Annotated in this window: 54 protein-coding genes (2 of these 54 running past the window's edge); 33 read left to right on the top strand and 21 right to left on the bottom strand. The window is 70.7% G+C overall.

All coding sequences use genetic code 11. The features are described 5' to 3' along the window. The 7 genes in view from Adu01nite_RS41130 to Adu01nite_RS41100 are tightly spaced (at most 20 nt apart) and all read left to right on the top strand, a layout consistent with a single transcriptional unit that may run on beyond the window. Positions 1-815, top strand: partial view of an ABC transporter permease subunit gene (locus tag Adu01nite_RS41130; RefSeq protein WP_203734778.1) — the final stretch only. 862 nt of this gene lie to the left of the window's left edge; only the last 815 of its 1,677 coding nucleotides appear in the window; the start codon falls outside the window, past its left edge; its stop codon occupies positions 813-815. Then, positions 812-1,882, top strand: coding sequence for an ABC transporter ATP-binding protein (locus tag Adu01nite_RS41125; protein WP_203734777.1), 1,071 nt, complete (start codon positions 812-814; stop codon positions 1,880-1,882). The genes Adu01nite_RS41130 and Adu01nite_RS41125 overlap by 4 nt, the downstream gene beginning before the upstream one ends. A gap of 20 nt (positions 1,883-1,902) precedes the next feature. Beyond that, positions 1,903-2,844, top strand: coding sequence for a DUF6282 family protein (locus tag Adu01nite_RS41120; RefSeq protein ID WP_203734776.1), 942 nt, complete (start codon positions 1,903-1,905; stop codon positions 2,842-2,844). Beyond that, positions 2,841-3,728: an NAD(P)-dependent oxidoreductase gene (locus Adu01nite_RS41115; RefSeq protein WP_203734775.1), complete on the top strand. Its 888-nt coding sequence runs from the start codon at positions 2,841-2,843 to the stop codon at positions 3,726-3,728. The genes Adu01nite_RS41120 and Adu01nite_RS41115 overlap by 4 nt, the downstream gene beginning before the upstream one ends. Continuing rightward, positions 3,725-4,081: a cupin domain-containing protein gene (locus Adu01nite_RS41110; RefSeq protein ID WP_203734774.1), complete on the top strand. Its 357-nt coding sequence runs from the start codon at positions 3,725-3,727 to the stop codon at positions 4,079-4,081. Before Adu01nite_RS41115 ends, Adu01nite_RS41110 begins: the two co-directional genes overlap by 4 nt. Next, positions 3,970-5,043 (top strand): NAD(P)-dependent oxidoreductase, encoded by a 1,074-nt coding sequence (locus tag Adu01nite_RS41105; protein WP_239133099.1) that lies wholly within the window; start codon positions 3,970-3,972, stop codon positions 5,041-5,043. The genes Adu01nite_RS41110 and Adu01nite_RS41105 overlap by 112 nt, the downstream gene beginning before the upstream one ends. Further along, on the top strand, positions 5,040-5,780 hold the full coding sequence (locus Adu01nite_RS41100; protein ID WP_203734773.1) for a carboxymuconolactone decarboxylase family protein: 741 nt from the start codon (positions 5,040-5,042) through the stop codon (positions 5,778-5,780). The genes Adu01nite_RS41105 and Adu01nite_RS41100 overlap by 4 nt, the downstream gene beginning before the upstream one ends. Positions 5,781-7,446: 1,666 nt before the next feature. Here the strand turns inward: Adu01nite_RS41100 and Adu01nite_RS41095 are convergent. The 3 genes from Adu01nite_RS41095 to Adu01nite_RS41085 are packed head-to-tail and all read right to left on the bottom strand — an operon-like array spanning position 7,447 to position 9,471. Next, a complete protein-coding gene (locus Adu01nite_RS41095; protein WP_203734772.1) occupies positions 7,447-7,950 on the bottom strand; it encodes a GNAT family N-acetyltransferase in 504 nt (167 codons plus the stop codon). A 26-nt stretch (positions 7,951-7,976) separates the two neighbouring features. Continuing rightward, on the bottom strand, positions 7,977-8,753 hold the full coding sequence (locus tag Adu01nite_RS41090; protein WP_203734771.1) for an N-acyl homoserine lactonase family protein: 777 nt from the start codon (positions 8,751-8,753) through the stop codon (positions 7,977-7,979). Next, positions 8,740-9,471 (bottom strand): SDR family NAD(P)-dependent oxidoreductase, encoded by a 732-nt coding sequence (locus tag Adu01nite_RS41085; RefSeq protein ID WP_203734770.1) that lies wholly within the window; start codon positions 9,469-9,471, stop codon positions 8,740-8,742. The genes Adu01nite_RS41090 and Adu01nite_RS41085 overlap by 14 nt, the downstream gene beginning before the upstream one ends. Positions 9,472-9,685: 214 nt before the next feature. Here Adu01nite_RS41085 and Adu01nite_RS41080 point away from each other — a divergent pair, with 214 nt between their 5' ends. From Adu01nite_RS41080 to Adu01nite_RS41060, 5 genes are read left to right on the top strand one after another with little or no spacing between them, the layout of a single operon-like run. Next, on the top strand, positions 9,686-10,930 hold the full coding sequence (locus Adu01nite_RS41080; protein WP_203734769.1) for a sugar ABC transporter substrate-binding protein: 1,245 nt from the start codon (positions 9,686-9,688) through the stop codon (positions 10,928-10,930). Beyond that, positions 10,927-11,826 carry a carbohydrate ABC transporter permease gene (locus Adu01nite_RS41075; protein ID WP_239133098.1) on the top strand — a complete coding sequence of 300 codons (900 nt, stop codon included), beginning with the start codon at positions 10,927-10,929 and terminating at the stop codon, positions 11,824-11,826. The genes Adu01nite_RS41080 and Adu01nite_RS41075 overlap by 4 nt, the downstream gene beginning before the upstream one ends. Next, the gene (locus tag Adu01nite_RS41070) at positions 11,816-12,625 is read left to right on the top strand and encodes a carbohydrate ABC transporter permease (protein ID WP_203734768.1); all 810 of its coding nucleotides are present in this window, start codon (positions 11,816-11,818) and stop codon (positions 12,623-12,625) included. The genes Adu01nite_RS41075 and Adu01nite_RS41070 overlap by 11 nt, the downstream gene beginning before the upstream one ends. 8 nt (positions 12,626-12,633) lie before the next feature. Beyond that, positions 12,634-13,941 (top strand): family 1 glycosylhydrolase, encoded by a 1,308-nt coding sequence (locus Adu01nite_RS41065; RefSeq protein WP_203734767.1) that lies wholly within the window; start codon positions 12,634-12,636, stop codon positions 13,939-13,941. Further along, positions 13,938-15,683 carry a glycoside hydrolase family 2 protein gene (locus tag Adu01nite_RS41060; protein ID WP_239133097.1) on the top strand — a complete coding sequence of 582 codons (1,746 nt, stop codon included), beginning with the start codon at positions 13,938-13,940 and terminating at the stop codon, positions 15,681-15,683. The genes Adu01nite_RS41065 and Adu01nite_RS41060 overlap by 4 nt, the downstream gene beginning before the upstream one ends. A 72-nt stretch (positions 15,684-15,755) precedes the next feature. On the opposite strand, the gene Adu01nite_RS41055 is transcribed toward Adu01nite_RS41060, so the two are convergent. The 5 genes from Adu01nite_RS41055 to Adu01nite_RS41035 form a co-directional block, all read right to left on the bottom strand. Next, the gene (locus tag Adu01nite_RS41055) at positions 15,756-16,787 is read right to left on the bottom strand and encodes a LacI family DNA-binding transcriptional regulator (protein WP_203734766.1); all 1,032 of its coding nucleotides are present in this window, start codon (positions 16,785-16,787) and stop codon (positions 15,756-15,758) included. 48 nt (positions 16,788-16,835) lie between these two features. Continuing rightward, a complete protein-coding gene (locus Adu01nite_RS41050) occupies positions 16,836-18,428 on the bottom strand; it encodes a GMC oxidoreductase (protein WP_203734765.1) in 1,593 nt (530 codons plus the stop codon). 1 nt (position 18,429) lies between these two features. Beyond that, positions 18,430-20,184, bottom strand: a complete 1,755-nt coding sequence (gene kstD / locus Adu01nite_RS41045) for a 3-oxosteroid 1-dehydrogenase (protein ID WP_275414765.1) — start codon at positions 20,182-20,184, stop codon at positions 18,430-18,432. 61 nt (positions 20,185-20,245) lie between these two features. Next, positions 20,246-21,295: an LLM class F420-dependent oxidoreductase gene (locus Adu01nite_RS41040; RefSeq protein ID WP_203734764.1), complete on the bottom strand. Its 1,050-nt coding sequence runs from the start codon at positions 21,293-21,295 to the stop codon at positions 20,246-20,248. Position 21,296: 1 nt separating this feature from the next. Next, positions 21,297-22,382 (bottom strand): Zn-dependent alcohol dehydrogenase, encoded by a 1,086-nt coding sequence (locus Adu01nite_RS41035; protein ID WP_203734763.1) that lies wholly within the window; start codon positions 22,380-22,382, stop codon positions 21,297-21,299. 76 nt (positions 22,383-22,458) lie between these two features. Here Adu01nite_RS41035 and Adu01nite_RS41030 point away from each other — a divergent pair, with 76 nt between their 5' ends. The 5 genes from Adu01nite_RS41030 to Adu01nite_RS41010 all read left to right on the top strand — a co-directional run bounded on the left by Adu01nite_RS41030 (position 22,459) and on the right by Adu01nite_RS41010 (position 26,766). Then, positions 22,459-23,064 (top strand): TetR/AcrR family transcriptional regulator, encoded by a 606-nt coding sequence (locus Adu01nite_RS41030; RefSeq protein WP_203734762.1) that lies wholly within the window; start codon positions 22,459-22,461, stop codon positions 23,062-23,064. A gap of 49 nt (positions 23,065-23,113) precedes the next feature. Then, positions 23,114-23,866: a glucose 1-dehydrogenase gene (locus Adu01nite_RS41025; protein WP_203734761.1), complete on the top strand. Its 753-nt coding sequence runs from the start codon at positions 23,114-23,116 to the stop codon at positions 23,864-23,866. Between the two features lies 1 nt (position 23,867). Continuing rightward, a complete protein-coding gene (locus tag Adu01nite_RS41020) occupies positions 23,868-24,761 on the top strand; it encodes an SDR family NAD(P)-dependent oxidoreductase (protein ID WP_203734760.1) in 894 nt (297 codons plus the stop codon). Continuing rightward, a complete protein-coding gene (locus Adu01nite_RS41015) occupies positions 24,761-25,240 on the top strand; it encodes a pyridoxamine 5'-phosphate oxidase family protein (protein WP_203734759.1) in 480 nt (159 codons plus the stop codon). The genes Adu01nite_RS41020 and Adu01nite_RS41015 overlap by 1 nt, the downstream gene beginning before the upstream one ends. Positions 25,241-26,034: 794 nt before the next feature. Further along, positions 26,035-26,766 carry a DinB family protein gene (locus tag Adu01nite_RS41010; protein ID WP_203734758.1) on the top strand — a complete coding sequence of 244 codons (732 nt, stop codon included), beginning with the start codon at positions 26,035-26,037 and terminating at the stop codon, positions 26,764-26,766. An 11-nt stretch (positions 26,767-26,777) separates the two neighbouring features. On the opposite strand, the gene Adu01nite_RS41005 is transcribed toward Adu01nite_RS41010, so the two are convergent. Continuing rightward, positions 26,778-28,286, bottom strand: a complete 1,509-nt coding sequence (locus Adu01nite_RS41005; protein ID WP_203734757.1) for an aldehyde dehydrogenase family protein — start codon at positions 28,284-28,286, stop codon at positions 26,778-26,780. A 35-nt stretch (positions 28,287-28,321) separates the two neighbouring features. Beyond that, positions 28,322-29,062 carry an SDR family oxidoreductase gene (locus Adu01nite_RS41000; RefSeq protein WP_203734756.1) on the bottom strand — a complete coding sequence of 247 codons (741 nt, stop codon included), beginning with the start codon at positions 29,060-29,062 and terminating at the stop codon, positions 28,322-28,324. 46 nt (positions 29,063-29,108) lie between these two features. On the opposite strand from Adu01nite_RS41000, the gene Adu01nite_RS40995 reads away from it, so the two are divergent. From Adu01nite_RS40995 to Adu01nite_RS40980, 4 genes are read left to right on the top strand one after another with little or no spacing between them, the layout of a single operon-like run. Next, a complete protein-coding gene (locus Adu01nite_RS40995; RefSeq protein WP_203734755.1) occupies positions 29,109-29,846 on the top strand; it encodes an enoyl-CoA hydratase family protein in 738 nt (245 codons plus the stop codon). Then, positions 29,843-30,670 carry a CoA transferase subunit A gene (locus tag Adu01nite_RS40990; RefSeq protein WP_203734754.1) on the top strand — a complete coding sequence of 276 codons (828 nt, stop codon included), beginning with the start codon at positions 29,843-29,845 and terminating at the stop codon, positions 30,668-30,670. The genes Adu01nite_RS40995 and Adu01nite_RS40990 overlap by 4 nt, the downstream gene beginning before the upstream one ends. Next, the gene (locus Adu01nite_RS40985; RefSeq protein ID WP_203734753.1) at positions 30,667-31,356 is read left to right on the top strand and encodes a CoA-transferase subunit beta; all 690 of its coding nucleotides are present in this window, start codon (positions 30,667-30,669) and stop codon (positions 31,354-31,356) included. The genes Adu01nite_RS40990 and Adu01nite_RS40985 overlap by 4 nt, the downstream gene beginning before the upstream one ends. Continuing rightward, positions 31,353-32,402 carry an NAD(P)H-dependent flavin oxidoreductase gene (locus Adu01nite_RS40980; protein ID WP_203734752.1) on the top strand — a complete coding sequence of 350 codons (1,050 nt, stop codon included), beginning with the start codon at positions 31,353-31,355 and terminating at the stop codon, positions 32,400-32,402. Before Adu01nite_RS40985 ends, Adu01nite_RS40980 begins: the two co-directional genes overlap by 4 nt. Before the next feature lie 12 nt (positions 32,403-32,414). Here the strand turns inward: Adu01nite_RS40980 and Adu01nite_RS40975 are convergent, their stop codons facing one another. Further along, on the bottom strand, positions 32,415-33,548 hold the full coding sequence (locus Adu01nite_RS40975; RefSeq protein ID WP_203734751.1) for an acetyl-CoA C-acetyltransferase: 1,134 nt from the start codon (positions 33,546-33,548) through the stop codon (positions 32,415-32,417). Between the two features lie 67 nt (positions 33,549-33,615). Here Adu01nite_RS40975 and Adu01nite_RS40970 point away from each other — a divergent pair, with 67 nt between their 5' ends. From Adu01nite_RS40970 to Adu01nite_RS40950, 5 genes are read left to right on the top strand one after another with little or no spacing between them, the layout of a single operon-like run. Beyond that, entirely contained in the window at positions 33,616-34,776 is a 1,161-nt protein-coding gene (locus Adu01nite_RS40970) for an acyl-CoA dehydrogenase family protein (protein ID WP_203734750.1), read from the top strand. 9 nt (positions 34,777-34,785) lie between these two features. Beyond that, positions 34,786-35,571 (top strand): acyl-CoA dehydrogenase family protein, encoded by a 786-nt coding sequence (locus tag Adu01nite_RS40965; protein ID WP_203734749.1) that lies wholly within the window; start codon positions 34,786-34,788, stop codon positions 35,569-35,571. Continuing rightward, positions 35,568-36,440 (top strand): TIGR03619 family F420-dependent LLM class oxidoreductase, encoded by an 873-nt coding sequence (locus Adu01nite_RS40960; RefSeq protein ID WP_203734748.1) that lies wholly within the window; start codon positions 35,568-35,570, stop codon positions 36,438-36,440. The genes Adu01nite_RS40965 and Adu01nite_RS40960 overlap by 4 nt, the downstream gene beginning before the upstream one ends. 45 nt (positions 36,441-36,485) lie before the next feature. Beyond that, positions 36,486-37,034 carry a pyridoxamine 5'-phosphate oxidase family protein gene (locus Adu01nite_RS40955; RefSeq protein ID WP_203734747.1) on the top strand — a complete coding sequence of 183 codons (549 nt, stop codon included), beginning with the start codon at positions 36,486-36,488 and terminating at the stop codon, positions 37,032-37,034. A 58-nt stretch (positions 37,035-37,092) separates the two neighbouring features. Further along, entirely contained in the window at positions 37,093-37,770 is a 678-nt protein-coding gene (locus Adu01nite_RS40950) for a hypothetical protein (protein ID WP_203734746.1), read from the top strand. A 17-nt stretch (positions 37,771-37,787) separates the two neighbouring features. Here the strand turns inward: Adu01nite_RS40950 and Adu01nite_RS40945 are convergent, their stop codons facing one another. Genes Adu01nite_RS40945 through Adu01nite_RS40935 form a run of 3 tightly spaced genes read right to left on the bottom strand, consistent with a single transcriptional unit; the run spans position 37,788 to position 40,866 of the window. Continuing rightward, positions 37,788-38,918 (bottom strand): sulfotransferase family protein, encoded by a 1,131-nt coding sequence (locus Adu01nite_RS40945; RefSeq protein WP_203734745.1) that lies wholly within the window; start codon positions 38,916-38,918, stop codon positions 37,788-37,790. 10 nt (positions 38,919-38,928) lie between these two features. After that, positions 38,929-39,705, bottom strand: coding sequence for an SDR family oxidoreductase (locus Adu01nite_RS40940; protein ID WP_203734744.1), 777 nt, complete (start codon positions 39,703-39,705; stop codon positions 38,929-38,931). Between the two features lie 3 nt (positions 39,706-39,708). Then, positions 39,709-40,866, bottom strand: a complete 1,158-nt coding sequence (locus Adu01nite_RS40935) for a hypothetical protein (protein WP_203734743.1) — start codon at positions 40,864-40,866, stop codon at positions 39,709-39,711. A 63-nt stretch (positions 40,867-40,929) separates the two neighbouring features. On the opposite strand from Adu01nite_RS40935, the gene Adu01nite_RS40930 reads away from it, so the two are divergent. Next, the gene (locus Adu01nite_RS40930; protein ID WP_239133096.1) at positions 40,930-41,928 is read left to right on the top strand and encodes an alcohol dehydrogenase catalytic domain-containing protein; all 999 of its coding nucleotides are present in this window, start codon (positions 40,930-40,932) and stop codon (positions 41,926-41,928) included. A gap of 91 nt (positions 41,929-42,019) precedes the next feature. Continuing rightward, positions 42,020-43,174 carry an FAD-dependent monooxygenase gene (locus Adu01nite_RS40925; protein ID WP_203734742.1) on the top strand — a complete coding sequence of 385 codons (1,155 nt, stop codon included), beginning with the start codon at positions 42,020-42,022 and terminating at the stop codon, positions 43,172-43,174. A 161-nt stretch (positions 43,175-43,335) separates the two neighbouring features. Here Adu01nite_RS40925 and Adu01nite_RS40920 read toward each other — a convergent pair whose 3' ends face one another. From Adu01nite_RS40920 to Adu01nite_RS40910, 3 genes are read right to left on the bottom strand one after another with little or no spacing between them, the layout of a single operon-like run. Next, on the bottom strand, positions 43,336-43,953 hold the full coding sequence (locus Adu01nite_RS40920; protein ID WP_203734741.1) for a DedA family protein: 618 nt from the start codon (positions 43,951-43,953) through the stop codon (positions 43,336-43,338). Positions 43,954-43,997: 44 nt separating this feature from the next. Continuing rightward, positions 43,998-45,092: an NAD(P)H-dependent flavin oxidoreductase gene (locus Adu01nite_RS40915; protein WP_203734740.1), complete on the bottom strand. Its 1,095-nt coding sequence runs from the start codon at positions 45,090-45,092 to the stop codon at positions 43,998-44,000. After that, entirely contained in the window at positions 45,082-46,668 is a 1,587-nt protein-coding gene (locus Adu01nite_RS40910) for an acyl-CoA synthetase (RefSeq protein WP_203734739.1), read from the bottom strand. Before Adu01nite_RS40910 ends, Adu01nite_RS40915 begins: the two co-directional genes overlap by 11 nt. A 61-nt stretch (positions 46,669-46,729) precedes the next feature. On the opposite strand from Adu01nite_RS40910, the gene Adu01nite_RS40905 reads away from it, so the two are divergent. Continuing rightward, positions 46,730-47,521 carry a crotonase/enoyl-CoA hydratase family protein gene (locus Adu01nite_RS40905; protein ID WP_203734738.1) on the top strand — a complete coding sequence of 264 codons (792 nt, stop codon included), beginning with the start codon at positions 46,730-46,732 and terminating at the stop codon, positions 47,519-47,521. On the opposite strand, the gene Adu01nite_RS40900 is transcribed toward Adu01nite_RS40905, so the two are convergent. Continuing rightward, positions 47,518-49,041, bottom strand: a complete 1,524-nt coding sequence (locus tag Adu01nite_RS40900) for an acyl-CoA synthetase (RefSeq protein WP_203734737.1) — start codon at positions 49,039-49,041, stop codon at positions 47,518-47,520. The genes Adu01nite_RS40905 and Adu01nite_RS40900 overlap by 4 nt on opposite strands. Before the next feature lie 81 nt (positions 49,042-49,122). On the opposite strand from Adu01nite_RS40900, the gene Adu01nite_RS40895 reads away from it, so the two are divergent. The 3 genes from Adu01nite_RS40895 to Adu01nite_RS40885 are packed head-to-tail and all read left to right on the top strand — an operon-like array spanning position 49,123 to position 52,303. Next, the gene (locus tag Adu01nite_RS40895) at positions 49,123-50,073 is read left to right on the top strand and encodes a Zn-ribbon domain-containing OB-fold protein (RefSeq protein WP_203734794.1); all 951 of its coding nucleotides are present in this window, start codon (positions 49,123-49,125) and stop codon (positions 50,071-50,073) included. Then, positions 50,070-51,143: a thiolase family protein gene (locus Adu01nite_RS40890; RefSeq protein WP_203734736.1), complete on the top strand. Its 1,074-nt coding sequence runs from the start codon at positions 50,070-50,072 to the stop codon at positions 51,141-51,143. Before Adu01nite_RS40895 ends, Adu01nite_RS40890 begins: the two co-directional genes overlap by 4 nt. Further along, positions 51,140-52,303: a thiolase family protein gene (locus Adu01nite_RS40885; RefSeq protein ID WP_203734735.1), complete on the top strand. Its 1,164-nt coding sequence runs from the start codon at positions 51,140-51,142 to the stop codon at positions 52,301-52,303. Before Adu01nite_RS40890 ends, Adu01nite_RS40885 begins: the two co-directional genes overlap by 4 nt. Here Adu01nite_RS40885 and Adu01nite_RS40880 read toward each other — a convergent pair. Then, entirely contained in the window at positions 52,275-53,504 is a 1,230-nt protein-coding gene (locus Adu01nite_RS40880; protein ID WP_203734734.1) for a cytochrome P450, read from the bottom strand. The two genes, Adu01nite_RS40885 and Adu01nite_RS40880, sit on opposite strands and share 29 nt — an antisense overlap. A 95-nt stretch (positions 53,505-53,599) precedes the next feature. On the opposite strand from Adu01nite_RS40880, the gene Adu01nite_RS40875 reads away from it, so the two are divergent. Then, positions 53,600-54,715, top strand: a complete 1,116-nt coding sequence (locus Adu01nite_RS40875; RefSeq protein ID WP_203734793.1) for a steroid 3-ketoacyl-CoA thiolase — start codon at positions 53,600-53,602, stop codon at positions 54,713-54,715. Here Adu01nite_RS40875 and pgfA read toward each other — a convergent pair. Both pgfA and Adu01nite_RS40865 read right to left on the bottom strand, forming a co-directional pair. Beyond that, positions 54,699-55,709 carry a cell envelope lipid trafficking protein PgfA gene (gene pgfA / locus Adu01nite_RS40870; RefSeq protein WP_203734733.1) on the bottom strand — a complete coding sequence of 337 codons (1,011 nt, stop codon included), beginning with the start codon at positions 55,707-55,709 and terminating at the stop codon, positions 54,699-54,701. The genes Adu01nite_RS40875 and pgfA overlap by 17 nt on opposite strands. A gap of 58 nt (positions 55,710-55,767) precedes the next feature. Continuing rightward, positions 55,768-55,771: the 3' end of an SDR family oxidoreductase gene (locus tag Adu01nite_RS40865; protein WP_203734732.1), read on the bottom strand. 770 nt of this gene lie beyond the right edge of the window; the window shows 4 of its 774 coding nt (coding positions 771-774); the start codon falls outside the window, past its right edge; it ends in the stop codon at positions 55,768-55,770.

Raw genomic sequence — 55,771 nt, 5'->3', positions numbered from 1 at the left:
TGGCGCCGGCCAGGTCGGAGAAGGCTTCCGAGGTACGCCCGTGGCTGCGCATCTACACCACGGTCGTCGGGTTCCTCCTGGTCGCGCCGACCCTGGTGGTCATCCCGATGAGCTTCTCGTCGACCCAGACGTTCCGCTTCCCGCCGCAGGGCTGGTCGCTGCGCTGGTACCACGAGCTGTTCACCTCGCCGGAGTGGGTCGCGTCGATCCTCAACTCGCTGCAGGTCGGCTTCTTCACCGCGCTGCTGGCCACCCTGCTCGGCACGGCGGCCGCGTTCGGCCTGGCCCGGCTGAGCTCGCGATGGCGCGGCCCGGTCAACGGCTTCCTGCTCTCCCCCATGATCGTCCCGCACATCCTGGTCGCGCTGGCGGTCTTCTCGGTCGCGCTGCGGCTCGGCCTCAACGGCACGCTGATCGGGATCATCCTGGCGCACACCGCGCTGGCCGTGCCGTTCGTGGTGATCGCGGTGACCGCCCGGCTGCAGGGCATGGACGGCCGCCTCACCGGGGTGGCGGCGAGCCTCGGCGCGCACCCGGTCAACGCGTTCCGCCGGGTGACCCTGCCGCTGGTCCTGCCGGGCATCCTGTCCGGCGCCGTGCTGGCGTTCGTGACGTCGCTGGACGAGGTGGTCATCGCCCTGTTCCTGCAGGCGCCGGGCGCGATCACGCTGCCGGTGCAGATGTTCAACAGCGTCACCGTCCAGATCGACCCGACCATCTCGGCCGCGTCGAGCCTGATGGTCGTCCTGGTCAGCGTTCCCATCCTGTTCGCCCAGATCGCCGGCGCGCGGCGCGGAAACCGAGGCAAGCGATGAACTCCCCGAAGACCGGCGGCCGGCTCGACCTGAGCGGTCTCGTCAAGCGGTACGGCAACGCCGAGCCGCCGGCCGTCGACCACATCGACCTCGCCATCGAGCCGGGCGAGTTCATCACGCTGCTCGGCCCGAGCGGCTCCGGCAAGACCACGACGCTCAACATGATCGTCGGGTTCACCGAGCCCACCGCCGGCCGGATCGAGCTGAACGGCACCGACATCACCCGGATGCCACCGCACCGGCGCAACTTCGGCATGGTGTTCCAGAACTACGCGCTGTTCCCGCACCTCACGGTCGCGCAGAACATCGCGTTCCCGCTGCGCGAACGCAAGGTCCCGGCCACCGAGTCGGCCACGCTGGTCGGCAACGCCCTGGAGCTGGTCGACCTGGCCGGGATGGGCAACCGCCGGCCGCACGAGCTCTCCGGCGGGCAGCAGCAGCGGGTGGCGCTGGCCCGGGCGGTGGTCTTCGCGCCCAGCGTGCTGCTGCTCGACGAGCCGCTCAGCGCGCTCGACCGCAAGCTGCGGCAGTCGTTGCAGCGCGAGATCAAGCGACTCCACCAGGAGCTGGGCCTGACCTTCGTCTTCGTCACGCACGACCAGGACGAGGCGATGACGCTCTCCGACCGGATCGCCATCTTCAACCACGGCAAGATCGTCGCGCTCGGCACGCCGACCGATCTCTACCACCGGCCCACCACGTCATTCGTGGCGAAATTCCTCGGCGAGTCGAACGTCTTCGCCGGCAAGCGTCTCGGCAATGACGTCTACGCCTGGCACGACCGCAAGTGGGCCGGCGTCTTCCCGGACGACGGCCACCTGATCGTGCGGCCGGAACGCCTCGTGATCGCCGGGGACGAGCAGTCCGTGCCGACCGGCCACAACACCGCCCCGGCCGAAGTCACCGACGTGTCCTTCTACGGCACGTTCCACCGGATCGAACTCGCGTTCGGCGACGGCGCGGCCGGTTGCGCCGTGCTGCCGGTCGGCGCACCGGCGTCCCTCGCACCAGGGTCCCGGGTCGTCACGCACTGGCGTCCCGAGGACCAGGTTCTGGTCGCCGAGTAAAACCCCCTGAGGAGATCAGCGTGACCACCGTCGACTACCCGTTCAACCCGTCCGCCGACGAGGACCGTCTCGTTCCCGACCCGGAGGCCGATGCCCTGCTGGTCGGCGCGGTCGACCTGCACCAGCACCCCGGGCCCAGCCCGTTCCCGCGGCGGATGAGCATCCTCGACGCCGCCCGGGACGCGTCCGACTTCGGCTTCCGGGCCATCGTCGCCAAATCCCACCACCACAGCATGGTCACCGACATCCTCGCCCTGCGCTCGGCCGGTCTCGAAGGGCTTTCCACCGAGGTGTACGGCGGGATCGCCCTCAACCGCACGGTCGGCGGCCTCAACCCGTACGCGGTGGAGCTTGCTCTGCGGATGGGTGGCCGGATGGTCTGGTTCCCGACGCTCTCCTCGGCCGCGCACGTCAGCCACCACGAGAACCACGACACCGGCTTCCCGACCCCCGAGGTCGACCTGCGCCCCAACGAGATCATCACGATCCTCGACGAGGACGGCGCCGTGCTCCCTTCGGTGCGTGACATCCTTTCGGTGATCGCCGCCGAAGATGCCGTGCTGACGTGTGGGCACCTCGGCATAACCGAGTCATCCGCCCTGATCAGCGCCGCGCGCGAAGCCGGCGTAAACCGAATCGTGGTTAACCACCCGGTCTTCGTGGTCGGCGCCTCGGTCGAACAGGCCGTCGCGTGGGCCCGCCAGGGCGTGTTCATCGAGCACTGCGCGATCATGTACTTCGGCCGGCCCGAACGCCGGCGCGATCTCGGTGAGCTGCTGACGTTCATCAAGGAGGTCGGCATCGGGCAGACGATCATCTCGTCCGACTCCGGCCAGAAGACCAACCCGCTGCCGGTCACCCTCTACCGCCGCGCGGCCCGCGGGCTGCTCGACGCCGGCCTGCCCGAACCCGACATCCGGCAGCTGTTCGGCCTCAACGCCGAAGGGCTCCTCCTGAAATGAGGATCGGCTTCGCGGGACTCGGCAACATGGGCGGCCGGATGTCCGCCTGCATCGTGCGGGCCGGCCATCCGGTGCTCGGCTACGACCTCGCCGCGGAGAACGTCGCCGCCGCCGGGGCGAAGGCGGCCGGCTCGATCGGCGAGGTGGCCGCCGGCAGCGACATCGTCCTGCTGTCCCTGCCCGACAGCCACGTCGTCGAGTCGGTGGTGCTCGGCGACGACGGGGTGCTCGCACACGCCCGGCCCGGCCAGATCGTGGTCGACCTGTCCACCGCCGCCCCCGACTCGACAACCCGGCTGCACGCGCTGCTCGCCGCGCGCGGGGCGTCCTACCTGGACGCCGGCATCTCCGGCGGCGCCGCGGCGGCCGAGAAGGGCGCGCTCACCCTGATGGTCGGCGGCGACCTCGACGCGCTCGACCAGGCCCGGCCGGTGCTCGACCTGGTCGCCGCGCAGATCTTCCACTGCGGCCCGAGCGGGGCCGGGCACACGGTGAAGCTGCTCAACAACTTCCTCAATGCGACCGCGCTGGCCGCCACCGCCGAGGTGATGGTGGCGGGCCGCAAGGCCGGGATCGACCTCGACGTGCTGCTGGCCGTGCTCAACGCGAGCTCCGGCGTCAACTTCGCCACCCTCAACCGCTTCCCGAAGATCGTGCACGGCGACTACCTCAAGGGCGGGCTCACCAACAGCCTGATGCTCAAGGACGTCAACCTCTACGTCGCGCTGGCGGCGAAGCTCGGCGTCGCGAGCCTCAACGCGGCCGGCCCGGTGGCCAGCTTCGGCATGGCGCGGGCGCTCGGCTACGCCGACGAGATCAGCAACACCGTCGTCGACGCCATCGGGGACCTCTCCGGCGGCGTACGCCTGCAGGAGAACTCATGAAGATCGCGCGCGGGCACGGCCCGTCCGAGCAGCGGCCGTCCACGGTGACCGGCGAGGCGTGGTTCACCCCCGTGCTGCCGGCCACCGACGGAACCACCATCACCACGGTGTTCTTCACGCCCGGCGCCCGTACTTTCTGGCACACCCACGACTACGGCCAGATCCTGCAGGTGCTGACCGGCCGCGGCCTGATCTGCACCGCCGGCCAGGACCCACGCGAGATCACCGCCGGCGACACGGTGTGGGTACCGCCCGGCGAGAAGCACTGGCACGGCGCCACCGCCGACTCCACCATGTCGCACACCGCCATCTCCCTCGGCAAGACCCGCTGGGCCGAGGAGGTGACCGAATGACGGTCGCCTTCATCGGCCTCGGCAACATGGGCGGCCCGATGTCGGCACGCTTGATCGAGGCCGGCCACCGGGTGCAGGGCTTCGACGTAGCCGAGCCGCCCCGCCGGGCATTGACCGAAGCCGGCGGCATCGCCACCACCAGCATCCCCGAGGCGATCCGCGACGCCGACGTCATCATCCTGATGCTCCCGAACTCCGACATAGTCGAGGCAACAGCCGAAGAGATCATGGCGGCAGTCACCAGCAACGCTGCGCCCGCAGCCATCCGCGACGCCGCGCACGCCTCCCCCCGCGACGCTGCGGAGGCGAACGCCGGCGCCATCCACGAGGCTGGGGTCCGCGACCGAACCGGCGCGATCGTCGTCGACATGAGCTCGTCGGAGCCGCTTCGCACGCGGGCGCTCGCGGCCGCCCTGAAAGCGCGCGGCCTCACGCTTGTCGACGCGCCGGTCTCCGGCGGCGTCGCCCGGGCTCGCACCGGAAAGCTGACGATCATGACCGGCGGCGACTCGGCCGACCTCGACCGCGTCGAACCGGTCCTGTCGATCCTCGGCACGACGACCCGGGCCGGCACGGTCGGCAGCGGCCACGCCGTCAAAGCTCTGAACAACCTGATGTCCGCCACCCACCTGCTGGTCACGAGCGAGGCGATGCTGGCCGGCGAGCGTTTCGGCCTCGACCCCGAGGTCATGCTGGCGATCTTCAACGGTTCCAGCGGCCGCAGCGGCTCCACCGAGAACAAATGGCCCAACTTCGTGCTGCCCGGCACCTTCGACTCGGGCTTCGGCCTACGCCTGATGCTCAAGGACATGCGGATAGCCGTCGACCTGGCCGCCGAGGTAGGCACCCCCGATCCCCTGGGCCAGGCGGCCGCCGATCTGTGGTCCCTGGCCGCCACCGCCTTGGCTCCCACCGCCGACCACACCGAAATAGTGAACTGGCTGCGAAAGGCACCACGATGACCCCGGAAGAGATCAAAGACGAGTTCATCCGGGTACGGGGTACCTGGAGCGCCACGTGGGACGCCGTACTCCAGTTGGATCCCGATTTCCTCCTGGCCTACCTGAATTTCTCCGCCGTGCCATGGCGCCACGGCGTGCTGGACCCAAAGGTCAAAGAACTCATCTACATAGCGATAGACGCGAATGCCACCCACATGTACCTGCCCGGAGTCCGCCAGCACATCCAGGCCGCCCTGAAATTGGGCGTAACTCCACAGGAGATCATGGAGGTCCTGGAGCTGACCGCCACCCTGGGCATCCACGCCATGAACCTAGGCGTGCCGATCCTGGTGGAGGTCCTGGAGGAAAAAGGCCTGCGAACCGCCCCCACTCCGCTGACTCCGGAGCAGGAGAAAATCAAGACCGAGTTCGAGAGTACGCGCGGCTATTGGCACCCGTTCTGGGACGAGATCCTGGAACTGGATCCGGAGCTGTTCGCCGCATACACCGAATTCTCGTCCGTGCCATGGCGCACCGGCACCCTGGAACCAAAAATCAAGGAATTCGTCTACATAGCCTTCGACACGGCCGCGACCCACCTGTACACAAAGGGCCTGAAACTGCACATCGAAAACGCCATAGAATACGGCGCAACCGCCCGCGAAATCCTGGAGGTAATGGAGATAGCCTCAGTGCTGGGCATCCACGCGGTAACCGCCTCCGCCCCGATCCTCCTCGAAGAGATGGACCGACGGTAGACCCGCAGCCCGCAGCCCAGAGACTCCCCAGCCACGCATCCGGCAATGATCTGCACAAGGAACTCAGCCTCGACCCGTCCCCGTCCCCGTCCCCGCCCACGCCCCCGGCCGCGGGTGTGCGTGTGCGTGTGCGTGATGGACGTCGGCGCAGCCGGCAATCGCGGCAGAAACCACGGAGAACATCGCCCCTGACCCACTCCGCGCCGCCGTAATTAACAATATTCTTAAAAGATTTCCGAACGCCATAGCCTTGATGCGAAGAAATCCAGAAGCGCGAGCCGCTACAAAAGTTGCCTGGCCGACACCTCCACCTTGAGCCAATTTTGGCATGATCTACGAAAATCCGGGGGCAGATTTCCGAGCGGTTTGGCGAGATAATATTCGCATGCGGCAGACGTCATTGTTCTCACGATCGGAAATCGCGGCGATGCGTGACCCGACCGCGTCGAGAAACTATTCTCCGATAGCCGAGGAGTTCCGCCGCGAGCATCAACGCCACCGCGATTGGGGCAAGGCCCATCGACACGAGCAGAGGCAGTGGCGGGTGGAAGCCGGTTCGCGCGATCCGAGTCGGGCCCCGGTGATCGACGAAAGCCGAAACGGCCTGAACCAGACCCGCCCACCGACCCGCACCACCCAACCGCCCAGGGCAGGCACCCACTCCACCCAACCGCCCAGGGCAGGCACCCACTCCGCCCAACCGTCCACCACGGACGCTGCCCCCTCCAAGCAGCCCGCCGGCATCGCCCCCGCCCCGGCCAGAGCAAAGGTGCAGGCAGCCCCCGACTCCCACAGGGCAGCACGACCCAGCGAAACAACCAACCGGAATCAGAATCGCCGCCCACCCTCCGGTCCAGCCGTGCCCGGACCAAGTCCGGCCAGACCAGGCACAGCCAGACCACGCGCAGCCAGACCAGCCGCGGCCCGACCGATCCCGTTCCGAACAGGCGCACCCGAACCAAGCCCATCCGGTTCAGGCACGGCCGAACCAAGCCCATCCGGACCAAGCGCGGCCAGACCAAACGCGCCCGAACCAAGCCTGTCCGGACCGAGCGCGACCAGACCAAGCGCGGTCCAATCAGGCGCGCGCACTCGCCACTGCCAGACCACGCGCGCCCGAACCAAGCCCGTCCGGACCAAGCGCGACCAGAACAAACGCGGCCGCACCCGCCGCTGCCGCACCAAGCGCGGCCAGACCAAGCCCATCCGGACCAAGCCCATCCGGACCAGGCGCGGCCAGACCAAGCGCGGCCGCACCAGCCGCTGCCGAACCAAGCGCAGCCAGACCAAGCCCATCCGGACCAAGCGCGGCCAGACCAAGCGCGGCCAGACCAAGCGCGGCCGCACCAGCCGCTGCCGAACCAAGCGCAGCCAGACCAAGCTGCCTGCACCGGGGGGCGCGGGCCAGCCCTAAGGCCGCGGCCGGGTCGAGTGCAGGCGCCATATCTGGGTCGCGCGCATCTGCATCACGCGCGGCGGGCGGGCTTCGTGGGCCGGCGCCGGAGGTGTTCGGCGGCCGCCCGGCAGGGCCGGCTGCGGCGACAGGCGGCGACGGGGCGGCGACGGGCGAGGGATTCGGTCTGCGCTACCGATTTGGACTTGAGCGTGGCCTGTTCGTCGGCGTCGGTGGGTGCGGGCGCTCGTCGGCGTCGGCTTCTCCGCGCCGCTATGTGGGCGGACGGCGAAGGTCGCGCTGGTACCAACTGCCTGGCTTGCCGCCGAGTTGGGCCGGGTCGGCCGGGCCGGTCGGGACGAAGCCGGCCTTGGTCAGCACCTTCTGGGACGCGACGTTCTGGGTGGCGGAGGCGGCTCGCAGCGTGTGCAGTCCGTACTGGACCGGGGCCAAGCGGCACAGTTCGAGAACCGTGGCGGTTGCCAGGCCTCGGCCGGCGGCCTGCTGGGCTACCCGGTAGCCGAGTACTGCGGTCTGGTTCTCGATGTCGATCAGGTTGAAACGGCCCAGCACCGTGCCGTCCTCGGTGACCAGCACGTGGAAGGCGCAGGTGCCGGCCTCCTGTTCGGCCAGCAGCGCCGCGTGGCGTTCGGTGAACTCGGTGAAGAAGTCGTCGCCGCGGTCGGAGATCGAGGCGGCGAAGTAGGCGCGGTTCGCCGTCTCGAAGGCCAGGACCGCCGGGGCATGATCGGCGTGCAGCCGCACCAGCTCGGGCATCACCCGACCATACCCACGCCGACGGGTCAGCCGATGGTGGCGGCCAGGCCGGCCAGCGGGCCGGTGACCGGGGTGAAGCGGGCCAGGGTGTCCGGGTCGTGGCCGGACACCAGGTGCCGCACCTCGCCGGACGCGACCATCGAGCGGATGCGCTCGAACCCCTCGTACATGTCGACCAGGGCGGACACCTGGCTGAACGGCATGCTCCGCTCGTACTCCTCGTAGTAGTGCACCGCGTCCGAGGCCAGCAGCACCGGGCCGGCCGCCGTGTCGACCAGCACCACGCTCTGGCCCGGCGTGTGCCCGCCCAGCTGGATCACCCGCACGCCGGGCGCCAGATCGAACTCGCCGGTGAAGGTCTGCAACCGGCGCTGCCGCAGGTGGTCGATCTCGTCGTCCTCCACCGAGTGGTGCAGCAGCACCCGATGCGCGTGCGGGCCGGTCCAGAAGTCGTACTCGGCGGCCGCGATGACCACGGGCGCGGACGGGAACAGGTCGAGGTTGCCGATGTGGTCGTAGTGGGCGTGGGTGACGACGATCGTCGGGTCGGTCACGCCCAGCGCCTCGAACGCGGCGGCCGGGTCGATCAGGGTGGTGCGCTGGCGGCGGGCGCCGCCGGCCGCCGAGAAGCCGGTGTCCACGACGATCGTGCGGTCGGCGTTGCGGACGACCCAGAAGAAGTAGTCCATGCCGATCGGGGCGTCCGGCTCGCCGTACAGGTGGTAGTTGAGGTAGACGTCGCTGCGCACCGTCTGCCGGGTGCCGTACTTGACGATCGTCACCTGATAGTCAGCGGGCGACATAGCCACCGTCCACGCTCAAGATCGTACCGGTGATGCCGGCCGACTCCGGTGCGGCCAGGAAGACGATCGCGCGCGCCACCTCGGCCGGCGTCGACATCCGCCCGATCGGATGGTTGCCCAGCGTCACCGCCAGACTGGCCGCCGGGTCCGGGTCGGCCGCGCGGGCCTCGTCCATGAATCCGGTGTCCACGGCGCCGGGGGCGACGGCATTGACGCGTACGCCGAGGGGTGCGCACTCGATCGCCAACTGCCGGGTCAGCTGGACGATCGCGCCCTTGGTCATCGCGTACACACTCTGGTTGGTCACCCCGACGAGCCCGGAGATCGACGCGGTGTTGACGATGCAACCGTGGCCGGCGATGAGGTGCGGCAGCGCCGCCCGGGTGAACCGGAACGCCGACCGCACGTTGATGCCGAACAGCAGGTCGAAGTCGTCGTCGCCGGTGTCCAGGATCGGCCGGCGCAGGAACCGCCCGGCGTTGTTGACCAGCAGGTCGAGCCGCCCGAACTCGTCGACCGCCCGGCCGATCACCGCGGCCGGCGCATCGCCGGCGGTGACGTCGGCGACGACCGGCACCACCCACCCGGCCTCGGCCAGGTCGGCCACCCCCGGCGACACGTCGGCGGCGACGACCCGATATCCCCCGGCGCGCAGCCGGACCACCACCTCGCGCCCGATACCGCGCGCCGCACCCGTGACCACCGCGACAAGATCCATGTGCAGGATTGTATGACAGTCGTACACAAATTTCGAGAACGTGTCACACCGCCGTAACAGACCCTTGATCAGCAGGGAACGGGCGCGTATGTTCCTGCTTAATCGATGAAGCAGGTCCCACCTGCAGATGTTCATTGACTTGGAACGCCGACATGAAGATCACCGACGTGCTGGGCTGTCACTCAGCCGGTCGGCTTGGAGTCGAAGGAGAGCCATGAGAAACAAGCGAGCCCTCGCCGCCCTGGCAAGCGTCGCCCTGACCGGGCTGCTGGTGAGCGGCTGCGGCAACAGCGACGACAGCTCGGCATCGGGACCGGTCGACCTGACCGTGTGGACCGGCTTCACCGGCGGTGACGCCCCCGGCTACGACGAGATCGTCGCGGACTTCAACGCGGCACACCCGGACATCAAGGTCACGATGACCAAGATGTCCTGGGACACCATTCAGCAGAAGCTACCGTCGGCCTGGGTCACCGGGCAGGGGCCGGACATCGCCGCCCCGTCGTCCGACCCGAACGCGATCGCGCAGTACGTCAAGACGAACTCGGTGCTGCCGATCACCAACACCGGCACCGGCGACGACAAGGTCAACACCGACCAGCTCGCGGCCGAGCTGGTCAAGGAGTTCACCTACAACGACAAGCTGTACGCGGTGCCGGCCAACTACGCGACGCTGAGCCTCTACTACAACAAGAAGCTGGTCAGCACGCCCCCGACCACGGTGGCCGAGCTCCAGGAGCAAGCGGCCAAGCTGACCACCGGCGGCAACTACGGCCTGGTGCTGGCGGACAACAACACCATCCAGATGTGGCCGATCCTGCAGTGGCTCAGCGGCGGCGACATCGTCGACAGCAACAACTGCAGCGTGGTCGGTACCCCGGCCGGCATCGCGAGCCTGCAGCCGTGGGTCGACCTGGTCAAGGACAAGAAGATCTCCCCGGTCGGGCTCAGCGGCGCCGAGGCCGACTCGCTCTTCTCGGCCGGCAAGGCGGCCATGGAGATCAACGGCCCGTGGGCCGCGGCCAGCTACAAGACCGCCGGTGTCGACTTCGGCCTGGCCACCGTGCCGACCGGCGCCGACGGTAAGTCGGTCACCCTCGGCTCGACCGCGCCGCTCGCGATCTCGGCCAAGACCAAGCACCCGCAGCAGGCGCAGCAGTTCCTCGCCTACTGGACCAGCCAGACCGCGCAGCTGAAGTTCTCCAAGAGCACCGGCTTCCCGCCGCTGCGTACCGACCTGAGCGACAACGCCGACCTCAAGGCCGACCCGACCGTGTCGGTGTTCGCGAGCCAGGTGTCCAACGCCCGCCTCTACCTGCCGCAGGTGCCGAACGCCACCAAGGTCGACACCGACGCGTACGTTCCGCTGATCCAGACGGCGACGCGGGACGGAGATGTCGCGGGCGCCGCCGCCACCGCCGCCAAGAAAATCAACGAACTTACTGGCTGTACGCAGTGACGACGCTCGCCGGCAAGGTCCCGGCCGCTCTTCGCGGCCGGGGCCCGGTGGGCTGGCTCTTCATGGCCCCGAGCCTGCTGATCCTCGGCGTGTTCGTGCTGTTCCCGATCGTCCGATCGCTCTGGTACAGCCTGCACCACTGGACCATCGGCGCGGCCGAGCAGCCGTGGTCCGGCCTGGACAACTACACCAAGCTGTTCGGCGACGAGCAGTTCCGGCGGGCGCTGGCCAACACCTTGATCATCACGGTCGCCTCCACCGCCGTACTCGTAGTAATCGGTCTTGGTCTGGCTTTGGCCCTGCAGTCGGAGAATGTCGTCAGCCGGGTGATCCGGTCGGTGTTCTTCTTCCCGACCGTCATCTCGCTGACCACCGTCGGCATGACCTGGCGCTTCCTGCTCGACCCGGACATCGGGCTGATCGGCGGCGTGACCAGGGCGCTCGGGCTGGAGCCGGTCAACTGGCTGCAGTCGACCGCGCTCGCGCTGCCCACGGTGATCTTCGTGAACGTCTGGAAGAACGCCGGCTTCGTGATGATCGTGCTGGTGGCCGGGCTCAAGGCCATCCCGGGTGAGCACTACGAGGCTGCGTCGCTGGACGGCGCGGGACGCCTGCAGACGCTGCGCTCGATCACCCTGCCGGCGCTGCGCCCGACGATGCTGTTCGTGACCTTCATGGTCACCGTGCAGTCGCTGCAGCTGTTCGACCTCGTCTACGTGATGACCAGCGGCGGACCGCTGGACCACACCGAAACGCTGGTCACCAAGCTCTACCGGGACGGGTTCGTCAACTACGAGACCGGGTACGCGGCGGCCACCTCCTGGGTGCTGTTCATCGTGGTCGTGCTGGTCTCCGCCCTGCAACTACGGATCTTCAGGTACAACGATGCTGACTAAATCGCTCAAGTGGATCTACGTCGGGATCGGCCTGCTGCTGGCGCTCGTGCCGATCATCTGGACGGTGGCCGGCTCGTTCCGCACCGAGGCGGACCTCTACGGGCACACCGCGAGCCTCATCCCGCACGAGTGGACCCTGCACGGCTACCAGGGTGTCTGGCAGCAGCTGCCGTTCCTGCGCCTGCTGCTCAACAGCGTGCTGTTCGCCGGGGCCACCACCGTGCTGACCCTGCTGTTCGACTCGATGTGCGCGTACGCCCTGGCCCGGCTGGAGTTCCGCGGCCGCACCGTGGCGTTCTGGCTGGTGCTGGTCACCCTGATGGTGCCGTTCCAGGTGACCCTCATCCCGGTCTTCATGGAGCTGTTCCACTTCGGCTGGCTCAACACCTACCAGGGCCTGATCCTCCCCCGCGCGACCAGCGCGTTCGGCATCTTCCTGTTCCGCCAGTTCTTCATGAGCATCCCGAAGGAGCTGGACGAGGCCGCCCGGATCGACGGCGCCGGGCACCTGCGCATCTATTGGCGGGTGATCCTGCCGCTGGCCAAGCCGGCGATCGCGACGGTCGCCCTGCTCAACTTCACCAACCTCTGGAACGACCTGATCTGGCCGCTCGTGGTGAGCACCGACAACACCATGCAGACCCTGCCGGCCGGTCTCGCGCTCTTCGCCGGACAGCACGTCACCGACCACGCGGTGCTGTTCGCGGGCGCCGTCATCTCCCTGCTACCGATCGCGGTCGTGTTCTTCCTGGCGCAGCGCTACTTCGTCGCCGGAATCTCGACCAGCGGCCTGAAATGAGCTCAGCAGTGCCATTCTTCTCCCCCGGCGATCTCCAGTGGCTGCTGGGCATCGAGGACACCTGCGTCTATCCACCGGCCGGCTCGGGCATGTCCCGGCTCGACGAGCACGCGCTGACCGGCCACGACGACCGGTGGCGCGACGACATGGCGGCGGCCGCCGAGTTCGGTGCCGGCGGCCTGCGGTACGGCGTCAGCTGGCCCCGGGTCTGCCCGGCGCCCGGCGTCTACGACTGGTCCGAGCTCGACGTACGACTGGAGTACGCGACCGCCGAGCTCGGCCTGACCGTCATCGCCGACCTGGTCCACTACGGCACGCCGACCTGGCTGGACGGCGCGTTCGCCGACCCGCGCTATCCGGCGGCGATCGCCGCGTTCGCGTCCGCGTTCGCGGCCCGCTACCGCGGTGTCGTCGACCACCTGACGCCGCTGAACGAGCCGCTGACCACCGCGTCGTTCTGCGGGCTGCGCGGCGTGTGGCCGCCCGCGCTGACCGGCTGGACCGGCTGGACCCGGGTGACCGTGTCGATCGTCGAGGGCATCCGGCAGACCATCGCCGGAGTGCGGGCGGCCAACCCGGACGCGGTGATCGTGCACGTCGAGGCGGCCAGCATGTATTCGTCCTCTTCCTCTTCCCCGTCCTCGCTGGCCGAGCACACCGCGCTGCTGGCCGGGATCGGGCATCTGCCGACCGACCTGCTGCTCGGCCGGGTCGACGCCGGTCATCCGCTCTTTCCGTGGCTGCTCGCCAACGGCGCATCCCCGGACGACCTCGACCGGTTTCTCGTGGACGTGCCGGTGATCGATGTCCTCGGCGTCAACTACTACCCCGACCTCACGCCGCGGGTGATCGAGGAGGTGGACGGTCAGATCCGGCAGGTCACCGAGAACCGGTGGGCCGAGGGACTGGAGTACGCGCTGCGGACCGCGCACGACCGGTACGGTCTGCCGATGGCGGTCACCGAGACCAGCATCGAGGGCGACGAGAGCACCCGCCGGCGGTGGGCCGAGGACTCGATCGCGGCCGTGCGCCGGCTGCGCGCCGAGGGCCTGGACATCCGCGGCTACACCTGGTGGCCGCTGCTCGACTTCGTCGACTGGTCGTTCGCCTCGGGCGGCCGCAACGTCGAGGAGTTCATGCTCGATCCGGGCAGCGGTGCGACGCCGACCGCCGAGGTTTACGCCGACGTCACCCAGGGCGTCACGCCGTTCCTACGCCGGATGGGACTGCTGCACGTCACCGAGACCGTGGACGGAGAACTGCTGCGGTCGGAGACCGAGGCCTCCACGGCGTACCGGAAGGAGACCAGCGCATGAGAGCCGCCCACCAGGACGATCCGACCCCTCGTCCGCAGCTGGTCCGTTCGCAGTGGGCCGACCTGTCGGGCGAATGGCGCTTCGGCTACGACCAGCCGGACTGGACGCGGACCATCACGGTGCCGTTCCCGCCCGAGTCGGCCGCGTCCGGCATCGGCGACACGGGGTTCCACGACGTCCTCTGGTACGAGCGCGACATCCCCTGGGCCACGATCGTCGCGGCCGGCTACGACCCTGGGCCGAGGCCCCGGCTGGTGGTGCGGTTCGGCGCGGTCGACTACCGCTGTTCGGTCTGGTTCAACGGCGCCAAGCTCGGCGACCACGAGGGCGGCCACACCCCGTTCGGCTTCGACGTGCAGGACCATGTAAAACCCGATCAAGATCAAGTTATTAGGGTACGGGCGGAGGACCGGGCCGCCGACGTCGGGCAGCCCCGCGGCAAACAGGACTGGCGGCGCGACGCCCACGTCATCTGGTACGACCGGACCTCCGGCATCTGGCAGCCGGTGTGGCTGGAGGCGACCCCCGCGGTGGCGGTGGAGAGCCTGCACTGGACGGCCGACCTGCCGGCCGCCACGGTGCGCGCCGAGATCGGCCTCAACCGGCCGCCGTCGCCGGGCACGGCGTGCGAGATCGAGCTGTGGCATGACGACCTGTCCCTGGGTTCGGTGCGGGTCCCGGTCACCGCTCAGCGCGCGGTCGCCACGATCACGCTGCCCGGCCAGGAGAACGGGCAGGCCTATGAGGAACTGCTCTGGTCGCCGGAGCGGCCGACGCTGATCGACGCGACGGTCCGGGTCGGCGGGGACGAGGTCGCCTCGTACCTCGGGCTGCGGTCCACGGCTGTGGGCGGAGGGCGGTTCCTGCTCAACGACCGGCCCTACTACCTGCGGTCGGTGCTCAGTCAGGGGTTCTGGCCGTCGTCGCACCTCGCTGCCCCGACCGCGGGGGCGCTCGAGGACGAGGTCCGGCTCATCCTCGGGCTCGGCTTCAACGCCGCCCGCGTACATCAGAAGGTCGAGGACCCCCGGTTCCTCTACTGGGCCGATCGTCTCGGCCTGATGGTGTGGGGTGAGGCGCCGGCCGCCTACGAGTTCTCCGCCACCGCCGTCGCCCGCACCACCCGCGAATGGCTGGAGGTGCTCGACCGGGACCGCTCGCACCCGTCGATCGTCACCTGGGTGCCGCACAACGAGAGCTGGGGCATCCAGCACGTCGCGCACGACCCGCGGCAGGCCGCCTTCGTCCGCGGGCTGTACGAGCTGACCCACGCCGTCGACGGCACCCGGCCGGTGATCGCCAACGACGGGTGGGAGCACGTGGGCTCCGACATCCTGTCCGTGCACGACTACGACGACGACCCGGCGGTGCTGCGGTCTCGCTACGGCCCGGGGGCCCGCGAACGGCTGGGCGAGGGGATCGGCCCGGCGGGGCGGCGGATGCGCGTACGCGATCCGATCGACGCTGACGCACCGCTGATGCTGACGGAGTTCGGCGGCATCAAGTTCGCGCCGGAAGGCGCGGGGTCCTGGGGTTACACGGCGGCCGCCTCGGCCGAGGATTTCGCGGAACGGCTGGCCGCGCTCTACACCGCGCTCCGGGCGTCGCCCGAGCTGGCCGGCACCTGTTATACCCAGCTCACCGACACCATGCAGGAAGCGAACGGCCTGGTCACCGCGGATCGGCAGCCCAAGCTGGACGCTTCGCTGATCCGGTCGATCGTTTCCATCGACGGCCGATGAGAGGGCAGTCGGTCTGCCATCTCATCGGCGCCAAAAGGCGATTGACCGCGGAGCGAAGCGGAGCCGGCCGGCTCAGCCGCAACCGCATGACTGACGGAAGCGGAAGCTGACCTCGGCGTCCCGGCGGGTCCACTCGGCGGGCTTGCCGTCGATGAGCTTCAGCAGCCGCTCGGTCGCCGTCGCGGCCATCTCCTCCGCCGGCACGCTCACGGTGGAGATGGCCGGGGTGGTCACCCGGGACAGTCCGAAGTCGTCGAAGCCGATCAGCGCGACATCCCCCGGCACCCGGCGGCCGCGCTCGCGCAGCGCGGTCAGCGCCCCGAAGGCCATGTCGTCGTTGGCCGCCACGATCCCGTCGAACCCGTCGGCCAGCCTGTCGACCAGCCGGTGCCCGCACTCCTCGCTGAAGTCACCCTCCAGGACGATCGCGTCGGCCCCGACGCCGGCGGCGGTGACCGCATCCAGGAAGCCGTCGCGCCGGTCGACGCCGGTCTGGTGGTCGAGCGGCCCGGTCAGGTGCAGCAGGCGGCGCCGGCCGTGCACCTCGATCAGGTGCTCGGTCGCGGCCCGCGAGGCCCGCCGGTCGTCGACGCCGATCGTGATCGCGTCGGTCAGCCGCGGGAAGTTGCCGATCAGCACCAGCGGAAGGCCGCTGGCCAGCAGCCGGTCGACCGTCTCGTCCTCGATCGCGGCGCTGGTCAGGATGGCCCCGTCGGCGCTGTTGGAGCGCATCACCCGCTCGTAGGCGGTGAGCCCGCGCGCGGTGTCGGCGTTGGTGGCGATCAGCACCTGGGTGTCGTGGTCGTTGGCCACCGAGGTGACGCCGCTGAGCACGTGCATGAAGTAGCTGTGCCCGAAGACGTGCCGCGAGGTGGTCGGGACGATCAGGGCGATCGCGCCGGCCCGCTGCTTGCGCAGGGCCCGCGCCGCCGAGCTGCCGACATAGCCGAGCTCGGCGGCGGCCTGCCGGACCGCCGCCTTGGTGGCCGGGCTGATCCGGTCGCTGTCGGCCAGCGCCATCGAGCACGCCGCCGGCGTGATGCCCACCCGGGCCGCGACGTCACGCAAGGTGACCCGCTTGCCCGTCGTGCTCTTGGCCGCCACGCCCACGCCTCCCCGCTTGATCGATTAATCGTAGCGGGGTGGCGGGCGTCAGATGTCCGTGGCCAGGATCTTCTCGATGTTGCGTTCGGCCAGGGCGGTGATCGTGACGAACGGGTTGACGCCGGTGCTGCCGGGGATCAGCGAGCCGTCCATCACGTACAGCCCGGGGTAGCCGGTCAGCCGGCCGTAGTTGTCGGTGGCCTGGTTGAGGATGCAGCCGCCGAGCGGGTGATAGGTGAGGTCGTCGCCCCAGACCTTGTTCGACCCGAACAGGTCGCTGCGGTAGACGGTGGCCTGGGCCGAATTGATCTTGTCGAAGACCCGCTTGGCCGCGTCGATGGCGGGCTGGTTCTGCGCCGTACGCCAGCTCAGATCCACCGCCCCGGTCGACGTGTTGAAAGTGAACGCGGCCCGGTTGGGGTTCTTGGTGATGGCCAGGTAGAGGCTGATCCACAGCTCGGTGCCGGCCGGGAACGGCGCGATCTCGGCGAAGACCGGTCCGGCCGTGTCGGCCCAATTGTCGATGCCCATGGCCGGCATCCCGGATTCGAGGGCGCCGGTGGTGTTCCAGATGTGCTGGGCCCGGGCGACCATCACGTTGCCGTTGTTGCCCCAGCCCTGACCGACCGCGGCCGGCAGGTCCGGCAGCTTCCCCTGGGCCCGCATCGCGACCAGCAGTTTGCTGGTGCCGACGCTGCCGGCCGCGAAGAACACCCGGTCGGCCCGGACCGTCTTGGTGGCAACCGTGGCGCCGCTGGTGTCGATCTGGTTCATCGTCACCGAGTAGCCGCCCGCCGCGGCCGGCGTGACCGCGGTGACCACGTGCTGGGCGGTGATCGACAGCCGGCCGGTGGCGGCCGCGGCGGCCAGGTAGGTCTTGTCCAGCGACCGCTTGCCGTAGTTGTTGCCGTAGATCACCTCGCTGGCCAGCGCCGACCGCGGAACCGTACTGGCCTGCTCCTGCTTCATGTACCCGAAGTCGTACACATTGTTGAGGAACGTCGTCGTATAGCCGGAGGCTTTGGCCTGGTCGCGGCTGACCCGGGCGAAGCGGTAGCAGTCGGCGGTCTCGAACCAGGCGGTGTCGATCGCGTTGACGCCGAGCCCGGCGTTGGCGCGCGGGAAGTACGTGTCGTACATCGAGGCGACGTCGACCGACGGCAGGATCTGGGCGAAGTAGTCGCGCTTGGGCACCACCGCCATGCCGCCGTTGACCAGCGAGCCGCCGCCGACGCCGCGGCCCTGGTAGACCCGGATGCCCGCGAACTTCTCCGAGTCCAGCACGCCGGTGTAGCGGGTGATCGACTTGTTGACGTTGATGCCGAGGAAGTAACCCACCGGCTGATCGGTGGTGGTGCGCAGCCAGTAGGAGCGCTGGTCGGGGTTGAGCATGTCGCAGAAGACCTTGCCGTCCGAGCCGGCGGTGGTCCAGGCCATCCCCATCTCGACCATGGCGGTGGCGATCCCGGCCTGGGTCAGGCGCAGCGCGGTGACCGCGCCGCCGTAGCCGGTGCCGATGACGAGCGCGGGGACGTGGTCGCCGTCGGACAGCGCGGCCCCGGCGGCGGAGGCCCGGGCGAGCAGGGCGGCGGCGGGGACGCCGAGCACGGCGGCCCGCAGGACGGTACGGCGTCGGGTCATCTCAGGCACCTCCGGCGAGCTCGTTGGCGGCGATGTAGCCGAACGTCATCGCGGGACCGATCGTGGAGCCGGCCCCGGCGTAGCTGTGCCCCATCACGGCGGCGCTGGAGTTGCCCGCCGCGTACAGGCCGGGAATGACCGTGCCGTCGGCCCGCACCACCCGGGAACGGGGGTCGGTGCGCAGGCCGCCCTTGGTGCCGAGATCCCCCGGCACGATCTTGCAGGCGTAGTACGGCGCCAGCCAGAGCTGCGCGAGGCAGGAGTTCGGGGTCACCGCGGGATCGGTGTAGTAGTGGTCGTACGCGCTGTCGCCGCGCTGGAAGTCGGTGTCCTTGCCGGTCCGGGCGAAGCCGTTGAACTTCGCGACGGTGGCGGACAGCGCCGCGGCCGGCACGCCGATCTTGGCGGCCAGCCCGCCGAGGGTCCAGTCCTTGACGACGGCGCCGGACGAATACCAGTCGTCGGGGAATGGCAGGGCGGGCGAGACGTCGCGGAACAGGTAGCGGTTGCGGTAGTTCTGGTCGAAGATCAGCCACGCCGGGATGTCCGGGGTGATGCCGTTCTTGTCGTACATGACGTGCACGACGTCGCTGTACGGTGCGGCCTCGTTGACGAACCGCACCCCGGCGCTGTTCACCATCAGGCTGCCCGGCAGGGTGCGCTCGGCCAGGCAGAAATACGGTTCGCCGGGCAGCGGGATGGCCGGCCCCCACCACGAGTCGTCCAGGAAGTCGGTGGCCGCGCCCGCGCGCAGCCCGGCCTGGATGCCGTCGCCGGTGTTCTCCTTGGCGCCGACCGTCCAGTCGACGCCGATCGGCTGCCGCTGGTAGGCCAGCCGCATCGCGAGGTTGTGCTCGAACCCGCCCGCCGCCACCAGCACGCCCCGGGTGGCGGTGATGCCGGTCGCGACGCCGTTGCGGGTGACCACGACGCCGGTGACCCGGCCGGCGGTGTCCCGCTGCAGATCGGTCAGCGGGGTGTTGAGCCAGACCGGCACGCCCGCGCCGGCCAGCCCGGCCCGCAGCGCCCCGGCGAGCGCCTGCCCCATGGTGAGCGGGGTCTTCCCGGCCAGCACCGCCGCGGTGTAGCGGGCGACGCACTCGGTCGCGACCGCGGTGCCCTTGAGGTTGACCAGGGCCAGGTTGAGCCACTTGTAGTCGGCGCTGAACACGGTCAGGCCGGCCGGGGTCGGCAGGTAGGCCGGGTTGAGGTTGGCCAGCTCGGCGCCGAGCAGTTTGCCGTCGAACATGTCCGGCTCGATCGAGCGGCCCTGCGCGATGCCGCCGGGCAGCTCCGGGTAGTAGTCGGAGTAGCCGTCCATGTAGCGGAAGCGCAGCGGGCTGTTCGCCATCACGAACGAGATCATCGACGGGCCGTTGTCGAGGAACGCCTGCTGCTTCGCGGTCGGCACGTCCCCGTTCACCACCGCGGCGAGGTAGGTGGCCGCCTTGGCCGGGGTGTCCGGCACCCCGGCGGCGAGGATGACCTGGTTGTTGGGGATCCAGATCCCGGCGCCCGAGCGGGCCGCCGATCCGCCGAAGGTCGGCGCCTTCTCCACCACGAGAACGCTGAGCCCACGCTTGGCCGCGCGCAGCGCGGCGGTCATGCCGGCCGCACCACAACCGATGACCACGACGTCGTACGCCGCTTGGGCGGCCCGCGCCGGACTGCCGAGCGCGGACGAACCGGCGACCAGGCCGGTTCCGAGAGCGGCGGCGCCCGCGAGGACCTGGCGCCGTTTGAGGTGAGCGGACATGTGAGCTCCTCGGACGTTGGAGCTGTAACGCGTTCTACTATCTGACGCGCTGTCCTTGATGTCAAAGGGAGTTATCTATGAGAACGTGTTTCAGTTCGGCGATGTCCTTGACCCGTTCGGCGCGGGTGGCGGCCAGTGGTGACACCAGCAGGGTGGTCACGCCCGCGGCGGCCAGCGCGGCCACCCGCTCGCGCAGCTCGGCGGGGCGGCCCACCAGGGCGGTGGCGTGCACGAGCCGGTCGGGCACGGCGGCGGCCGCCTCGGCCCGGCGGCCGCTGAGGAACAGCTCCTGGATCGTCGCGGCCTGGTCGGCGTAGCCGTAGCGGCCGACCAGGTCGTTGGAGAAGTTGCGGCTGCGGGAGCCCATTCCGCCGATGTAGAGGGCGAGCTGCGCACGATGCCGCGCCAGCAGCTCCTCGGTCGGGTCGGCCACCGCGAACGGCAGCGGCACCATGATGTCGAGTGGCCCGAGCGCCGGGTCACGCCGCGCCCGGCCTTCGGCGAGCGCCGGGCCGAACACCTCGGGCAGCGCGGCCGGGTCGAGGAACAGCGCCTGCCAGCCCTCGGCGATCTCGGCCGCCAGTGCGACATTGCGCGGGCCCATGGCGGCCAGCAGGATCGGGATGCGGTCGCGGACCGGCCGGTTGATGAGCTTGAGTGGCTTACCCGCCCTCGGAATCCTGTAGTGCGCCCCGTCGTGCACGAGCGTTTCGCGGCGCCACACCTTCCTGCAGATCTCCACCACCTCGCGGGTGCGGGCGAGCGGCGCGTCGTAGGCCACCCCGTGGAAACCCTCGATCACCTGAGGGCCCGAGGCGCCGAGGCCGAGCGAGAAACGGCCGCCGGAGACGTAGTCGATCCCGGCCGCGGTCATCGCGGTCAGCGTCGGCGTGCGGGTGTAGAGCTGCATCACCCCGGAGGCGAGCTCCATCCGGCTGGTGCGGGCGGCGAGGTAGCCGAGCTGGCTGACGGCGTCGAAGCTGTACGCCTCCGGCACCACCACCAGTTCGGCGCCGGCCGCCTCGAACTCGACGACCTCCTCGACCGCATCGGCCCAAGTCATCGAGGGATTGGCCTGACCGCTGTAGCCCAGCTGGATGCCGAGCCGCATGTCAGGCGCCGTCGTTGATGATCACCTGGCGGATCACGTCGCCGCGGCCGAGGGCGGCGAGCGCGTCGTCGACCTCCTCCAGCCGGAGCCGGTGCGAGACCATGCCCTCCAGGTCGAGCCGACCGGCCCGCCACAGCGCGATCAGGCGGGGGAAGTCGCGCGGCGGGTGGGCCGAACCGTACAGCGACGGGATGATCCGTTTGCCTTCGAAGAGCAGCTCGAACGGGTTGAACTCGACCTGGTGCTCGGCGCGGCCGGCGCCGACCACCACGATCGTGCCGCCGCGGCGGGCCGCGTTCCACGCCGTACGCAAAGTCTGTGGAAGGGCGACCACGTCGAAGGCGTAATCGAAGCCCTCGCCGGCGGTGACCTCGGTGACGAGGTCACCGAGTTGGTCGGGGGTGACCGCGTGGGTGGCGCCGAAGCGGCGGGCGACGTCGAGCTTGGCCGGCACGGTGTCGACGGCGACGATGAGCGTGGCGCCGGAGAGCCGGGCGCCCTGGATGGCGGAGATGCCGACGCCGCCGCAGCCGATGACCACGGCGGTGTCGCCCGGCCGGAGCTGCGCGGTGTTGACGACGGCGCCGACCCCGGTCATCACGCCGCAGCCGACCAGCGCGGCGACCTCGTAGGGCACGTCGGCGTCGATCGGCACCACGCCGATCCGGGGCACGACCATCTCCTCGGCGAAGGCGCCGCAGCCGGCCATCCCGAACACCGGCAGGTCACCGGCCATGAATCGGGGCATCACGTAGCCGGTCAGCACGTGCGTCATGCACAGGAACGGCTCGCCGCGCAGGCACTCGGCGCAGGTGCCGCAGGAGGGCATCCAGTTGACGATGACCCGGTCGCCGGGCGCCAGGTCGTCGACGCCGGCGCCGACCTCGAGGACGTCGCCGGCCGCCTCGTGGCCGAGCACCGCGGGCACCGGCTGGGGCAGCCCGCCGTCGCGGGCGGACTGGTCGGAGTGGCAGACCCCGGCCGCGCGGACGCGGAGCCGGACCTCGCCCGGGCCCGGCCCGAGGACTGTCACATCATCGCGAATGTCGAGCTTCTCGCCCAGATCGTGGAGTACCGCGGCCCGCACCTCGCCACCTCCCTCGCAAATTAGAACGCGTTCTACGCTAGGACCGAGCAAGCGTTTGGGCAAGTAGGATCGGCCGGTGACCACCGCCAAGAAGGCCGCACCGCCGTCGGAGCGCCGCGCCGATCTCATCCGGCACGCCGCCGACCTGTTCGCCGAGAAGGGTTTCCGGGCCACCACGGTCCGCGAGATCGCGGACGCGGCCGGCATCCTGTCCGGCAGCCTCTACCACCACTTCGACTCCAAGGAGTCGATCGGCGACGAGATCCTCCGCGAGTTCCTCGACGACGTCCTGGCCGGTTACCGCGAGGCGGCGGCCGGCACCCAGGACCCGCGGGTCGCGATCGAGCGGATGGTGCGCTCCAGCACGGCCGCGCTCAGCCGGCACCGGGCCGCGCTGACCATGCTGCAGAACGACTGGGCCTACTTCAGTGCCCAGAAACGCTTCGCCTACCTGCGGGCGGCGATGCGGGAGATCGAGCTGAACTGGATCGCCCAGCTGGAGCGGGGCAAGCAGGACGGGCACTTCCGGGCCGACCTCGACGCCCGGCTGATCTACCGGCTGCTGCGCGACATCCTGTGGATCCCGACCTCGTGGAAGCAGGCGCGGGGCAAGTCGTGGAAGACCGACGAGATCGTCGACGGCCTGCTGCGGCTGCTTTTCGACGGGATCACCGCGCGCTGACGGTGTTACGCTCCCGAGCAAGCGCTTGGTTCTGGGTCGGGAGGCTGGGGTGGGACGACTCGACGGCAAGGTCGCTCTGATCACCGGTGGTGCGCGCGGCATGGGCAAGTCGCACGCCCGGCACTTCGCCGCCGAGGGTGCCCGGGTGGTCATCGGGGATGTGCTCGACGACCGCGGCCAAGCGGTCGCCGACGGTCTCGGCTGCCTCTACGTGCACCACGACGTGACCAGCGAAAATGACTGGACCGCCGCCATCGCCGCGACCGTGGAGGCGCACGGCCGCCTGGACGTGCTGGTCAACAACGCCGGCATCCTGCGGCACGCGCCGATCGCCGAGATGGACCCGGCCGAGTTCCGCCGGGTCATCGACGTCAACCTGGTCGGCTGCTGGCTCGGCGTGCACTTCGCGGCGCCCGCGATGATCGCGGCCGGCGGCGGCTCGATCGTGAACGTGTCGTCGATCGAGGGCTTCGCCGGCGCGGCCGGCCTCTCGGCCTACAGCGCCAGCAAGTTCGGCATCCGGGGCATCACCCGCTCGGCCGCGCAGGAGCTCGGGCCGGCCGGCATCCGGGTCAACTCGGTGCACCCCGGCGGCGTGATGACGTCGATGGCGATCGCCGCCGCCGAACACTTGACCGACGTCGACCCGACCGCGTTTCTGAAGGCCCTGCCGATCGCCCGCTTCGCCGAGCCGATCGAGATCTCCCGCCTGGTCGCGTTCCTGGCGTCCGACGAATCGTCCTACACGACGGGCGCCGAGTTCGTCGCCGACGGCGGCCTGCTGGCCGGCCCGGGCTACTGAGATGGCCACCCTGGACGGCAGAGTCGCCGTGGTGACCGGCGCCGGCCAGGGTCTCGGCGCGGCCGAGGCGCTCGCGCTGGCCGCGGCCGGCGCCCGCCTGGTGCTCAACGACCTGCCCGGCCCCGGCCTGGACGCGGTCGAGGCGCAGATCGACGACGCGATCGTCTGCCCCGGCGACATCGCCGAGTGGTCCACCGCCGAGGCGCTGCTGGCCGCCGCCGAGGACCTGGGCGGCCTGGACATCCTGGTCAACAACGCCGGCGTACTCCGCGACCGGATGATCTTCTCGATGTCCGAGCAGGAGTGGGACACGGTAATCCGCGTTCACTTACGCGGCCATTTCGTCACCACCAGGCTGGCCACCGCGTACTGGCGAAAGCAAAGCAAAATTAACGGCGCCCCGGTGTACGCCCGGATCATCAACACCGCCTCCGAGGCGTTCCTGCTCGGTTCGGCCGGCCAGCCCAACTACGCGGCGGCGAAGGGCGGCATCGTCGCGCTCACGCTGGCCACCGCGCGGGGTTGCGCCCGCTACGGGGTGCGCGCCAACGCCATCTGCCCACGGGCCCGAACGGCGATGACCGGTTCACTGATGGGCCCGCCCCCCGAAGGCCCCGATCCCCTGTCCCCGTCCCGAATAGCCCCCCTGGTCACCTGCCTGGCCGGCCCGGCCGGCGAGCGAATCACCGGCGAGGTCTTCGTAGCCCACGGCGACGTGGTGGCGGTGCTGGGCCCACCCACGGTCCGCGCCGCTTTCCACGCGACCGGCGACCAGTGGACGGTTGACGAGCTGACTGCAACGCTGGGCAAGGTGTTCACCGCCGACCCACCGAGCCCCGGCTTCGTCTGCTCGGAGACCTTGCCGCTGGCCGCCTACACCCTGGGCGAGGACTGATGAAACAACGAGACACGGTCTCGATGCCCCCGTCCGAGATCGAGAAGCTGCTGGCCAACAGCAGCAAACTCCAGCTGGCCACCATCAACCAGGACGGCACACCCCACCTGGTCAGCATGTTCTACGCGATGCGCAAGGGCCGCATAGTCTTCTGGACCTACCGAGCGTCGCAGAAGGCCCGCAACCTGTCCCGAGACCCGAGGCTGACCTGCCTGATCGAGGACGGCAACGACTACTTCGAGCTGCGCGGCGTCCAGGTGACGGGCCGGGTGACCCCGATCGAGGACCTCCCCGGCGTAACCGAGATAGGCAGCTTGGTGGCGGCCAGAATGCCCAGCCCCGTAGCCGCCGACCTACCACCCGAAGAGCTGACCACCGCCCTGAACGCTTACGTGGCCCACGCCGCCCCGAAGCGAGTGGCCTACGTGGTCACCCCCACCCGCATAACGAGCTGGGACCACCGCCGCCTGCTCCCCTGACCCAAGCGCTTTCCTTCGATAAGTACGCATCAGCACCAGCCCTCGCCGCAGCGACGGCCTGGTTGCCCACTCACCCTCCGCGCCGGCCGGCCGGGCGGGCCCGAAACTCACCCAGCGGGCTACGCCCGCAGGCCACCCCCGAACCAGCACGCCTCTCCGGCGCCGACGAAGCCCCTCCTTTGCCATTCGGGTATGTAGCTGCGGAAGCATTCATGATCAACACAACTTTCAGGATGTTGGGGCCTCAACGGGGCTGGCAGGCCCCGACATCCTGGAAATGGTGTTGATCTAGGCCGCAGAAACCAGCGTGCCGAGTGCGGCAGCAGTTGGAGGCCGCGGCGACGGTGCATCCGGTCTGCCGCGTCGAGGGCGTTGGCGCTCGTGCCGACGGTGACGCACCGAACGTTATGTGCGCTGGTTGCAGGAGGTTCGCCACTACCAGCCCTCGACCGTCCCCCGCGTTGCGGGCCGAGGTCGCCGGAAAACCGTGGGGCTGTCCGCGCCTATCGCGGTTCGCCGGCTCCCTCTCCCGGACTGACCCTGCCGATGAATGACTACTCGCTTCGGCTGCGCAGCTTTCCAAGCCGGCGTCTCACCTTACCGACACCGGCGTCCGTCCATCCCGAGCACGCGAGGCGGTGCGTCGATCTGCCGCTGTCATCGCGCGTCAGTGCGGCAAGACCTGTCGCACGTTGGTTCAGGTCGTATCGGGCGCCGAGTCCCTTGACCTGTCGGTGACCGTCGGTGGACGTTGAGGGCACACGACTGCCCTCGGCAGCCGCGATGATGGAGCGATGACGACCTATTCCGGCACGACGGAGTTCGAAGGCGCGACCTTCGTCAAGGCCAGCTTCAAGGGCGCCACCCTGCGATTCTCCGATGTCAGCGGGGTGACGATGCGCGGCGTCGATCTGGACGGACTCGACATCGACAGCCACGATCTGTTCTTCGGCAGCCTCTTCGTCAATGGGGTCGACGTTGTGCCGCTCGTGGATGCCGAGCTGAACCGGCAGTTCCCGGGCCGCGAGCTGCAGAAGGCGCAGACGCCCGAGGGGCTGCGGGAGGGTTGGGTCGCCGTGCAGTCCGCGTGGCAGACGACCGTGGCGGGTACCCCGCCGGACCTCGTGGACGCCCACGTCGAGGACGAATGGTCGTTGGCCCAGACCCTGCGGCACCTGATCCTGGCGACCGATGCCTGGCTCCGCGGCGCGATCCTGCGGGTGCAACAGCCGTTCCACGAGATCGGCCAGATCTTCACCGGTGCCGGCGAGATGGGCTTCGACATGTCGATCTTCCGGGTGGACCCGCCGGCCTACGAGGAGATCCTCGCGGTGCGCGCCGGGCGGCAGCAGCTGGTGGCCGAATTCCTGGCCGCGGCCACCACGGAGCTGCTCGCCGAGGAACGCGAGAACCCGTGGGGTGGCGGTGACTGGCGTCCGAGCGTCGGTGACTGCATTCGGGTGATCCTGGAGGAGGAATGGGCGCACCTGCGCTACACCCGGCGGGATCTCGCTCGTATGCGTTGACCAACGGCCGGCTACATCATTTCGTCGGTGGTGGGGATCAGGACGGTTTTCAGTTCTGTGTAGGCCTCTATCGATGAGCGGCCACCCTCTCGGCCCAGGCCGGACTGGCCGAAGCCGCCGAACGCCACGTGTGGCTCCAGCTGGTAGCCGTTGATGCCGACCGTGCCGGCCCGGACCGCTCGGGCCATGCGGATCGCTCGCTTCACGTCGGCCGTGTAGACCGTGGCCGCCAGGCCGTAGGAAGTGTCGTTGGCCAGGCGGATTGCCTCGTCCTCGTCGGTGAACGGGACCACCGCCAGCACCGGGCCGAAGATTTCCTCTCTCGCGATCGTCGCGTCGTTGGACACGTCGGCGAAGACCGTGGGCTCTACGAAGTTGCCGACGGCCAGCTCGCCGTTCGGGCGGCCGCCTCCGCAGACCAACCGTGCGCCCTCGGCCTGGCCGCGCTCGATGTAACCCAGCACCCGGGCCAGCTGGCGGTCGCTGATCAGCGGGGCGGCCGTCACCTCCGGGTCGAACGGGTCGCCGTAGGTGACCAGGGTGGCCATGCCCTCGGCGATCGCCAGGAACTCGTCGTAGACGTCCCGGTGGACCAGCGCCCGCGAATGCGCGACGCACGCCTGGCCGGACAGGCCCAGCGCCACCGTGCCCATGGTCAGGGTGGCGGCCGCATAGACCTCGGCGTCGGCGAAGACGATCGACGGGCTCTTGCCGCCCAGCTCCAGACTTACCCGTTTCATCCCCTCGGACGCGGCGGCCAGGACCCGCTTGCCGACCGCCCGGCTGCCGGTGAAGGTGATCTTGTCGATCAGCGGGTGGGTGATCAGCGCCTCGCCGGTCGGGTCGCCGGGACCGGTCACCACGTTGAGCACGCCGGCCGGGAGGCCGGCCTCCTCCAGGAGCCGGACCAGCCGCAACGCCGCGAAGGTGGCCAGCTCCGACGGCTTGAGCACCACCGTGCAGCCGGCCGCCAGGGCGGGCGCGAGCTTCTGCGCGGCCAGCAGCAGCGGGCCGTTCCACGGGACCACCGCGGCCACCACGCCGACCGGCTCGCGCAGCGTCATCACCAGGTGTTCGCCGCCCTGGTAGCCGGGCAGCGTCTCGCCGCCCAGCTTGTCGACCCAGCCGGCGTGGTGGTCGAAGACGTCGGCCACGCACTCGATCGACATCGCGTATTCGTCGCCGAAGGTCAGTGGCACCCCGTTGTCCAGGGCCTGCAGCGTGCGCAGCTCGTCGGTGTGGGCGCGGATCAGCTCGGCCGTCCGGCGCAGCACGGTGATCCGCTGCTTGGCCCGGGACCGCGGCCACGGGCCCTCGTCGAACGCCCGGCGGGCGGCACGCACCGCCGCGTCCACATCGGCCGCCGTGGCCACCGCGAACTCGCCGACCTGCTCGCCGGTGGCCGGGTGCTGGTGGGTCCAGGTGCGGCCGTCGGTGGCCGGGCGCCAGGCGCCGTCGATCAGCAGTTCGCCGGTTTCCAGGCCGACCGCGTCCCGCCTCGTCTTGATCGAGAGAACCATCCCGGCACCTCCGGTGCGGAAGAATGAAACACGTTCTACTTCTGCGGAGGGTACGCCGTGGTCCGCAGGTCCGCCAGGTACCCCGGCCACTCGCCGCCGCCGTGCACCGCGAGGGCCGCACCGGACACATAGGACGCCAGCGGCGAGGCCAGCAGCAGGCAGACCCCGGCGACCTCCTCGGCGGTCGCCGGGCGGCCCATCGGCACGGTGCGCGCCACCGCTTCCGGATCGAGCCCGAGACCGCCCACCGGCCCCGGAACCACGCTGTTGACCCGCACCTTCGGGGCCCACTCGGCGGCCAGGCTGGTGGCCAGGTGGTGCAGGCCGGCCTTGGCCGCGCCGTAGGCGGCCGTGCCGGGCGACGGCCGGGTGCCGCTGACACTGCCCACCATCAGGATCACGCCGCCGCCGGCCTGACCCTGCATGACCGCGTTGGCCGCCTGGGCGACGTGCAGCGGGGCGATCAGGTTGAGCTCGATGATCTTCGCGTGCAGCCGGGGCGACGCGGTCGCGGCCGGTGCGGGTGGCGCGCCGCCCGCGTTGTTCACCAGCACGTCGAGCCGGCCCAGCCGTTCCACCGCGGTCGTCACCAGCGCGGCCGCCTGCTCGGGGTCGCGGACATCGGCCCGGACGAAGTCGGTGTCGGCGATCTCCGAACGGCCGCAGACCAGCACCCGCGCGCCCGCCGCGCGGAAGGCGGTGGCGATCGCGGCGCCGATGCCCCGCGTGCCGCCGGTGACGACCACTCCGCGGCCGGTGAAGTCGAGCGGATCCATCGCCCGATGCTAGCCGACCAAGCAAGCGCTAGGTTAGCCTCGCGGCATGGGCGTACAGCTGGAACGCGGCGCCGTCGCCGAGGTGGTCATCGATTTCCCGCCGGTCAACGCGGTGCCGGCGGCCGGCTGGCTGGCCATCGCCGACCTGGTCACCGCGGCCGGCGCCGACCCGTCGACCCGGGTGGTGGTGCTGGCCGCCGAGGGCCGCGGTTTCTGCGCGGGCGTCGACATCAAGGAGATGCAGCGCGCGGCGGATCACGAGGTGCTGCTGGCCGCCAACCGGGGCTGCGCGGCCGCGTTCGCCGCCGTCTACGACTGCCCGGTCCCGGTGATCGCCGCGGTCCAGGGCTTCTGCCTCGGCGGCGGCATCGGCCTGGTGGGCAACGCCGACCTGATCGTGGCGGCCGAGGACGCCACGTTCGGCCTGCCCGAGGTCGACCGGGGTGCGCTCGGCGCGGCCACCCACCTGGCCCGGCTCGTGCCACCCCAGATGATGCGAACCATGGTTTACACCTGCCACCCGGTCACCGCCGCCGACCTGCACCGCTTCGGCACCGTCCACAAGGTGGTGCCCTCTCCTCTGTTGAGAGACACCGCCCGGGCGGTGGCGGGCGAGATCGCGGCCAAGGACCCGGTGGTGATCCGCCGGGCCAAGGAGGCGCTCAACGGCATCGACCCGGTCGACGTGAAGCGGTCGTACCGGTTCGAGCAGGGCTTCACCTTCGAGCTCAACCTCAACGGCGCGGGCGACCGCGCTCGGCGGAAGTTCCTGGAGGACCGATGACGGTGATGAGCGTCGACGAGGTGGTCGCCGAGCTGCACGACGGCATGACGATCGGCGTCGGCGGCTGGGGTTCGCGGCGCAAGCCGATGGCGCTGGTCCGGGCGGTCTGCCGGGCCGGCCTGCGCGACCTGACCGTGGTCTCCTACGGCGGGCCGGACGTGGGCTTGTTGATCGCGGCCGGTTGCGTCCGCCGGGTGGTGACCGGTTTCGTGTCGCTGGACAGCATCCCGCTCGAGCCGCACTTCCGCCGGGCCCGCCAGGAGGGCACGATCGAGCTGACCGAGCTCGACGAGGGCATGCTCTACTGGGGCCTGCTCGCGGCCGCCAACCGCCTGCCCTTCCTGCCGATCCGAGCCGGCCTCGGCTCCGACGTGATGCGGGTCAACCCCCAGATCAAGACCATCCGTTCGCCGTACGCCGATGGCAGCGACCTGGTCGCCATGCCGGCCGTGCCCCTGGACGCCGCGCTGGTCCACCTCAATCGCGCCGACCGCCGCGGCAACGGCCGTTACCTGGGCCCCGATCCGTATTTCGACGACCTGTTCTGCCTGGCCGCCCGCCGCCGCTTCCTGTCCTGCGAACGGATCGTCACCACCGCCGAGCTGACCGAGGGCGGCCCACCACAGGGCCTGCTGCTCAACCGGATGATGGTCGACGGCGTGGTGGAGACCCCGCACGGCGCGCACTTCACGAGCTGCGTCCCCGACTACGGCCGCGACGAGGCATTCCAGCGGGAGTACGCGACGGCCCCGTGGGATCAGTTCCGCGCCACCTACCTCGACGGCGACGAGGAGAGCTACCAGAAGGCGGTGGCCGCGCGATGACCCGCGCCGACGTCTGCGTGGTGGCCTGCGCCGAGGCCTGGCGCGGGGACGGCGCGGTGCTGGCTTCACCGATGGGCCTGATCCCCAAGCTCGGCGCCCGGCTGGCCCAGCTCACCTTCGCCCCGTCGCTGGTGCTCAGCGACGGCGAGGCCACCCTGATGTACGACGACGAGGTGGAGGGCTGGCTGCCGTACCGCTCGGTGTTCGCGGTGGTGGCGGCCGGCACCCGGCACGTGATGATGGGCGCGAGCCAGATCGACCGCTTCGGCAACCAGAACATCTCCTGCGTCGGCGGCTGGCAGCGCCCCACCCGGCAGCTGCTGGGCGTGCGCGGCGCCCCCGGCAACACGGTCAACCACCCGACCAGCTACTGGGTGCCCCGGCACGAACCACGGGTCTTCGTCGAGAAGGTCGACATGGTGTCCGGCGTCGGCCACGACCGCGGCGCGGTGGAGATCCGGGTGGTGGTGACGAACCTGGCGGTGCTCGACTTCGCGACGCCGGACCGGTCGATGCGGCTGCGCTCGATCCACCCCGGCGTGACGGTCGACGCGGTGCTGTCGGCGACGGGTTTCCCGCTGACGGTGCCGTCCCCGGTGCCGCCGACCCGGGAGCCGACCGACGCGGAACGGAAGCTCATCGCGCGACTCGATCCGGACGGCCTGCGGGAGAAGGAGATCCGGTGAGGACCCGGCTCACCGAGCTGCTCGGCTGCCGGCACCCGATCGTGCAGACCGGCATGGGCTACGTCGCGGGCGCCGGCCTGGTCTCGGCCACGTCGGCGGCGGGCGGCTTCGGCATCGTCGCCGCAGCGACGATGAGCCTCGACCAGCTGCGGGTCACCCTCCGGGACATCCGGTCGCGCACCGATGCGCCCTTCGGGGTGAATGTACGGGCGGACGCGCCGGACGCTCCTGAACGGATCGACTTGCTGATCAGCGAAAATGTCAGGCTGGCCTCGTTCGCCCTCGCCCCGAGCCGGGACCTGATCCGCCGCTGCGCCGACGGCGGCGTGCTGACCATGCCGTCGGTGGGCGCCCGCCGGCACGCCGAGAAGGTGGCCGGCTGGGGCGCCGACGCCGTCCTGGTGCAGGGCGGCGAGGGCGGCGGCCACACCGGCCCGGTCCCGACGACCCTGCTGCTGCCGCAGGTGGTGGACGCGGTCGGCATCCCGGTGGTCGCGGCCGGCGGTTTCTTCGACGGCCGGGGCCTGGTGGCGGCGCTGGCCTACGGCGCGGCCGGCATCGCGATGGGCACCCGTTTCCTGCTGACCTCGGACAGCCCGGTCTCGGCCGAGGTGAAGAGCCACTACCTGGCCGCCGCGGTCACCGGCACGGTGGTCACCACCCGGATCGACGGCGTACCGCACCGAGTCCTGCGAACCCCGTTCGTCGACACCCTGGAGCGTTCCGGCCCGCTCGCCCAGCTGTTCCGGTCAGCACGGCACGCGGCCGCATTCCGGCGCGAGACCGGCCTGTCCTGGCCGGCCCTGCTGCGAGCGGGCCGCACCGCCCGGCACGGCCGCGCCCTGTCCTGGGCCCAGACCTTGATGGCCGCCAACACCCCGGCCCTGCTGCGCAGATCCATGGTGGAGGGCCGCCCCGACGCCGGCGTGATGTCCGCCGGCCAGGTGGCCGGCCTGATCGACGACCTGCCGTCCTGCGCCGAGTTGATCGACCGCATCATCAAGGAAGCCGACGCCCGCCTGGCCGCCCTGAACGACCTGCGATGACCGCGGCCGCCCTCACCGCCGTTCGATGATGGTTACGTTGGCCTGGCCGCCGCCCTCGCACATGGTCAGCAGGCCGTAGCGGCCGTCGCAGCGCTCCAGCTCGTGCAGCAGGCTGGTCAGCAGGCGGGCGCCGGTGGCGCCGAGTGGGTGGCCGAGGGCGATCGCGCCGCCGTTGACGTTGACCCGCGCCCGGTCGGCTCCGGTCTCCCGCAGCCAGGCGAGCACCACGCTTGCGAACGCCTCGTTGACCTCGAACCGGTCGATGTCGGCGACCCGGAGCCCGGCCCGGGCCAGCGCATACGCGGTCGCCTCGATCGGCGCGGTCAGCATGAGAATCGGGTCCCCGCCGCGGGCGGACAGGTGCCGGACGACCGCCCGAGGACGCAGGCCGTGCGCCCGGACCGCGTGGCCGGACGCGACGAGCAGCGCCGCGGCCCCGTCGGCGAGCTGGCTGGACGTCGCGGCCGTGGTGACCCCAGTGGGGCGCAGCAATGCGAGCCCGGCCATCCGTTCCGCGGTGGTGTCCCGGCGCGGGCACTCGTCGGTGTCGCATCCACGAACTGGCAGGATCTCCGACTTGAATCGGCCCTCGTCGACCGCGCGGATCGCCCGCCGGTGACTCTCCAGGGCCCACTCCTCCAGTTCGGCCCGGCTCAGCCCCCACGTGGCCGCGATGTCGTCGGCGCTGCGGAACTGCGAGACCTCCTGGTCGCCGTAGCGGGCCGCCCAGCCTTCGGAACCCACATAGGGCCCGTCGGGCGCCATCGCGCTGCCGATCGGCACCCGGCTCATGCTCTGCACCCCGCCCGCCACCACGAGATCGGCCGTTCCGCTGAGGACCGCCTGCGCCGCGAAGTGCACGGCCTGCTGCCCCGACCCGCACTGCCGATCGACCGTCACGCCCGGCACATGCGACGGAAGCCCGGCCGCGAGCCAGGCGGTCCGCGCGATGTCCCCGGCCTGCGGTCCGACCGTGTCGACACAGCCGAAGATCACGTCGTCGACGGCGGCCGGGTCGACGCCGGTCCGGTCGAGCAGCGCGGCGATCACGTGACCGCCCAGGTCGGCCGGGTGCACCCCGGCAAGGCCACCGCCGCGCCGGCCGACCGCCGTGCGGACCGCCCCCACCAGGTACGCCGATTCCACGGTTGACGCCCCTCCGCCGGATGGACTCTACTAGAACCTGTTCTAATCTATGGCCTGGGGCGGACAAATGCACGTGGGATACACACCCGAGCAGGAGCGGCTCCGCACGGAGCTGCGGTCCTACTTCGCCGGCCTGATGACGCCGGAGCTGCGCGCCGCGCTCACCGACGACGAAGGCGAGTACGGCGACGGCGACGCCTACCGCGCGGTGGTGCGGCAGCTCGGCCACGACGGCTGGCTGGCGCTGGGCTGGCCGGTCGAGGACGGGGGCGGTGGGCGCTCCCGCCTCGACCAGCTCATCTTCGCCGACGAGGCGGCGATGGCCGGGGTGCCGGTGCCGTTCCTGACGATCTACACGGTCGGGCCGACCATCGCCCGGCACGGCACGCCGGAGCAGCGAGCCGACCTGCTGCCCCGGATCGCGGCCGGCGAGGTGCACTTCTCGATCGGCTACTCGGAGCCGGACGCGGGCACCGACCTCGCGGCCCTGCGCACCCGGGCGGTCCGCGACGGCGACGAGTACGTGATCAACGGCCAGAAGATGTGGACCAGCCTGATCCGGTACGCGGACTACGTCTGGCTGGCCTGTCGCACCGATCCGGACGCGCCCCGCCACAAGGGTCTGTCCATGCTGGTGGTGCCGACCGACGCGCCGGGCTTCTCCTGGACCCCGGTGCGCACCGTGGCCGGGCCGACCACCAGCGCGACCTACTACAGCGACGTGCGGGTGCCGGTCTCCGCCCGGGTCGGCGCCGAGAACGAGGGCTGGCGGCTGATCACCGACCAGCTCAACCACGAGCGGGTCGCGCTCACCTCGGCCGCCCCGCTGCGCCGATCACTCGACGAGGTCACCGCGTGGGCGACCGAGACCCGGCGGATCGACCGGGAGTGGGTGCGGCTGCACCTGGCCCGGGTGCACGCCAAGACCGAGGTCCTCAAGCTGTTCAACTGGCGAGTGGCGGCCGGTTCCGACGGCACGCCGGCGGCGGTGCAGGCGTCGGCCGGCAAGGTCTACGGCACCGAGCTGGCCGTCGAGGCGTACCGGCTGCTCATGGAGGTGCTCGGCCCGGCCGCCACGATCCGGGCCGGTTCGCCGGGTGCACTGCTGCAGGGCCGGATCGAGCGGATGCACCGGGCCGCGCTGATCCTCACCTTCGGCGGCGGCACCAACGAGGTGCAGCGCGACATCATCGCGGCCGGCGCGCTCGGCCTGCCGGTCAAACGCTAGGAGGCGGTCATGGACTTCACGCTGAGCGGCGAGGCACGCGACCTGGCCACCCTCACCCGCGGCCTGGCCGCCTCCGGCCGCCCGCTGTGGCCGGCCCTGGCCGAGGCGGGCGTGCTGGCCGCGGCGCTGCCCAAGCGGGCCGGCGGCGAGGGGTACGGGCTGCTGGAGCAGTGCGCGATCCTGATCGAGCTGGGCCGCGCCGCCGCCACGGTGCCTTACCTGCAGTCGATCGTCGCGGCCGCCTCCACGGTGGCCCGATTCGGCACCGACGAGCAGGTCGCCGAGTGGGCCGCCCCGGCCGCCCGGGGCGAAATTGTGCTGGACGGGCCGGAAGCCCTCCTGGCCCAAGCCGGGCCCGCGGACTGGCTCGCCGCCCGCGCCACCGTCGGCGCCTGCGCGACCCAGCTCGGCGTGGTCGAGCGGGCGCTGGAGATGACCGCCGAGTACGCCCGCACCCGGGTCCAGTTCGGCCGCCCGATCGGCTCTTTCCAGGCGGTCTCGCAGCGGCTGGCCGACGCCTGGATCGACGTGGAGGCGCTGCGGCTCACCCTGTGGCAGGCGGCCTGGCTGCTCAGCGAGGAGCGCCCGGCGACCGCCGAGGTGGCGACGGCCGGGTTCTGGGCGGCCGAGACCGGCCACCGGGTGCTGCACACCGCGGTCCACATCCACGGCGGCGTCGGATTGGACCTCGACTACCCGCTGCACCGCTATTTCCTGGCCGCCAAACACCACGAGTTCCTGCTGGGCGGCGCTACCGCGCAGCTGGCGACCATAAATCCAGGAGGAAACGGATGAAGTTCAGCCTCGGCATCGCGCTCAGCCCTCTCGACCAGCTCATCGACCTGGCGCGGACGGCCGAGGAGTGCGGCTTCGCGTCAATCGCCCTGCCCGACTCGCTCTTCTACTCCGAGGAGGTGAGCGCGAAATACCCGTACACCCCGGATGGAAGTCGTTTCTGGAATGCCGAGACGCCGTGGGCGGATCCGTTCGTCACCGCCGCCGCCCTCGGTGCCGCGACCAGCCGGATCCGCTTCTACACCCAGGTGCTCAAGCTCGGGCCGCGCAACCCGGTGCTGCTGGCCCGCCAGGTCGGCTCGGTGGCCCACCTGACCGGTAACCGGTTCGGTCTCGGCGTCGGCCTGGGCTGGTCGCCGGAGGAGTCGCTGTGGTGCGGCGCCCCGTTCGCCGACCGGGGTGCCCGCGGTGACGAGGCGATCGAGGTGCTGCAGCTGATCCTCGGCGGCGGCATGGTGGAGTACCACGGCAAGCACTTCGACTTCGGCCGCCTGCAGATGAGTCCCGCCCCCACCGAGCCGGTCCCGATCTACGTGGGCGGCCACGCCGACGTGGCGCTGCGCCGCGCGGCCCGGATCGCCGACGGCTGGTCCTCGGCGATGATGAAATTCAAGGATTTGCGTACGGTGATCGACCGCCTGGCGGTGCTGCGCGCCGAGTACGGCCGGGCCGACCGGCCGTTCGAGATCCAGGCGGTGTGCATCGACCGGTTCGGCCTGGACGGCTTCCGCCAGCAGGCCGAGGCGGGTGTGACCGACGCGATCGTGGTGCCGTGGCGCTTCTACGGCACCGGTTTCGACGGCGACCTGGCCGCCAAGCAGGACGGCATCCGCCGCTTCGCCGACGAGGTGATGACCAAGCTCTCATGAGAAATCGGTTCTGGACAGCCGCGGTCGCGGCGCAGGATCGATGCCATGAAGGTGCATGAGCGAATCGACGGGCGGTTGCGGTCGTTCATCGAGACCCAGCCGATGTTCTTCGTGGCGACCGCCCCGACCGGTCCGGGCGGTCACGTCAACCTCTCCCCCAAGGGCATGGCCGGCACGTTCGTGGTGCTCGGCGAGCACCGGGTGGCCTACCTCGACTACCACGGCAGCGGCGCCGAGACGACCGCCCACCTGGACGAGAACGGCCGGATCACCCTGATGTTCTGCGCGTTCCAGGGCCCGCCGAACATCGTCCGCCTGCACGGCCAGGGCCGGGCGGTGCCGGTGACGTCCCCGGAGTTCGCCGAGCTGGCCCGCGCGTTCCCCTTCCCGCCGGACACCCACGCGGTCCGGTCGGTTATCGACGTGACGGTCGACCGGGTCAGCGACTCCTGCGGCTACTCGGTCCCGCTGATGACCTACGAGGGCGACCGCGACCTGCTGATCCGAGCCCACGAACGCCGCACCGACGAGGACCTGGCGGAGTACCGCCGGGTGAAGAACGCGGTAAGCATCGACGGCCGCCCGATCTTCTGATTCCGACAATGTTGATCTACGCTGTCGATCACTTCGCGGGTAGATAGGCAGGTCACCGATGGTGCGGACGGATCTCGTCGTTCCCGCTCAGCTGGTCTCCGGCCTGCAAATGCCGTCACTGTCGGTCACCACCGGCGGGACGGATGTGCAGTGGGTGGAGATCCCGGTGGGGCGCCGGCGGTTCCTTCGGCGGTCGGCGCTGCGGCTCCCGCTGGATCCGCCCGGCGCACGCCTCGCCCGGCGCTTCCTTCGCGTCGAGCCCTGGCTCACGTTCGCGAGGCTGGCCGCGCTCCTCGCCGTGACGACCGTCGACTTCGTCGTCCGGCCGGCGCCGCCCCTGCCGATCTGGATCGGTGTCTGGCTTGTTGTCGTCGTGTCGTCGATCCCCCGCGTCAATGGCATATTGCCGCGGCAATCGCCGTACCGCACGGTGGCCGGCGAACTCCGCATACCGGGCGTTCCGGTTGAAGTCGCCAAACAATGGGTCGAGCAAAATCCTGGGGTACGTCCCACCACCGAGCCGGATCCGCGACCCCGGTCCCGGCACTGGTACGCCACCTGGTCGGCGGTTCTGCTCATCTCGGCGATCGGCCTGTTCACGGTGTCCGCAACCAACGGGCGGGAGGACTCGCTCCTGATCTGGGTCGCGGTGCCGTCGTTGTTCCTCGCCGGCATTGCTTCGGCATTCAAGATGCTGCCGCGTGGCCGCCTCCGCATCGAAGACGGCGACTCCTGAACCCGAACGCCCGCCGATCAGCTCCGGCCGAAGGCGGCATCCACGTCGGCCGGCGTCAACCCGAAGTCGGCGAGCGCATAGCGGTGGGCCGGCGGCCGCCCCGAAGCGTGCAGGGCGGTCATCGCGGTGCGGGCCGCGGCGGTGAGCGGCGTGCCTAAAAAAGAGTAGATCGACTCGACCGTCGCGATCGGGTCGGCCACGAAGTCGTCGTAGTCGACGTCGATGAAATGCGCCGGGTCGTGCCGGGCCCGGTCGGCCGCGAAACGCCGCGAGCCGCGTGACCACAGCTCCAGCTGGGCCCGCCCGAGCACCTCCCCCCGGAACAGCTCCGACCACCCCTCCGCGGCGTGCGCGTTGAGGCTGCACACCGAGGCGATCGCCGCCCGCGGCGCCCGGTGCGTCTGGATGACGACGGCGTCCGGATAGACGGCGAGCAGGGCATCGAGCGCGAACAGGTGGCTCGGGTTCTTCAGCACCCAACGGCGGTCCTGGTCGGGCAGGCCGATCAGCTGCAGGTTGCGCCGGTGCCGCCGGTACGCCGGCGTCCAGTCCACGTCGCGAAGCCAGCGCGAATAGCCCGGGATGTGGGCGAGGCACTCGAAGGACACCGACGTCATCGACTGGCACAGCAGCCGCCAGCACTCCTCCACCTGGTCGGCGCCGGTGTAGTGCATCCCCATGAACTCCGGGTCGCTCTCGTGGTGCTGCTCGTAGCCGGCCTGCAGCGCCGCGAAGATCGGGTTCTCGGCCCAGGTCGCCCGGGGCGGCCGGGGCTGCGGCACCTCGGTGAGCCACAGTTCGAGGCCCTGATGCGCCGGATCGGCGGTCAACAGCCGGTGCAGCGCGGTGGTCCCGGTGCGCGGCAACCCGGTCACGAAGATCGGCCGAGCCAGCGGAACCGAGGCATACGAAGGGAACTGCTTCCACGCAGCTTCGCTGAGAAGACGAGAAACCAGGGCGGCACGCAACAGCCCGCGGGTCACCTTGCTGCCTGCGGGGGTCAGGGCCGCTTCCGCCCCGTACGCATGAAGCAGCGAACCCATCCCCGAGCGATAGTCGTCGTCGCCGAAATCGTCGAGGCCGGTGAGGCGGGACGCCGAGGCGTGCAGGTCGTCGAGAGTGCCGACATCGGTGCGCGAGCTCTGCATGCGAAACCCCTCAGTGGTGGAATTCGCCGCAGTTGACGTCGAGGCACTGCCCGGTGATGCCGCGAGCCAGCCCCGAGCAGAGGAACAGCACGGCGTCGGCGACCTCGTCCGGCTCGGGCAGCCGCCGCAGGTCGGTGGTGGCCGCGACCTCGTCGTAGATCTCCTGGGCCGGCACCCCGCGCTGCGCGGCCTGGTAGTCGAACCACATCCGCAGGCTGTCCGCCCAGATCCAGCCGGGCGCCACCGAGTTGACCCGCACCCCTTTCGGCCCGAGCTCGCTGGCCAGGTTCTGTGCGACCGCGAGGAGCCCGGCCTTGGCCAGCTTGTACGGCCCGAACGGCTTCCGCGAGTGCCGCAGCACCGCCGAGTTGACCATGACCACCGACCCGCCCGACGCGACGAGAGCGGGGGTGAGCAGCCGGGTGAGGCGCAGCGCGGCGAGGACGTTGATGTCGAAGTTGGACCGCAGGTCGTCGAGGTCGACCTTGCCGAGGCTGCGCATCGGCGGCATCGCGAACGCGTTGTTGACCAGCGCGTCGACTCGCCCGAACACGTCGAGCGCGACCCGCACGAGCCCGGCGGTGGAGTCGTCGTCGGCAAGATCGGTGGGCACCGCGAGGGCTCGGCGCCCGGCCGCGGTCACCTTCCCGGCGACCTCGGCGAGATACGACTCGGTGCGGGCGGCGAGGACCACGTCGGCGCCGGCCTGCGCGGCCCGCACCGCGACCGCCTGCCCCAGGCCCGGGCCGACCCCGGCCACCACCACGACCTTCTCGGCGAGCAGCACGGCTCAGCCCAGCATCCGGGCAGCGGTCGCCGCCTGCCGGGCGGCAATCCGGTCCCGCCACACGGCCGGATCGATCGGCTCGTAGTAGGGCAACTGCTTCGGCAGGTCGTCGACGGCGACCACGTCCACTCGCGGCCCGTCCGCCGCGGTCAGCGCCCGCGACAGCCGCTGCCAGCGCAGCTGCACATAGCCGCGGTCGTGCCCGGTGCGCTCGATCCAGTTGGCCACGCCCGGGTCGCGCTCGCTGATCACATAGCGGATCAGGCCGTCCGGGTCGACCCTGGCCTGCGGCACGGTGAGGCTGGTCTGGTGGTTGATGTAGTCCAGCGACACATACCACATCGTGCCGAGCTGAAGCCCCTGGTAGGGCGCGTCGGAGACCGGCACGGTGACCACCATGGCCTGGTCGTCGCTGAGCTCGTAGTGCCCGGCCGACGAGTATTGGGTGGCCAGCCCGCCGGGCGTGAGCCGCGGCGCGGTCAGCGTGTTGACCGGCAGGTGGAGATAGAAGCGCTCGGCGAACGCCAGGAACGTGCGGATCCGCCCGACCAGCATCTTGCCGGCCACGGCGTACCTCCTGGTCAGATTTTCCTGGGTCAGCGAAGGCGGCGCCGCACCGAGACGATCGGCGCGATGGATGCGCAGCATCCCGGGTCGTTCGGCGGCCCAGTCGCTGAACACCTCGCGCACCACGAGCATCGCCGAGCCGGGCGCGAGCGAGAACGCGTTGCGCCCGGACAGCCCCGGCCCGAAGCGGATCTCGAAATCCCCGTCCGGCCCGATGTCGATCTCCCGATCGTCGAACGCGGCGAGACTCCCCGGCACGTTGACCGGCGAGTAGGAGCCGTCGAGGATCTGAAAACTCAGGTCGGTCGTGCTGCCCCGCCGCCCGGTCACGACGTATTCGGCGTCGTCGCGCAGCCACGCATGAAAGTAGAGCGTGTCCGGATTATCCAAACCCATTTTTGTGTACGGGCCGGTAGAGCGCACGAAATACGGAAAATCACGGTCGTACGCCCAGGCCATCTGGATCGAGGCCCGGATGCCGCCGGCCAGGTAGTCGTAACCCTCGACCAGATCCTGTTCGCCCCGGATGTGCGGAGCGGCGGCGACCACGTGTTCGGCTTCGGCGATGGCGTCGGCGAGCGGCTGAGTAAGCACACCTCATGCTAGAACGTGTTCTACCTCTTGACCACCGGTAGAACACGTTCCAATCTGGTTGCCATGCGGGCTTACCGGATGACCAGCTGGGGATCGCCACCGGAGCACGTCGAGGTGCCGGAGCCGGAGCCCGGGCCCGGGCAGGTCCTGATCCGGGTGGCCGGCTGCGGCCTGTGCCGGTCCGACCTGACCATGCGCCAGATGCCGAAGCCGGTCGGCGAGCGGCTCGGCTGGCGGATGCCGTTCACCCTCGGCCACGAGACGGCCGGCTGGGTGGCCGCGACCGGCCCCGGCGTCACCGGCCTGGACGTGGGCGCCCCGGTCGCGCTGACCCCGGCCGACTCGTGCGGCACGTGCTGGTTCTGCCTGCGCGGCCTGGACAACAGCTGCCCGGCCGCGCTGACCGGCCGCGGCTACGGACGCGACGGCGGCCTCGCCGAGTTCGTGCTGACCGGCCTGCGCGGGGTGCTGCCGCTGGCCGGGCTCGATCCACGGCACGCCGGCCCGCTGACCGACGCGGGCGCCACCGCCTACCACGCGGTCCGGCGGGCGCTGCCGCGGATCGCGCCCGGCGGCACCGTGGCGGTGCTCGGCGCGGGCGGGCTGGGCGCGTTCGCGGTGCAGTTCCTGCGGGTGCTGACCGCGGCCCGGGTGGTGGCGGTCGACATCGACCCGGCGCGGCTGGCCTACGCCGAGTCGGTGGGCGCCCACGAGGTGCAGACCAGCTTGGACCGGAAGAGGCTGGACGCCGTCCTTGATTTCGTCGGCACCGACGCGACGATCGCAGGCGGTCTCGCTGCGCTCCGGCCGGGCGGCGCGTTCGGCCTGATCGGGTCGGCCGGCGGGCGGCTGGAGCGACCCTGGTTCGGCTCGCTCCCCCGCGACGGCGAGGTCTACACGTTCCAGGGGTCGACGATCGCCGACGCGCAGGAGGTCATCGCCCTGGCCGAGGCCGGCCTGATCCGCAACCAGGTCGACGAGTTCGCGTTCGAGAAGGCCGCCGAGGCGTACGAGCGGCTGGCCGCCGGCACCCTGACCGGCCGGGCAGTCGTACTCCTCTAGGGTTTTCGGGTGTCGACCCTCCTCGACCGATGAGAAGCTGCGCTTCGTGAAGTCAATCCATGCGAGAGAAGACTGAACGAGTGGAGCAATGATGAGCAACGTCAGGGTGCTGGTGTCCGGGGCGAGCATCGCGGGGCCGGCGCTGGCCCACTGGCTGCACCGCCGCGGCGCCGAGGTGACCGTGGTGGAGCAGGCGGACGGGTTGCGGCCGGGCGGCCAGGCGGTCGACGCCCGCGGCGTGGCCAAGGAGGCCATCCGGCGGATGGGCCTGGACGCGGCGATCCGCGCGGTGTGCACCGACACCCAGGGCGCCTACACGGTCGACGCGGCCGGGACCGTGCTGGAGACCTTCGCCGCCGACGAGAACGACGGCGACGGGTACATCTCCGAGATCGAGGTGCTGCGCGGCGACTTCAGCCGTGTCCTGTACGACGACACCCGCGAGAACGTCGAGTACGTCTTCGGCGACCGGATCGCCGAGCTCACCCAGGACGCGGACGGCGTCGACGTCACCTTCGCGAGCGGTAACCGGCGGCGCTTCGAGCTCGTGATCGGCGCCGACGGGCTGCACTCGGCGCTGCGTTCGATGGTCTTCGGGCCGCGCGAGCAGTTCGTCCGGCACCTCGGGCTGGTGCTCGCCTTCTACACCGTGCCGAACGAGTTCGGCCTCGACCGCTGGCTGCTCGACTATCACGAGGCCGGCCGCTCGGCCGGGCTGCGGCCGTTGCCCGGCGGCGACCAGGCGATCGCCATGCTGTCGTTCCCCGCCGCCGAGTTCGAGGTGGGCTACCGCGACGTCGACGCCCAGAAGCGGCTGCTGCGCGAGCAGATGGCCGGCGTCGGCTGGGAGACCGGGCGCATCCTCGCGCACCTGGACGACACCCCGGACTTCTATCTCGACCAGGTCGCCCAGGTGGTGATGGAGCGCTGGTCGAGCGGCCGGGTGGGCCTGCTCGGCGACGCGGCGTTCAGCGCCTCCCCGATGTCCGGCGCCGGCACCGGGCTGGCCCTGGTCGGCGCCTACATGCTGGCCGGCGAGCTCGCCGCCGCCGACTGGGACCCGGCGGCCGGGTTCGCCGGCTACGAGAAGCGGATGCGCGATTACGTCGAGGCCAACCAGGAGATCGGCCGGATGCACGTCCAGATGCTCACCGCCCCGGAAGCCGCCCCGGCCGAGCCCGACATGGACGCCATCACCGCCTTGATCGAGCGCGCCGTCACCGGCCCCGAGCTGCCCGACTACTAGGCCCTGTTTCGTAGTCCGGCCAAGTGCGAGGCGAGGTCCAGAGTGTGTCTGGCATCGTCGGCGAAATGTCCGCATACCGGTGTTGTATTCGGGCATTTCGCCGACGCTGTCAGGCGCGCTCTGGGCCTCTCCGCAGCCCTGGCCGGACTACGAAACAGGGCCTAGTGCACTTCCGCCAGCTCGACCATCTCGTCGAGCACGGGGGCCGGCCGGAGCATCAGGCGCAGGCGCTTGACGGCCGAGTGCAGGCCGGCCAGCACGAAGCCGAGGGCGATGCCGAACGCGGCGGCCAGCAGCGGCGAGTCGGCGAACGCCATCCCGCCGATCCGGCCGAGGCCGATCGAGTAGGCCGCCCACAGCACACTGGACACCACGCTGGCCAGGTAGAACGGGCCGAACCGCAGCCCGACCGAGCCGGCCGTCAGGGTGGTGGCGGTCCGCCCGTACGGGATGAACCGGCCGATCACGATGGCGGCCGCACCCTGCCGGAGCAGGGCCTGCTCGGCCTTCGCCTTGGCCGCGGCGAGCTTGCCCTTCTTGATCCGGGCGCTCGCCTTGGCGCCGACGTAGTAGGAGATCCGGTCGCCGGCCGTGCCGCCGGCGACCGCGGCCAGCGCGAGCACGGCGAGATTGGGCTCGCCGGTCGTCGAGATCGCGCCGAGGGCGATGATGATCGCCTCGGACATGGCGACCGGGACGAAGCCGTCGACCGCCACCAACAGGAAAATGATCACGTACAGCCACGGCGACGAGATCAGCGGCAGCACGTAATCCAGCACCCGTGCATGATGCAGGTCACCGTCAACTGGATCAAGTCACGGTTCTAGACGAGCTTCCCCAATCGGGTCAGTGTTTCGTCGGCCTCGGTGACCAGGTCGGACAAGACGTCGGCTACCGGGCGGATCTCGTTCATACGCCCCACGATCTGACCAACCGGCATCGGCACCACGGTCGGATCGCCGGACTCCATCAGCCGGGTGTGCGCCTCCGCGACCAGCAGATTCTGCAGCGGCATCGGCAGCGGACCGGGCGCGTCGGCCTCGTTCCACGCCTCGGTCCAGCGGTTCCGCAGCAGCCGGGCCGGCTTCCCCGAATAGATCCGGCTGCGGACCGTGTCGCTCGACCGGGCCCGCAGCAGCGCCTCGCGCAGGGCGGCCGACGTCTGGTACTCCGCGGTACCCAGCCACACCGAGCCCATCCACACGCCGCGCGCACCGAGCGCCAGCGCGGCGGCGATCTGCCGGCCGCTGCCGATGCCGCCCGCGGCCAGCACCGGCACCTGCTCGCCCACCGCGTCGACCACCTCGGGGACCAGAACCATGCTGGCGATCTCGCCGGTGTGCCCGCCGGCCTCGTAGCCCTGGGCCACCACCAGGTCGACGCCGCCCGCCACGTGGCTGCGGGCGTGGTCGGCCCGGCCGGCCAGGGCGGCCACCAGCAGGCCGTGCTCGTGGGCCTGGGCGATCACGTCGGCCGGCGGCGGGCCGAGCGCGTTCGCGATCAGCCGCGGCCGGTGGGTCAGCGCCACCTCGACGTGCGCGCGGGCCACCGAGTGCAGCCAGCCCAGCACGCCGGCCCGGCGCGACTCGTCGACGCCGAGCGGGGGCACGCCGAGGCGCAGCAGGGTGCGCTCGACGAAGTCGCGGTGCCCGGCCGGGATCAGCTTGTCGAGGTCGGTGGCCACCCCCTCGGTCGGTTCGTGGCTGGGCATGACCACGTCCACCCCGTACGGCCGGCCGTCGGTCTGCTCGTCGAGCCAGGTGAGCGCCGCGTCGAGCTCGTCGGGGTCGTTGTAGCGCACGCAGCCCAGCACGCCCAGGCCGCCGGCCCGGCTGATCGCCGCGACCACCTGCTCGGACGGGCTGAAGCCGACGATCGGGTACTCGATGCCGAGCCGTTCGCACAGCTCAGTCCGCATGGCTGACCTCCTCGGCCGGATGCTCGACGGCGTGCCGGTGGGCCCACCGGTAGTCCGCCTTGCCGCTGATCGTGCGGGCGATCTCGGGCACCAGCCAGACCGCGCGGGGCACCTTGTAGCCGGCGATCCGCTCGCGCAGGTGCTCCTCGACCGCGGCCAGGTCGAGCTCGGCGCCCGGCCGGGCCTGGACCAGCGCCGCCACCCGCTGCCCGAGCCGGTCGTCGGGGATGCCGATGACCAGCGCGTCGAAGACGTCCGGGTGGTCCTTCAGGGCGCCCTCGACCTCCTCCGGGAAGACCTTCTCGCCGCCGGTGTTCACGCAGGTGCTGCCCCGGCCGAGCAGGGTGATGGTGCCGTCCTCCTCGAGCCGGGCCAGGTCGCCGGGCAGCGCGTAGCGCACGCCGTCGATCTCGGTGAGCAGCGCGGCGGTCTTGACCGGGTCCTTGTAGTAGCCGAGCGGGAGGTGGCCGCTCTTGGCGAGCCGGCCGACCTCGCCGGGCGCCACCGGGCGGCCGTCGTCGCCGAGCACCACCGTGGTCGGGCCGGGCATCACCCGCGGGTCGTCGAGCGCGCCGCCGGGCACGTCGGCGACCACGCCGAGGCCGGTGAAGCCGGTCTCGGACGCGCCGACCGCGTCGGTGACCAGGATGCCCGGCAGCAGCTCGGTGTACTGCCGTTTGACCACCGGCGAGAACAGGGCCCCGCTGGAGGAGACCGCACCGACCGAGGAGCCGTCGTGGCCGCCGGCCGCGTACGCCTCGATGATCGGGCGGGCCATCGCATCGCCGATCAGCACCACGACGTTGACCCGGTGCCGGTCGATGGTGCGCCACACCTCGTCCGGGTCGAAGTGCGGCAGCATCACCACGGTGTCGCCGGCGAACAGCGCCATCAGCGCGGCCCACTGCGCGTTGCCGTGGATGAGCGGGGCCAGGCAGAGCCGCACCATCGGGGCGGCGCCGACGCCGCGCGCCGACTGCTGCCACTCGTCCTCCAGGGGGATGCCGGTCATGAAGTCGACGCCGCCGCCGAGCGCCCGCCACACGTCCTCGTGCCGCCAGATCACGCCCTTGGGGTAGCCGGTGGTGCCGCCGGTGTAGAGCAGGTAGAGGTCGTCGGCGGAGCGCGGGCCGAAGTCGCGGGCCGGATCGCCGGCGGCCAGGGCGTCGGCATAGGAGCCGGCGCCGGCGTCGTCCGGCAGGACCACCGTGGGCAGTCCGGGCGCGACCGCGGCGACCCGGGCGGTGAAGCGGCAGTCGTGGATGAGGGCGACGAGCTCGGCGTCGGCGAAGAGGAATTGCAACTCGTTCTCGACGTACCGGAAGTTGACGTTGACGACCGCGGCGCGCAGCTTGTAAACGGCGATCATGGCCACCACGGCCTCGATCGAGTTGCCGGCGTAGAGGCCGACGTGATCGCCCGGGCGAACCCCGCGATCATGCAGGAAATGAGCCAGCCGGTTGGCCCGCTCCTCCAGCTCGGCGTAGGTGATCTCCTGCTCGCCGAAGTAAACGGCCGGCCGGTCGGCGAAGGCGTCGACCGCATGCTCGAACAGGTCCGCAATATTTGCCGCCATCACCAGAAAGTAGAACCTGTTATCGTGCGTGACAAGCCCCAGAATCACCGCAGGAGGCACCGTGGGAGACACTGTGGACGCGCACGCCATCGTGGAGCAACGTGGCCCGATCCTGATCGTCACGATGAACCGGCCGCAGGTCCGCAACGCCCTGTCGGCCGAGATGATGGCCATCATGCGCGACGCGTGGGACCGGGTGGACGAGGATCCGGAGATCCGGGTCTGCGTGCTCACCGGGGCCGGCGGCGCGTTCTGCGCGGGCGCCGACCTCAAAGCGATGACTCAGTCGCATCCCGGCGACAACGTCAACGGCTCCGACCTGTCCCGGATCGACGCGCTGCTCAAGGGCCGGCGCCTGACGAAACCCCTGGTCGCCGCGGTGGAAGGACCGGCGGTCGCGGGCGGCACCGAGATCCTGCAGGCGACCGACGTACGGGTGGCGGGCGCGAGTGCCCGGTTCGCGGTCTCCGAGGCGCGCTGGGGTTTGTTCCCCCTGGGTGGCTCCGCCGTGCGTTTGGTGCGCCAGATCCCGTACACCATCGCGGTGGAAATGCTGTTGACCGGAAGGCAGCTGAGCGCCGCCGAAGCCCGGGACGCCGGCCTGATCGGTCATGTCGTGCCGGACGGCGAGGCGCTGGCGAAGGCCCTCGAGCTGGCCGGCGCGATCGCCGCGAACGGGCCGATCGCCGTGCAGGCCATCCTGCGTACCCTCCGGGAAACCGAAGGCATGGCCGAGAACGACGCGTTCGCCGTGGAGTCGCGGATCGGCATGGCGGTGTTCCGCAGCGACGACGCGAAGGAGGGCCCGCGCGCCTTCATCGAGAAGCGCACCCCGCACTTCCAGGGGCGTTAGATCGCGCGCTGCCGCCCGGCCCAATAGGGGTCGCGGAGGAGTCGCTTGTAGAGCTTGCCGTTCGGGTCGCGGGGCAACTCCTCGACGTAGTCGACGCTGCGCGGCAGCTTGAACTTGGCCAGCCGACCGGCCAGGAACGCCTGCAGCTCGGCGGTCAGCTCCGGCCCGGTCGGCACCCCCGGCTCCGGCTGCACCACCGCCTTGATCTCCTCGCCCCACTCCTCGTGCGGGATGCCGAAGACCGCGACGTCGGCGACCGCCGGGTGCTCGCTGAGCTCGCCCTCGATCTCGGCCGGATAGACGTTCACCCCGCCGGTGATGATCACGTCGCTCTTCCGGTCGCACAGGAACAGGTAGCCGTCGTCGTCGAGATAGCCGATGTCACCGACCGTGAACATCCGGCCCCGCCACGACTGCCGGGTCTTCTCCGCGTCACCCAGATATTCGAAGGTGGCGTCGCCCATCTGCAGGTAGACCGTCCCGGGCTGACCGGTCGCCGCGTCGTTGCCGTCCGGATCCAGCACCCGCACCCGCGAACCCGGCCAGGCCTGCCCGACCGAACCCGGCCGGTTGAGCCAGTCGGCCGCGGTGATCAGGGTGCCGCCACCCTCGCTGGCCGCGTAATACTCCACCACGACCGGCCCCCACCAACTGAGCATCCGGCGCTTGACCTCGTGCGGGCACGGCGCCGCGCCATGGATCATCACCCGCATCGAGGACAGGTCGTAGCCGGTGCGAACCTTCTCCGGCAGCGCGAGCAACCGCCGGAACTGGGTCGGCACCATGTGACTGTGGGTGACCCGATGCCGCTCGATGAGCCGCAGCATCTCGTGCGGATCCCACCGGTCCATCACCACCACCGGGTGTCCGAGCTGGAGCGAGATGACCGCGAAGTTCATCACCGCCGTGTGATAGAGCGGCGAGCAGCACAGATGCACATGCCCGTCCTCCGCCGTCAACCCGAAAAGCCCGAAAAACCATTGCGAGACTTGCGGTACGGCGTACGGGTCGGCACCGGTCAACGGCCGACGCACACCCTTGGGCCGCCCCGAGGTGCCCGAGGTGTAGACCATGAGGGCGCCGCTGGTCCGGTCGTGAAGTGGGCCGTCGAGCTCGGCGAGCGGCCGGAAGCCGGGCACCTCCCCGACCCCGAAGAGGTGCGGCACCTCCCCCGCTGAGGCCGCCGCCGTCTCCGCGAAGCGCTCGTGGGCGACGAACGCCTTGGCGCCGCTGTCCCGCAGGATGTAGGCGATCTCGGCCGCGGTGAGGTGCCAGTTGAGCGGCACCGAGTAGAGCCCGGTCTGCAGCGTCGCGAACTCGACCGCGAGCAGGTCGGCGCCGTTGGGCAGCAGCATCGCCACCGTGTCACCCGGCACCAGCCCGAGCGCCTGCAGCCCGCCGCCGATCCGATCGGCCTCGGCGGCCAGCTCCCCGTAGGTCACGACGCCACCGCCCGGGTCGACGACCGCGGTCCGCTCCGGATCCTGATGCGCGATGTTCCACAGTCCGATGCCGCTCATGACCGCCACTCTATAACGCGTTCTACTCGACGGGCACCTTTCGAGTGTGGGCCTTGATTCGCCTATTTAGAACGTGTTTCACTGGCGGGCGTGGATGTGCTCTCCGCTCCCCTGAACATCGGCTTCGACTACACCCGCTCGCTCGGCCCGGTGCTGGGCCGTTTCATGGCCGGCCTGCGCGACCGCCGGGTGCTGGGAAGCCGCTCCGCCGACGGCCGCATCCACGTGCCCCCACTCGAGTACGACCCGGCAACCCACGCCCCCTTGACCGACCTGGTCGAGGTGGCATCAACCGGCACCGTGCTCAGCTGGACCTGGACCGACCACCCCCTCGAAGGCCAGCCCCTCGACCGCCCGTTCGGCTGGGCGCTGATCCGCCTCGACGGCGCCGACACGGCAATGCTGCACGCGGTCGACGCGGGCACCCGCGACCGGATGCAGACCGGCATGCGAGTCCACATCCGCTGGTCCCCCGAGCGAACGGGCCACATCCGCGACATCGAGTGCTTCGAGCCCGGCTCGGCGGCGCCGGTGCCTCCGTCAGCGGACACCGGCGAGCCGGTCACGATCATGACGACGCCGATCCGGCTGTCCTACACGCACACCACCTCGACCGACGAGAGCCGTTACCTGCGCGCCCTGGCCGAGGGGCGGCTGCTCGGGCAGCGATGCCCGGTCTGCCACAAGGTCTACGTCCCGCCCCGGGTCTGCCCCGCCGACGGAGTACCGACCGAGGAGGAGGTGCCGGTCCGCGACCACGGCACGGTCACCACGTTCTGCGTGGTCAACGTGCCGTTCCCCGGCCAGCGCCTCGACCCGCCGTACGTGGTCGCCCAGATCCTGCTCGACGGCGCCGACATCCCCATCCCCCACTTCGTCATCGGCGACGCCGGCCAGGTGCGGATGGGCATGCGGGTGGCCGCGGTCTGGCGCCCCCCGGAGGACTGGACCACCACCCCGGAGAACATCGTCCACTTCCGCCCGACCGGCGAACCCGACGCGCCCTACGAGTCTTTCGAGGAGCACCTATGAGCACGCCGCGGGTCGCGGTCGTGGGTTTCGCTCAGGCTCCCAATCTGGCCTCGGCCGGGACCACCAGCGGCGTGGAGACGCTCGTTCCGGTCTTCCGGCAAGCCCTCGCGAACGCCGGGCTCGACCGGCGGGACGTCGACTTCTGGTGCTCCGGCTCGTCGGACTATCTCGCCGGGCGGGCGTTCTCCTTCGTCAACGCGGTCGACGCGATCGGGGCATACCCGCCGATCTGCGAGTCGCACGTGGAGATGGACGCGGCCTGGGCGTTCTACGAGGCGTACGTGAAGATCCTCGCCGGTGAGGCGGAGACCGCTCTGGTCTACGGCTTCGGCAAGTCGTCGGCCGGGCTGCTGCGCCGGGTCCTCGCCCTGCAGCTCGACCCCTACGTGGTCGCGCCGCTCTGGCCCGACTCGGTGAGCGTCGCCGCGCTGCAGGCCCGGCTCGCGCTCGACGCCGGCATCATCACCGAGAAGGCGATGGCCGAGGTGGCGGCCCGCAGCCGCGCCGATGCGGCCGACAATCCGTATGCCCAGGTCCGCGGTCCCGTCGACACCGACGCGCCCTATCTCGCCGACCCGCTCCGCGTGCATGACTGCGCCCCGGTTTCGGATGGCGCCGCCGCGCTGGTCCTCGCGTCCGGCGATTGCGCCCTCGCCGCCCCGCAGCGGGCCTGGATCACCGGCGTGGCGCACCGGATCGACCCGCAGGGCCTCGGCGAGCGCGACCTCACGACCGTGCCGTCGGCCACCGCCGCGGCCGAAGCGGCGGGCCTGCCCGACGACCTCGACGTCGCCGAGTTGCACGCCCCGTTCACCCACCAGGAGCTGCTGCTACGCGCCGCGCTCGGCCTGCGCGACCGGGTCAGGATCAACCCGTCCGGCGGGGCGCTCTGCGGCAACCCGATGTTCTCGGCCGGCCTGGCCCGGATCGGCGCGGCCGCCGAGCAGGTGATGTCCGGCCGCGCCCGCCGTGCCCTAGGCCACGCCACCAGCGGCCCGGCGCTACAGCAAAACCTGATCTGCGTGCTGGACGCGGAAACCCACGAGGCGGAAGGTCGGGAGGCGGAGTGATGCGAGCGGCCGTCCTTGGCACCGGGCAGACGCACCACCGGACCCGGCGCACCGACGTGTCGATGGCTGGGCTGTGCCGCGAAGCCATCGACCGGGCCCTTGCGGACGCCGGCGTCGACTGGTCGCAGATCGACGCGGTGGTTCTCGGGAAGGCGCCCGATCTCTTCGAGGGCGTGATGATGCCCGAGCTCTTCCTCGCCGACGCGATCGGGGCCGCCGGTCGCCCGCTGCTGCGGGTGCACACGGCCGGCTCCGTCGGCGGCGCCACCGCGAACGTCGCGACCAGCCTCGTCCGCGCGGGGGTGCACCGCCGGGTGCTGGCGGTGGCGTTCGAGAAGCAGTCGGAATCCAACGCCATGTGGGCGCTGTCGATCCAGCCGCCCTTCACCGCGCCGATCGGCGCCGGCGCGGGCGGCTACTTCGCGCCGCACATCCGCGCCTACATCCGGCGTTCACACGCGCCCGGGCACATCGGCGCCCTGGTCGCGGTGAAGGACCGGCGAAACGGCGCCCGCAACCCCTACGCCCATCTGCGCCAGCCGGACATCACCCTCGAGTCGGTGCAGGCGTCCAAGATGTTGTGGGATCCGATCCGCTACGACGAGACCTGTCCGTCGTCCGACGGCGCGTGTGCGGTGGTGATCGGCGACCAGGCCGCGGCCGAGGCCTCCACCAGGAAGGTCGCCTGGATCCGGGCGACCGCGATGCGCACCGAGCCGACCTTCTTCGCCGGCAAGGACCACGTCAACCCGCGAGCGGGCGCCGAGGCGGCCCGGGCGCTGTGGCAGGCGGCCGGCATCACCGACCCGCTCGACCAGGTGGACGTCGCCGAGATCTACGTGCCGTTCAGCTGGTTCGAGCCGATGTGGCTGGAGAACCTGGGCTTCGCCGAGGCCGGGCACGGCTGGAAGCTTGTCGAGTCGGGCGAGACCGCGCTCGGCGGGCGGCTGCCGGTCAACCCATCAGGCGGGGTGCTGTGCTCCAACCCGATCGGCGCCTCCGGCATGCTGCGGTTCGCCGAAGCGGCCATGCAGGTGATGGGCCGGGCCGGCGAGCACCAGGTTGCCGGGGCTCGCACGGCGCTCGGTCACGCGTACGGCGGAGGATCTCAATTCTTTTCGATGTGGGTGGTCAGCGATACCGCACCGGCAAGTGTTTGATGCTGTTGAGCCAGCCGGACCGCAACCGCTCGGGTGTGCCGTCCAGGGTGATCGCCGGCATGTGATCGGCTATCGCGTTGAAGATCAGGTCGATTTCGAGGCGGGCGAGGTTGGCGCCGAGGCAGAAGTGCGCACCACTGCCGCCGAAACCGAGGTGCGGGTTGGGGCTGCGGCTGATGTCGAAGCGCTCCGGCGAGTCGAAGACGGCCTCGTCGAAGTTGGCCGAACCGTAGAAGAGGGCGACCCGATCGCCCTTGCGGATCTGCTGCCCGCCGAGCTCGGTGTCACGGGTCGCGGTGCGCTGGAAGACGTTGACCGGGGTGCCCCAGCGGACGATCTCGTCGACGGCGGTGCGCGGCCGGTTCTCCTTCCAGAACGCCCACTGGTCGGGGTGTTCGAGCAGGGCGAGCATGCCGTGCGCGATGGCGTTGCGGGTGGTCTCGTTGCCGGCGACGGCGAGCATCAGCACGAAGAAGCCGAACTCGTCGGAGGACAGGTGCTCGCCGCCGATCTCGGCCTGCACCAGGGTGGACACGATGTCGTCGCGCGGGCACGCCTGCCGGTCCTCGGCCATCTTCATCGCGTAGCCGAGCAGCTCCATGGCCGGTTCCATCGGGTCGGCGGCCTCGCTGTACTCCGGGTCGTCGTAGCCGATCATCGAGTTCGACCAGTCGAAGACGTTGCGGCGGTCCTCCTGCGGCACGCCGAGCAGCTCGGCGATGGCCTGCAGCGGCAGCTCGCAGGCGATCTCGGTGACGAAGTCACCGCTCTGCCCTCCCGTTTCCCGGACGATTCGCTCGGCCCGGGTGGTGAGCGCCGTGCGCAGGCTGTTGATCGCCCGTGGGGTGAAGCCGCGGGACACGATCGCGCGCTGCGCCGTGTGCTCGGGCGGGTCCATGTTGAGCAGCACATACCGCTGCATCTCGATCCGGTCCCGCGGCATGCCCGCCTGGAACCGGACGATCGCGGTGTTCTCCCAGCTGGAGAACGTCTCGCTGTCGCGGGACACGGCCATCACGTCGGCGTGCCGGGTGACCGCCCAATAGCCGTCGTCGTCGAAGCCGGCGCTGCCACGCTCCTGCGGGATCCACCAGACCGGGGCGTTGCGGCGCATCTCGGCGAACTCGGCGTGCGGAATCCCGTGGACGTAGATCTCCGGGTCGGTGAAGTCAAAACCGCTGGGGATACGGGGCTCAGCCACGACTCCTCCTAGAAACAAGTTCTACCGATTCAAACACGCCTGGCACGTACGACGGTAGCTTGAGATGAGAACACGTTCTAGGAATGGAGAGCCTCGTGGGCGTTCCGGTGATCGTCGAAGCGGTCCGTACCCCGATCGGCCGTCGTGGCGGCTGGCTGGCCGGTCTGCACCCGGCCGAGTTGCTCGGTGCGGCGCAGCGCGCGCTGCTCGACCGCACCGGCCTCGACCCGGCCCTGGTCGAGCAGGCCATCGGCGGCTGCGTCACGCAGGGCGGCGAGCAGAGCAACAACGTGACGCGTACGGCGTGGCTGCACGCCGGCCTGCCGCACACCACCGGCTGCGCGACGATCGACGCCCAGTGCGGCTCGGCGCAGCACGCCGCCCACCTGATCGCCGGCCTGATCGCGGCGGACGCCATCGAGGCCGGCGTCGCCTGCGGGGTGGAGTCGATGAGCCGCGTCCCGCTGCGCGCCAACCTCGGCGACGCCGGCCTCCCCCGCCCCGATTCGTGGGCGATCGACCTGCCCAATCAATACGTGGCGGCCGAGCGGATCGCCGACAAGCGCGGCCTGACCCGCGCCGACCTGGACGGCTTCGGGGTGCGCTCGCAGGCCAATGCGGCCCGCGCCTGGCAGGAGGGCCGCTTCGACCGCGAGGTGGTGCCGGTCGGCGAGGTCACCCGCGACCAGGGCCTGCGCGACACCACCGCGGCCGGCCTCGCCGGGCTGCGGCCGGTCCTGCCGGACGGCCGGCACACCGCCGGCACGTCCTCGCAGATCTCCGACGGCGCGGCCGCGGTCCTGCTGATGGACCTCGGCCTGGCCCGCCGGCTGGGCCTGCGGCCGCGGGCCCGGATCCTGGCCCAGTGCCTGGTCGGCGCCGAGCCCTACTACCACCTGGACGGGCCGATCGCGGCCACCGACCGGGTGCTGGCCCGCACCGGGATGAAGATCGACGACCTCGACGTGGTCGAGGTGAACGAGGCCTTCGCGAGCGTGGTGCTCTCCTGGCTGAGCGTGCACCGGGCCGACCCGGCCCGGGTCAACCCCAACGGCGGTGCGATCGCCCTCGGCCACCCGGTCGGCAGCACCGGCGCCCGGCTGCTCACCACCGCCCTGCACGAGCTGGAACGGTCGGGCGGTGGCACCGCGCTGGTCACCATGTGTGCCGGCGGCGCGATGTCCACCGCCACCGTCATCGAGCGGTTGTGAGCTCCGCGGGCTGCGGGCCGGCCGTCGCGCGGCGCCGCAGCAGCAGCACCCCGCCCAGCACCAGCAGCACGCCGAGGACGAGCAGGCCGATCGGCAGGTAGCGGCCCAGGAGCAGCAGCTGGGAGCGGCCGTCGCGGGCGTCGTCGAGGATGGCCTTGGCGGTGGCCTGGTCGTACTTGAAGGTCGCGTCGAGCAGCACCACGGTCGCCCCGGTGTCCGGCACGACCTCGCGGTGCTGCCGCTCCTGGTAGGCCACGATCGCCCCGGTCATCGGCTCCACCCACAGCGTGCGCGAGCCCTCGTAGGACATCGTGCCGGTGCGCGCGCCGGGCGCCAGGAAGGCCAGCAGGCCGGCCATGGTCGCCGCGTCGGCCGGCAGGTCGGTCTTCGGCACGGCCTGCTCGAAGCGGTAGGTGGTGAGGCCGTCGATCTTCTCGGTGCCCCGGTAGGCGATCGGCAGCGCCGTGCGCAGCGCGCCCTCCCAGTATTGATATTCCTTCTTCTGGGTGTCGAACGGGAACAGATAGAGCTGGCCGGTGAACGTGATGCTGCCCGGCACGCAGCCGGTGTTCTTCGACGGGTCCATCTGCGCCTCGAAGTAGCACTGCCCGGCCCACGGCACCGCCGCCCCGGACACCTGGTCGAGCGCGATCCTGCTCTCGGCCTGGCTGATCGGCACGCTCGACTCGACCCAGGTGGTGGTCTGCGCCGCGCCCCAGATCAGCGTGTTGTCGAGACTGGCCGCGGCCTTCGGGTCGGGGGTGACGACGGTCGTCGACCGCAGCGTGCCGTGCTGCACGGACACCTGCGGGCCGGTGGCCGACAGCTGGGCCGCGACGAAGGTGGCGCCGGGCGCCTCGACCGTCACGTCGGCGGGTTTGTAATCGGTAGGAACCTGTTTCTGCGAGGGGACGATCACCCACGCCAGAACTCCGGCAAAAATGACGCTGAGCAGGCCAACACCAACGAGAACTGCACCAGTAGCTCGCCGCATCGTGCACCTCCTGTGAGGTGGAACACGTTACAGTTTACTGGCCCGTAACGTCCAGCCTTCAG

The organism is Paractinoplanes durhamensis, assembly GCF_016862175.1.
In the GTDB taxonomy this organism is placed as follows: Bacteria; Actinomycetota; Actinomycetes; order Mycobacteriales; family Micromonosporaceae; genus Actinoplanes; species Actinoplanes durhamensis.
The sequence above is the reverse complement of the archived record's forward strand: the minus strand, read 5'-3'. Positions and strand labels throughout refer to the sequence as shown.

Coding starts and splice junctions, on each gene's coding strand:
- Adu01nite_RS41125 (WP_203734777.1), top strand. CDS start 812: ATGAACTCCCCGAAGACCGGCGGCCGGCTCGACCTGAGCGGTCTCGTC.
- Adu01nite_RS41115 (WP_203734775.1), top strand. CDS start 2,841: ATGAGGATCGGCTTCGCGGGACTCGGCAACATGGGCGGCCGGATGTCC.
- Adu01nite_RS41110 (WP_203734774.1), top strand. CDS start 3,725: ATGAAGATCGCGCGCGGGCACGGCCCGTCCGAGCAGCGGCCGTCCACG.
- Adu01nite_RS41100 (WP_203734773.1), top strand. CDS start 5,040: ATGACCCCGGAAGAGATCAAAGACGAGTTCATCCGGGTACGGGGTACC.
- Adu01nite_RS41095 (WP_203734772.1), bottom strand. CDS start 7,950: ATGCCCGAGCTGGTGCGGCTGCACGCCGATCATGCCCCGGCGGTCCTG.
- Adu01nite_RS41090 (WP_203734771.1), bottom strand. CDS start 8,753: ATGTCGCCCGCTGACTATCAGGTGACGATCGTCAAGTACGGCACCCGG.
- Adu01nite_RS41085 (WP_203734770.1), bottom strand. CDS start 9,471: ATGGATCTTGTCGCGGTGGTCACGGGTGCGGCGCGCGGTATCGGGCGC.
- Adu01nite_RS41080 (WP_203734769.1), top strand. CDS start 9,686: ATGAGAAACAAGCGAGCCCTCGCCGCCCTGGCAAGCGTCGCCCTGACC.
- Adu01nite_RS41070 (WP_203734768.1), top strand. CDS start 11,816: ATGCTGACTAAATCGCTCAAGTGGATCTACGTCGGGATCGGCCTGCTG.
- Adu01nite_RS41060 (WP_239133097.1), top strand. CDS start 13,938: ATGAGAGCCGCCCACCAGGACGATCCGACCCCTCGTCCGCAGCTGGTC.
- Adu01nite_RS41050 (WP_203734765.1), bottom strand. CDS start 18,428: ATGACCCGACGCCGTACCGTCCTGCGGGCCGCCGTGCTCGGCGTCCCC.
- kstD (WP_275414765.1), bottom strand. CDS start 20,184: ATGTCCGCTCACCTCAAACGGCGCCAGGTCCTCGCGGGCGCCGCCGCT.
- Adu01nite_RS41040 (WP_203734764.1), bottom strand. CDS start 21,295: ATGCGGCTCGGCATCCAGCTGGGCTACAGCGGTCAGGCCAATCCCTCG.
- Adu01nite_RS41020 (WP_203734760.1), top strand. CDS start 23,868: ATGGCCACCCTGGACGGCAGAGTCGCCGTGGTGACCGGCGCCGGCCAG.
- Adu01nite_RS41015 (WP_203734759.1), top strand. CDS start 24,761: ATGAAACAACGAGACACGGTCTCGATGCCCCCGTCCGAGATCGAGAAG.
- Adu01nite_RS41010 (WP_203734758.1), top strand. CDS start 26,035: ATGACGACCTATTCCGGCACGACGGAGTTCGAAGGCGCGACCTTCGTC.
- Adu01nite_RS41005 (WP_203734757.1), bottom strand. CDS start 28,286: ATGGTTCTCTCGATCAAGACGAGGCGGGACGCGGTCGGCCTGGAAACC.
- Adu01nite_RS41000 (WP_203734756.1), bottom strand. CDS start 29,062: ATGGATCCGCTCGACTTCACCGGCCGCGGAGTGGTCGTCACCGGCGGC.
- Adu01nite_RS40995 (WP_203734755.1), top strand. CDS start 29,109: ATGGGCGTACAGCTGGAACGCGGCGCCGTCGCCGAGGTGGTCATCGAT.
- Adu01nite_RS40990 (WP_203734754.1), top strand. CDS start 29,843: ATGACGGTGATGAGCGTCGACGAGGTGGTCGCCGAGCTGCACGACGGC.
- Adu01nite_RS40985 (WP_203734753.1), top strand. CDS start 30,667: ATGACCCGCGCCGACGTCTGCGTGGTGGCCTGCGCCGAGGCCTGGCGC.
- Adu01nite_RS40970 (WP_203734750.1), top strand. CDS start 33,616: ATGCACGTGGGATACACACCCGAGCAGGAGCGGCTCCGCACGGAGCTG.
- Adu01nite_RS40965 (WP_203734749.1), top strand. CDS start 34,786: ATGGACTTCACGCTGAGCGGCGAGGCACGCGACCTGGCCACCCTCACC.
- Adu01nite_RS40960 (WP_203734748.1), top strand. CDS start 35,568: ATGAAGTTCAGCCTCGGCATCGCGCTCAGCCCTCTCGACCAGCTCATC.
- Adu01nite_RS40955 (WP_203734747.1), top strand. CDS start 36,486: ATGAAGGTGCATGAGCGAATCGACGGGCGGTTGCGGTCGTTCATCGAG.
- Adu01nite_RS40950 (WP_203734746.1), top strand. CDS start 37,093: ATGGTGCGGACGGATCTCGTCGTTCCCGCTCAGCTGGTCTCCGGCCTG.
- Adu01nite_RS40945 (WP_203734745.1), bottom strand. CDS start 38,918: ATGCAGAGCTCGCGCACCGATGTCGGCACTCTCGACGACCTGCACGCC.
- Adu01nite_RS40930 (WP_239133096.1), top strand. CDS start 40,930: ATGCGGGCTTACCGGATGACCAGCTGGGGATCGCCACCGGAGCACGTC.
- Adu01nite_RS40925 (WP_203734742.1), top strand. CDS start 42,020: ATGAGCAACGTCAGGGTGCTGGTGTCCGGGGCGAGCATCGCGGGGCCG.
- Adu01nite_RS40915 (WP_203734740.1), bottom strand. CDS start 45,092: ATGCGGACTGAGCTGTGCGAACGGCTCGGCATCGAGTACCCGATCGTC.
- Adu01nite_RS40910 (WP_203734739.1), bottom strand. CDS start 46,668: ATGGCGGCAAATATTGCGGACCTGTTCGAGCATGCGGTCGACGCCTTC.
- Adu01nite_RS40900 (WP_203734737.1), bottom strand. CDS start 49,041: ATGAGCGGCATCGGACTGTGGAACATCGCGCATCAGGATCCGGAGCGG.
- Adu01nite_RS40890 (WP_203734736.1), top strand. CDS start 50,070: ATGAGCACGCCGCGGGTCGCGGTCGTGGGTTTCGCTCAGGCTCCCAAT.
- pgfA (WP_203734733.1), bottom strand. CDS start 55,709: ATGCGGCGAGCTACTGGTGCAGTTCTCGTTGGTGTTGGCCTGCTCAGC.